Here is a 55,379-nt window from a genome sequence, read left to right as displayed (position 1 = left end):
ACCGGCATCGTGCGCCCCCCGGTGCTGCTCGGCACCGGGCTCGTCGCCCTCGGACTGCTGTACTTCGTGTTCCCGCCGGCCCTGCTCAGCGCCACCGAGATCACCCTGGCGCTCGGCCTTGTCGTGCTGTCCCTCGTGGTCGTCACCGGCTACACGGGACAGTTGTCGCTGGCGCAGATGGCGCTCGCCGGTATGGGTGCCTGGATCGCCGCCCGCCTGGTCGCCGATCACGGCGTGCCGTTCTGGGCCGCGCTGCTGATCGGCGTCGTGGGCGCGGTCCCGGTCGGCATCATCGTCGGCCTGCCCGCGCTGCGGACCCGGGGCATGAACCTGGCCGTGGTGACGCTGTGCCTGGCCGTGGTGCTGGAGCACCAGATCTTCTCCTCGACCGAGCGCACCGGCGGGTTCACGGGCATCAACGTGGGCTCGCCGAAGATCTTCGGCATCGACATGGACACGTACTTCTGGCCCAGCCGCTATGCGATCTTCTGCCTGGTGCTGTTCATCCTGGCCGCCCTGATGGTCGCGAACCTCCGGCGGGGCCGGGCCGGCCGCCGCCTGGTGGCCGTCCGGTCCAACGAGCGCGCCGCGGCCAGCATCGGCATCAGCGTGGCCCGCGCCAAGATCTTCGCCTTCGGCATCTCTGCCGCCCTGGCCGCGGCCGGCGGGGTCCTGCTGTCGTTCCGGCAGCCGAACGTGACCTTCGTGCCGACGTACACCGCCTTCCAGTCCATCTTCGCGGTCGTGTTCTCGATCATCGGCGGCATCGGCTACCTCGTCGGTGCCGTCATCGGCGCCATGTACGCCCCGGCCGGACTGCTCTCCGGGGTGATCTCGCAGCTCTTCCCCGGCACCGCGTTCGCGCAGTTCATCTCGCGCAACGAGGTCGGGCAGATGATCCTCGGCCTGACCCTGCTCATCGTGCTGCCGCAGCTGCCCAACGGCCTGGCCACGCAGCGGCTGCCCGCCGGGCTGATCCCCAAGTGGATCACGGCGCGCGGCGGCCGCCGGACGCGCCGGCGCGACGTCGCGGAGCTGGCGGGGGAGACGGCGTTCAGCGTCGTCGAGCGGCCGGTGGAGGTGCGCGGGCTGACGGTGCGCTTCGGCGGCGTGACCGCGCTCGACGACGTGGCGCTCAACCTCGTGCCGGGGCAGGTCCACGGGCTCATCGGGCCGAACGGGGCGGGCAAGACGACCCTGATCGACGCGTTGACCGGGTTCGTGGACGGCCCGGGCGCCACGATGACCCTCGACGGCCAGGACATCGGCCGCTGGCCGGCCCAGCGCCGGGCCGCGGCCGGCATCAGCCGCTCCTTCCAGAGCCTCGAACTGTTCGAGACGATGACGGTCCGGGAGAACCTGCTCGCCGCGGGCGACCGCCAGGACTGGCCCGCGTTCCTGTCCAACCTCGTCCTCCCGGGCCGGGACCGGTACTCGCCGGCCGCGCTCGCCGCCATCCGCGAGTTCCACCTGGAGGACGACCTCGAACGCAAACCCGACGAGCTGCCGTACGGCCGCCGCCGGCTGCTGGCCATCGCCCGCTCGGTCGCCACCGGCGCCTCGGTCCTGCTGCTCGACGAGCCGGCCGCCGGCCTGGACGACACCGAGACCGCCGAGCTCGGCCACCTCATCCGCCGGCTCGCCACCGAGCTGCGGATGGCGGTGCTGCTCGTGGAGCACAACGTCTCCGTCGTGCTGGACGTGAGTGACCAGGTCTCGGTCCTCAACTTCGGCAAGGTGATCGCGACCGGGACGCCGGCGGAGATCCGGTCCGACCCGGCCGTCATCACCGCCTACCTCGGCACCCAGGACACCGCTGACGGCTCTGCCGACGAGACCGGTCCCGTCGAGGTGGTCGAGCGCGAACCGGCGCCCGCGACCAGGGCGGCCGCGGACGGCGAGCCGCTCATCGAGGCCCGCGGGCTCAGCGCCGGATACGGGGACCTGGCCGCGCTGCGCGACCTCGACCTGGTGGTGCGGCCCGGCGAGATCGTGGCGCTGCTCGGACCCAACGGCGCGGGCAAGACCACGACGCTGCTGACCCTGGCCGGCGAGCTGAAGCCGTTGGCCGGCACCGTGCGGTGGCGCGGCAGACCGGCCTCGGCCCGGCTGCACCGGCGAGCCCGCGAGGGTATGGCCTTCGTGCCCGAGGAACGCTCGGTGTTCATGCAGCTGAGCGCGGCCGAGAACCTGCGCCTCGGCCGCGGGCCACGCTCCCTCGCGCTCGACGCGTTCCCCGAACTGACCCCGCTGCTCGACCGCCGGGCCGGCCTGCTGTCCGGTGGCGAGCAGCAGATCCTCACCCTGGCCCGGGCCCTCGCCGGACGGCCCGCCCTGCTGCTCGCCGACGAGCTCTCGCTCGGCCTGGCGCCGCTGGTCGTCGACCGCCTGCTGCGGGCCATCCGGCGGGCCGCCGACGAAGGGCTGGGCGTCCTGCTCGTCGAGCAGCAGGCGGCGCGGGCACTGGAGGTGGCCGACCGGGCGTACGTGCTGCGGCGCGGCCGGGTGATCACCGAAGGGGCCTCGGCCGAGCTGTCCAGGGACTGGTCGAAGCTGGAACGCAGCTACCTGAGCGAGGTGGCGAGTGGGTGAGACCGCGCCTCGGGAGCTGGACCCGGCCCGCGTGCTGCCCGGCCTGCTCCGCCGTCGGGCGACCGAGCTGGCGGACCAGGACTTCCTGATCGACGTCGAACGGGGCCGGGTCACCTACGGCGCGTTCCAGCGGCGGGTCGAGCAGTTCGCCGGGCTCCTGCTGCGACAGGGTGTGCAGCCGTCGGACCGGGTCGCGGTCCTGCTGCCCACGTGCGTCGACGAACAGGCGTTGTGGATCGCGTGCGGGTGGCTGCGCGCCGTGCAGGTGCCGATCAACCCGGCGTACCGCGGCGAGATGCTCCGGCACGTGCTGCACGACTCCGGGCCCCGCCTGATCGTCACGGTCGGGGCCCGCGCCGACGAGCTCCGGCAGGCCGCGGACGCCGACGCCGCGGTCTTCGTCCTCGAGATCGGGCAGCCGCTGGTGTACGACCCGGCGGTGCTGGCCGGGCTCGAGGATCCGAAGCCGTGGGACACCGCCGCCATCATCTACACCTCCGGCACCACCGGGCCGTCCAAGGGCGTGCTCACGCCGTGGGGCCAGCTCATCACCGGCATCGACACCTTCGACGACGTCGGCCCCGGCGACGTGCTCTACGCACCGTTCGCCGCGTTCCACCTGGGTGGCAAGGTGCCGCTGCAGATCGTCGCGCACTGGGGCGGGACGTTCGTCTTCCGCGACGGCTTCAAGACCGACCGCTTCTGGCCGGACGTCCGCGCGCACGCCTGCAACCGGGCCTGGGCCTTCTACGCGATGGCGAACTTCCTCTGGCAGCAGCCGCCCCGCCCGGACGACCGCGACAACCCGGTCGAGAGCATCACCGGTGGCCCGCTGCTGCCCGACTACGCCGCGTTCGAGCAGCGGTTCGGGCTGCGCATGCGGACCAACTACGGGATGACCGAGGCCGGCTGGCCGATCGCGACCGGCGATCACGTCGTCGACCACCGCAGCTGCGGCCGCGCCCGGGACGGATACGAGCTGCGCATCGTCGACGACTTCGACGCCGAGGTCCCGGCCGGCCACATCGGTGAGCTGATCGTGCGCTCCGACCGGCCGTGGACGATGAACCAGGGCTACCTGGGCCGGCCCGCGGACACCGCGCGGGCGTGGCGCAACGGCTGGTACCACACCGGAGACGCCTTCCGCCGGGACGAGACGGGCAACTACTACCTCGTCGACCGGGTCAAGGACGCGGTGCGGCGGCGGTCGGAGAACATCTCGTCGTTCGAGGTCGAGTCGATGGTCACCGCCCACCCCGACGTCCTGGAGTGCGCCGCCATCGGCGTGCCGTCCGACGACGGGGAGGAGGAGATCAAGATCTGTGTCGTGCCGATGCCGGACGCGCACCTCGGTGCCCCGGCGCTGTCGGAGTTCCTCGCGGCCACGATGCCCCGGTTCATGGTTCCCCGCTACATCGAGTTCCTCGACGAGCTGCCGAAGACCCCGACCAGCAAGGTGCGCAAGGTGGAGCTCAAACGCGACCCGTTCACCGCGGGCACGTGGGACCGGATGGCCACGCGATGAACGAGACAGCCCTCACCGCTGCCCTCGGCGAGCCGGTGACCGGATTGGAGCGGCTGACCGGCGGCTCGTCCCGCGAGGTCTGGGCCTTGGAGGCCGCGGGTCGCAGACTCATCCTCCTGGCCGATCCGCCCGGTGAGCGCCGCGGCGGTGGCGCCACCTTCGAGGCGAGCGTCATCCGGGCCGCCCGCTCGGCCGGCGTCGCGGCGCCCGAAGTGATCGCGGTCGTGCCCGGCGGACTCGTCCTGCAACGGCTCGACGGCGAGACGGTGCCCCGGCGGATCCTCGACGGACTGACGACCGGCACCGCCGGACCACGGCTGGCCCGCCAGTGCGGCGACGCCCTCGGCCGGCTGCACACCGTCGATCCGGGAGCCGTCGCGGCCCTGCCGGACGAGGACCGGCTCGTCGAATACCGGGCGACCCTCGACCGGCTCGACCCCGACCGGCCGGTGCTCGAGCTGGCCTACGGGTGGCTGCTGGAGCGCCGGCCGCCGCGCCGCCGGACGACCCTGACCCACGGTGACTTCCGGCTCGGGAACTTCGTGGTCGACGGCGACGGTCTCGTCGGGGTCCTCGACTGGGAGTCGGCCCACCGCGGCGATCCCCTCGAGGACCTGGGCTGGATCGCGGTGCGCAGCTGGCGGTTCCGCGGGCCGGGCGTGGTCGGCGGCTTCGGCGACGTCCAGGACTTCCTCGACGGGTACCGGGCCTCGGCGGGCGTGGACGTGTCCGACGCCGACTTCGCGTGGGCGGTCGTGCTGGGCACGTGGATCTGGGCGGTCGGCTGCCTGCAGCAGGCCGACCGGCACCTGTCCGGGACGACCCGCTCGATCGACCTGGCGCTGGTCGGCCGGCGGGTGGTCGAGGTGGAGCACGACCTGCTCGGGCTGCTCCGGTGACAACGGGAGTACACATGCCATCGCACGCCGCGGTTCCCGACCACAACGAGCTGCTGACGGCCGTCGTGGAGACATTGCGCACGGAGCTCCTGCCGCAGGTCAGCGGGCGCTCCCGATACCTGCTCAAGGCGTGTGCCGCCGCGCTCGAAGTGGTGCAGCGGGATCTGACCGCCGGGACCGAGCGCCGCCAGGTCGACGGGGCGGTCTTCGCGGAGCTCGGCGTGCCGGACGAACGGGCCCTGGTCGCCGAGATCAGGGCCGGCCTCGCCCCGGACCGGTTCGCCGCGATCCTCGCGGCGCTGGGCCCGCGCACCGAGGTCGAGCTGCGCGTCCTCGGCCGCGCCGATCGTTAGGCCGGGCTTTGGTCCTCCGGGCGCCAGTAGATGGCGTGATACCAGATGCCGGCGAGCGAGTCGATCGCCGCCTCTTCGTCGACGACGGAGTCGCCGTTGTCACCGCCCTGAGCCAGCCACACGTAGCAGGAGAGCTCGAGCATCGAGGACAGCGCGGACGAGGTCATCCGCACGTCGATGCCCGGGCAGTAGCCCTCCTTCTGCGCGTGTTCGACGCCGTGGGCGATGAAGTCGATGGCCGACCGCCGGATGTCGCGCCAGCTCTCCAGGAAGGCCGGGTCCGCCATCGACGCCTGGAACACGCCGCTGAGCGCGCCGAGCCGGTCACGGTAGGTCTCCCAGAAGATGGTGATCGCCATCCGGATGGCTTCCCTGGGCGGGCGGCCCTCCTGGTACGGCACCGCGATCTGGGCGCGGGTGTCCTCGTGGAAGGCCTGGGCGAGGGCGGCGAGCACGTCGGCCTTGTCGGTGAAGTAGTTGTAGAAGCTCGCCGACGACCGGCCCGCGGTACGCGCGATGTCCTCGACCTTCGTCGACAGGTAACCGCGGGTCGCGAACTCCTTGCGGGCCGCCTCGAGGAACGTGGCCGCCGTGCGCGCCCCTTTGGAGTACTGGCGTGGCATCGCCCCTGCCCCCGTCCGACACCGAGCTTTGAGAACTGAAAGTGATATTAACATCAAGTTTTGCGCCTGATTTCGGGGCGTGCGACAGGAGACAAACGGCATGATCGAGACCCGCTTCACCCGCGAGTTCAACGTCAGGCACCCCATCGTGCAAGGCGGGATGCAATGGGTCGGCCGAGCCGAGCTGGTGGCCCCGGTGGCGGACGCCGGCGCGCTCGGATTCCTCACCGCGCTCACCCAGCCGACGCCCGAGGCGCTCGTCAAGGAGATCGCCCGCTGCCGGGAGCTGACCGACCAGGAGTTCGGCGTCAACCTCACGATCCTGCCGGCGATCTCGCCGCCCCCGTACGCCGAATACCGGGCCGCGATCATCGAGTCGGGGATCCGGACCGTCGAAACGGCCGGGTTCAGCCCGGCGGAGCACATGCCCGCCTTCAAAGCCGCGGGCATCAAGGTGATCCACAAGTGCACGAGCGTGCGGCACGCGGTCAAGGCCGAGTCGCTCGGGGTGGACGCCGTGAGCATCGACGGCTTCGAGTGTGCCGGTCATCCGGGGGAGGACGACGTGCCCGGGCTCGTGCTCATCGCGGCCGCGGCCCGCCGGGTCTCCGTGCCGATCGTCGCATCGGGCGGGATCGCCGACGCCCGTGGCCTGATCGCCGCGCTGGCGCTGGGAGCCGACGCGGTGAACATGGGCACCCGGTTCCTCTGTACCGTGGAGGCCCCGGTGCACGAGAACGTCAAGCGGAAGATCGTCGAGGCGAACGAGCGCGACACCACCCTGATCTTCCGGACCCTGCACAACACCGCCCGCGTCGCGACGAACACCGTCAGCCGTGAGGTCGTCGAGATCCTGCGGGCCGGCGGTGAGTTCGCCGACGTGCGCGACCTCGTCGCCGGGGTCCGCGGCCGCGAGGTCTACGAGACGGGCGACATGGAGCGAGGACTCTGGACCGTGGGGCAGTCGCAGGCGCTGATCGACGACATCCCGACGGTGGCCGAACTGGTCGCACGCATCGTCGCCGAGGCCGAAGACCTCATCACCACCCGTCTCTCCCCGCTGGTGTCGGCGGAGGGACGATGACGGACGACGCCGTCCTGGTCACGACCGACGGCCCGGTCGCGACCGTCACCCTGAGCCGCCCCGACCGGCTCAACGCCCTCGACCTCGCGGGCATGCGACTGCTGGGGAGCCGGCTACGCGAAGCGGCCGGCCGGCCCGGCGTGCGCTGCATCCTGCTCACCGGCGAAGGACGCGCCTTCTGCGCCGGCGCCGACGTCTCCCCGGCCGGCGCTGCGACCGGCGGCGCGGACGGCCGCGCGATCGTCGCCGCGGCCAACGACGCGGTCCTCGCCGTGATCCGCGCCGACGTCCCGGTCGTCGCCGCGGTGAACGGGCCGGCGGTCGGCGTCGGCGTCTCGTTCGCCCTCGCCTGCGACGCGGTCGTGGCGGCCGACACGAGCTGGTTCCAGCTGCCGTTCGTCAACATCGGGCTGGTGCCCGACGGGGGAGCGAGCCACCTGCTCCCGGCGGCGATCGGGCGGGTGCGGGCGAACCGGATGGCGCTGTTCGCCGAGCGCGTGCCGGCGCCGGCCGCGCTGGCGTGGGGCCTGGTCTCGGACGTCGTCCCGGCCGCCGACCTGCTCGACACCGCCCGCACACTGGCGGCCGGGACCGCCGGCGCATCACGCGAGGCGCTCCGGCGCGCCAAACTGGCCCTCCGCCGTGCGGCGGCCGACGAACTCGAGGCGGCCATGCGTAGCGAACTCGAGGACCAGGGCGAGTTGCTGGACGGACCCGACTACGCGGAGGGTCTGGCCGCGCTGCGGGAGCGACGACCTCCGGCCTACCCTGCGTAGGACGTTCGCGGCGGTGATGCAACAGCGTGGTGTGCGACGCCGCCGAACATCGCATTTCCGCCCGCCGCCGGCGACGCGTTCAGATCTCACTTATCGGTATTGCTCGTAAATCGTGCGTGCCCAGGAGTCCGGTTCTTCATGGCCGAGCAGGTTGTCCGGTCCGATCTCGTGGAACGCCCAGTGATCGTTGATGATCGACAACGCCTCAGCCTCGGAGATGTTGAAGGTCCCGGCCATCTCCTCGACGATCGATGACACGTAGTCCCGCATCTCGTCGATCACCGGGAACGTGATCGCCAAGCGTCGCGACCGGCATCGATCGCCCAGCGTCGCGGCCGGCACCGAACCCGGCCGGCTCGGGCGCACCGGCTTCAGCGCGGTGCTACCGGCCTTCCCAGACCGGCGCCCGCTTCTCGGCGAAGGCGATCGGCCCCTCGACGGCGTCCCGGCTGGCGAACACGGCCGCGGCCGCCTCGTCGTTGACGGTCCACGGCTCGCGGCGCGACCACTCCGGGTCCCAGGCCGAGCTGGACTCGGCCACCTGGTGCATGACCCGCTTGGTGTACTGCACGGACAGCGGCGCGTTCGCGGCGACGCGCTCGGCCAGCACCATCGCCTCATCCAGCGCGGCCCCGGGCCGGGCGACCACGTTGACCAGGCCCCACTCGGCCGCCTCCTGCACGTCGACGGCGTCACCGGTGAGCGCCATCTGCAACGCGCGCTTGAGCGGGATCTGCCGCTGGAGCCGCACCACCCCGCCCGCGGCGGCGACCAGGCCCCGCTTGACCTCGGGCAGGCCGAGCCGGGCGTCCTCGGCCGCGACCACCAGGTCACAGGCGAGGGCGATCTCGGTGCCGCCGCCCATGGCGAACCCGTTGACGGCCGCGATCAGCGGCTTGTCGATCCAGTGCCGGGCGATACCGGCGAAGCCCCACTCCGGGTGCTCCGGCGCGGCGATCGACCGCCCGGCCGCCAGCTCCTTGAGGTCGGCGCCGGCGCAGAAGGCCCGGCCGTTGCCGGTCACGACCACGACCCGCACCTCGGGGTCGGCCGCCGCCCGCTCCAGCGCCTCCCCGGCCGCGGCGGACAGCGCCGCGTTGACGGCGTTCAGGGACGCGGGCCGGTTCAGCCGGATCACGGCGATGTGCCCGGCCCGCTCATACAACGCAGCCGGTTCGGTTTCGACGGTCGTCTTCGTGTCTGTCATCGGGTCTCCAGGACGTCGCGCGCGATGATGTGTTTCATGATCTCGGTGGTGCCGCCGTAGATGGTGGTGACGCGGGTGTCGGCGTACGCCCGGGCGATGGGGTACTCGAGCATGTATCCGTAGCCGCCGAACAGCTGGACGCAGCGGTCGACGAGGCGCTTGTGCATCTCCGTCGCCCACCACTTCGCCTTGGCCGCGTCCACCGCGTTCAGCTCGCCGCGGTTGAACCGCAGCATGGCGTCGTCCACGTATGCCTGCGACACCTCCAGCTCGGTCAGCATCTCGGCGATGGCGAACCGGGTGTTCTGGAACGACGCGATGCGCTGGCCGAACGCCTGCCGCTGCGTGACGTGTTCGACGGTCCAGCCGAGCGCCGCCCGGGCCCCGGCACATGCGGCGACCGCGATCCCCAGCCGCTCCAGCGGCAGGTGGCTCATCAGATGGTGCAGCCCTCGGCCCACCTCGCCGAGCACGTTGCCGGCGGGGACGATCACGTTGTCGAAGAACAGCTCCGCGGTGTCCTGTGACTTCAGGCCGACCTTGGCGAGCTTGCGGCCGCGTTCGAAGCCGGGCATCCCGCGCTCCACGACCAGCAGGCTGAACGCGCGGCTCCCGGCGTCGGGGGCCGGATCGGTCCGGGCGACCACAATCACGAGGTCGCTCAGGATGCCGTTGGTGATGAACGTCTTGGCGCCGTTGAGGACCCAGCCGTCGCCGTCGCGCCGGGCCGTCGTCCGGATGCCCTGCAGGTCCGAGCCGGTGCCCGGCTCGGTCATGGCGATGGCGCCGATGCGCCGGCCCGAGCAGAGGTCCGGCACCCACCGTGCGGCCTGCTCCGGGGTGGCCAGGTCGAAGAAGTACGGGAGCACGATGTCGGCGTGGGCGGAGAACCCCGAGCCGAGGGACGTGGCGCCGACCTTGGCGAACTCCTCCATCATCGCGCACCGGAAGCCGAAGTCGGAGATGGCCCCGCCGCCGCCGTGCTCCTCGGGTGCGTTGATGCCGAGCAGCCCCTGCCGGCCGGCTTCGAGCCACGGCTCGCGCGGGATGATGCCCGCCTCGTCCCAGGACTCGACGTGCGCGGTGACGTGCCGGCTGAGGAACGCGGCGACGGTGGCGCGGAACGCCTCGTGGTCGCCGGTGAAGAACGGGCGCCGCGCCCACAGGTCCTTGGTCATGTCTTCCCCATCAGAGGCGTTCGATGACGGTGGCGTTGGCAAGGCCGCCGCCCTCGCACATGGTCTGCAGCCCGTAGCGGCCGCCGGTGGCCTCGAGGTGGTGCAGCATCGTGGCCATGAGCCGGATGCCGGAGGCGCCGAGCGGGTGGCCCAGCGCGATGGCGCCGCCCCGGCAGTTGAGCCGCTCGGGGTCACCGCCGAGTTCGGCCAGCCAGGCCAGCGGTACCGGGGCGAAGGCCTCGTTCACCTCGTAGGCGTCGATCGCGTCGATGCCCAGGCCGGCCCGCGCCAGGACCTGCCGCGTGGCCGGGATCGGCGCCGTCAGCATCAGCAGCGGGTCGTCGCCGGCCACCGCGAACGCGTGGAAGCGGGCCCGCGCGCGGAGGCCGAGCTTCGCGGCCACGTCCTCGCCCATGATCAGGGCCGCGGCGGCGCCGTCGGTCAGTGGCGAGGAGTTGCCCGCCGTGATCCGCCAGTCCAGGTCCGGGAAGCGCTCGCGCATCTCGGGGGCGTCGAAGGACGGCCGGAGCGCGGCCAGGCCCTCGGGGCTCGTCGCCGGGCGGATCGTCTCGTCCGCCGCGAACCGGCCGTCGCCGTCCTCGCCGACCGGCACCGGCACGATCTCGTGGTCGAACCCGCCGGCCTTCGCGGTCTCGGCCGCGAGGCGGTGCGACCGGGCGGAGTACTCGTCGAGCCGCTCCCGCGAGAGCCCCCACTTCTGGGCGATGAGCTCGGCCGAGACGCCCTGGCCGACGAGCCCCTGCGGGTAGCGCCGGGCGACCCCGGGCCCCTGCGGGTCCTGACCCAGCGTGCTGACCCCCATCGGCACCCGGCTCATCGACTCCACGCCACCGGCGACGACGATGTCGTAGGCCCCCGCCATCACGCCCTGCGCGGCGAAGTGCATCGCCTGCTGGCTGGACCCGCACTGCCGGTCGATGGTCGTGGCCGGCACCGACTCCGGCCAGCCCGCGGCGAGCACCGCGTTGCGGCCGATGTTCATCGCCTGCTGGCCGGCCTGGCCGACGCAGCCGGTGATGACGTCCTCGACCCGCCCCGGGTCCAGGTCGTTGCGCTCGGCGAGGGCGCGGAGCACGGTGGCGTAGAGGTCGACCGGGTGCACGCCGGACAGCGCTCCGCCCGGCTTGCCCTTACCGGAGGCCGTCCGGACGATGTCGACGATGACCGCTTGACGCATGATCTCTTCCTTCCGTCGGTGAGGCAGTCGGTGGGCCCGTTGGTGAGCCTGTCGGTGGGCGCGTCGGTGGGCCCGTCGGTGGGCACTGCTCAGCGCGGGGCCATGCGGATGGCGCCGTCGAGGCGGATGGTCTCGCCGTTGAGCATCGGGTTGGCGACGATCGCCGCGACCAGCTGCGCGTACTCCGCAGGGCGGCCGAGCCGGCTCGGATGCGGCACCTGGGCGCCCAGCGAGTCGCGGACCTCCTGCGCCAGCTGGCCCAGCAGCGGGGTCTCGAAGGTGCCCGGGGCGATGGTGACGACGCGGATCTTCAGTGTCGCCAGGTCGCGGGCGATGGGCAGGGTCATGCCGACGATGGCGCCCTTGGACGCCGAGTAGGCGGCCTGCCCGATCTGGCCGTCGAACGCGGCCACCGACGCGGTGTTGACGATGACCCCGCGCTCCTCACCGGTCACCTCGTTCTCCGCCATCGCCGCGGCGGCCAGGCGCAGCACGTTGAAGGTCCCGAGCAGATTCACCCGGATGACCCGCTCGAAGTCGGCGAGCGGGAACGGGCCCTGCTTGCCGACGGTCCGGATCGCGTTGCCGATGCCCGCGCAGTTGACCAGGACGGCGAGGCCGCCGCCGTCGTTGGCGAGCGCGACCGCCGACCGCACCGCCGCTTCGTCGGTCACGTCGGCGCCGGCGAACCGGACCGCGTCGCCAAGCGCATCGAGCCGGCCGCGGTCGGCGCCCGGCAGGTCGAGGGCCACCACCCGGGCCCCTGCGGCCGCGAGGGTCTCCACCGTCGCCAGGCCGAGCCCGGACGCGCCTCCGGTCACCAGCGCCTGCTTGCCCCGGACATCCATGCCACGACCTCCGTATCTGGTCTACTTAGTTAGCGATCGCTAAGCTAGCCTTCGAGGGCCTGCGAAGGCAATCACTCGTGACGGATTTGGCGAGCGGGACAGAGGCGGGGATGACACTGAGCGACGACACGTCCGGCTGGCGGGAGTACCCACCACTCGAGCTGCATCCGCTGCTGGCGCTGGCGTTGGACGAGATCGTCGAGCACGGCTACGACGGCACGTCGGTCCGCAAGATAGCCAACCGGGCCGGCGTCACCGTGCCGGCGCTCTACTACCACTTCGAGAACAAACAGGCCATGCTCCGGGAGCTGCTCGACCACGCGATGCGGATCGTGCTCACCCACGCCCGGGCCGCGCTCGACGAGGCCGGCGCCGACTGCACGGCCCGGCTCAGCGCGCTGGTCGAGGCCATCGTCCTGTACACCGCCCACCATCGCGACCTGGCGTTCCTCGACTCCGAACGGCGCAGCCTCACCCCGGAGAACCGGGCGCACTACGTCGCCCAGCGCGACGAGCTCGAGGGCGAGCTGCGCGACGCGATCCGCGGGGGAGTGGCGCAGGGCGTCTTCCGCACCCCGCACCCGGACGAGTGCGGCCGGGCGATCCTGTCGATGTGCCAGGGCGTCGCCGGCTGGTTCCGGCCGGGTGGCCCGGTAGACGAGGCCACCATGGCCCGCCGGTACGCCGACCTCGCGCTCGCCACCGTGCAGCACCAGAAAGGAAATGGACGATGAGCGGGCCTCTCGACGCGTTCCGGCTCGACGGGCGGGTAGTCGTCATCACCGGCGCCAGCTCCGGGCTCGGGCTGGGTTTCGCCCGGGCGGTCGCGGCCGTCGGCGGCCACCTCGTGCTCGGCGCCCGGCGCCTGGACCGGCTGCAGGCGGCCGCGGACGAGCTGCGGGCGCAGGGCGCGACCGTGCTCGTCCAGGCGGCGGACGTCGCGGTGCCCGAGCAGTGCCAGGCTCTGGTGGACGCGGCGACGGCGGAGTTCGGGCGCGTCGACGTGCTCGTCAACAACGCCGGCCTCGCCGTCTCCGTGCCGGCCTCGAAGGACACCCCCGACTCCTTCCGCCAGGTCATCGACGTGAACCTCAACGGCTCGTTCTGGATGGCGCAGGCCTGCGCCCGGGTGATGCCGGCGGGCTCCTCCATCGTCAACGTGGCGAGCGTCCACGGCGTCGTGGCCTCGCGGTTCCCGGGGGCCTCCTACGCCGCGAGCAAGGCGGGCGTGATCGGGCTGACCCGCGATCTCGCGCAGCAGTGGTCCCGCCGCAAGGGCATCAGGGTCAACGCCCTGTGCCCCGGCTACGTCGCCACCGAGATGACGGCGACGGGTGAGGACAAGCTCCGCGCCATGGTCGCCGAGCACAGCCTGCTGGGCCGCTTCGGCGAGCAGTCCGAGATCGACGGGGCGCTGCTGTTCCTGGCGAGCCCGGCGTCGTCCTACGTCACCGGCACGACCCTCGTCGTCGACGGCGGCCTTGCCGCGTCGGTCTGACCACCCGGCCTTGACCGATTCGGCGTGCGGCGGCCAGTAGACTCGGCCGGATCCATGCCGACGAGTGTCCGGGGGAGTGCCGATGGCCAAAGCGGCCGAAACGGCGTATGAGGCCGTCCGCGCCGGCATCCTGTCCGGCGAGTTCGCCCGCGGGCAGCGGCTGCGCGAGGAGGAGCTCGCGCTGCGGGCCGGGGTGTCGCGCACGCCCGTCCGCGAGGCGCTGCGCCGGCTGGACGCGGAGGGCCTCGTCGAGTTCACGCCGAACCGGGGCGCGCGGGTGGTCGCCTGGTCCGAGCAGGAGCTCGAGGACAACTACGAGCTCCGCGCGATGCTGGAGAGCTACGGTGCCCGGCTGGCCGCGGAGCGCATCACCGACGAGGAGCTCGACACCATCGCGCAGGTCGCGGCCCGGATGACCTCGTTGAGCCGCAAGGGTGCGGCCGCCGCCGATGAGCTCACCGTGCTCAACGGCGACTTCCACCGCGCGATCCTGCGGGCCTCCCGGCACACGCAGCTCGACAGCATGGTCCGCGGCATCATGGACACGCCGCTGATCTTCCGCACCTTCCAGCGCTACGACGCGGAGCGCATGCGCACCAGCGTGCGGCAGCACGCCGAGCTCGTCCAGGCGCTCCGGGTCCGCGACGGCGGGTGGGCGGAGGCGGTCATGCGGGCGCACATCCTCGCCGCGCGTTCGACGATCGTGCTGTCACTGCGCGACGAGGAGGACGGCGACTGACGGTCAGGGTTGCGCCCGCCCCTTGAGCCAGTCCGCGAGGGTGTCGGCCACCGTGTCGCGGGCCGGCGCCGGCTCCATGAAGTAGTGGTCGCCGGGCAGCGTCACGAACTCCTTGTCCGCCGTCGCCGCACCGTCGTAGAGGCCCTGTGCGTCGGCGGGGAAGACGCCGCTGTCGGCGTCCGGCTGCACCACGAGGGTGGGCAGGTCGAGGCGGGCCAGGTGCGGTGCGGCGACGCAGTCGGACTCCTCCAGGCTGAACATGTTGAGCCAGGTGCGCATCGTGCTCACCACGCCGACGCCGAGGACGCCATAGTTGGCCCGCTTGGGATCGCCGAAGTAGCACAGCGGCGTCGGGCGGTTTGACGGGTCGATGCCCGGGTCGACGTACCGGGGGTCGGCCCAGGTGCGGCCCATCGTGAAGATCCGGTCGCGGGCCGGCCTGTCCCGCGCGGCGTCGAGCTGCTCCGTGCACCACGCGGTCAGCCGGTGGTTGCGTTCGATCTGGGCGGCCCGGTAGCGGTCGAGGAACTCCGGTGCGAAGGAACCGCCGTGGCGCGGGTCGTACATGTCGAGGTCGGCGTCGACCGCGTTCGGGTCGTTCTCGTCGATCACCGACGGGTCCATGGTCCGCGTGATCCACTCCGGCCTGCCGGGGTGCGCCGCCAGGAACACCATCAGGTCGCCGGGCGGCAGGTGCAGGGCCGGCTCGAACACCTTGGACCGGCCGTACGGCGGGCGGATGTTCGGCTCGCGCGACTGGGAGTGGTACGCCGCCATCAGGGAGCCGCCGCCGGAGTTGCCGAGCAGGACGACCTTCTCGACGCCGCGGTCGCGCAGCAGCTGCACGCCGACCCCGATCTCGGCCAGGGCGTGGTCGAGGGTGAAGAGGTGCTCGGCCCCGCGGAACCGGGTGTTCCAGCCGAGGAAGCCGTAACCGCGCTCCGCCATGCGGGTCGCCATGTAGTGCTCGGAGAAGTCGACGTTGTAGTGCGCGGCGATGAAGGCCGTGCGCGGCGCCCGGCCGGACGGGGTGTAGTAGATGCCCTGGCACGGGTGGCCACCGGCGCCCGCCCGGCCCAGGGCCGGCGACGCAACCCCGATGAACTCTTGGTCGATGCTGGTCACGCGGAGTCCTCCCCGTGTTCGTTGGGCCATGATGGAAGATCGGTTGACGGGCGGCCGGTCCAGGCCGGGCGGCGTTTCTGCAGGAAGGCCTCGACCCCCTCGCGGGCGTCGGGGCGGTCGAGGAGCGCCTCCATCACCAGCCGCTCCTTGCGGCCGTGCTCGAACGGGTCGGCATCCACCGCCTCCCAGAGCAGGCGCTTGGTCGCCGCGACCGCGACCGGCGCGGCGTGCTCGACGATGTCGCGCGCGAGGGCCTGCGCGCGCGGGAGGACGTGATCGGCCGGCAGCGCCGCGACGGCCAGCCCCCACTCGACCGCCTCGGGGCCGGTGAAGCGGCGGCCGGTGAGCAGCAGCTCCTGCGCCCGCCCCAGGCCCACGTGGCGGACCAGGTTCCAGTGGCCCATCCACTCCGCGGTCACGCCCAGCCGGACGAAGGGAAGCGCGAGCACGGCGTCGTCGGCGACGAACCGCACATCGCACTGCATAGCCAGGGTGAGCCCGGCGCCCACCGCCGCGCCCTGGATCGCGGCGATCACCGGCTTGCGCACCTGGTGCGGCGCGATCCACTCGGCGCCCGGGCCCTCCGGCGCGGCGCCGCCGAAGCCGTCCCCGGTCATCTCCGAGCCGGCCGAGAAGGCCCGCCCGGCGCCGGTCAGCACGACCGCACCGACCTCGTCGGCGGTGTCGCACCACCGGAGCACGGCGCTGAGCTCGTGGTTCATCGTGCGGTCGATCGCGTTGAGCCGTTCGGGCCGGTGCAGGGTCACCGTGGCGACGCCGTCGCCGGTCGCCAGCCGCAGCCGCGTGAGCCGTTCGGGCCGCTGGGCGGCGGACGTGTCGGTCCAGGCGAACGTGGACTCCTCGTACCTCACGCGCTTGTTCCCGCGGGGTACGCGGCCGCGTCCGGCTCGTAGCCGTGCGGGCCGAACCGGTGCAGGCCGCTGAGCACCTCGCCGGATTCGGTGATGCCGGCGGTCTCGCGGGCGAGCGCCTTCGCCGTCTCCATGTCGAAGTGGTTCGTGACGACCACCTTCTGGGCGTAGAGGCCCCCGCCGGCCTGGATCACGGTCACGTGCTTCCAGCCGCCGTAGGCGTCGGCGGTGAAGTCGCGGATCGTGTGGAACAGGCGCATGCGGTAGCCGGCGTCGACGCCGTCCATCGTGCGCATGTACTTGCGCAGGTCGGCCTCGGTCTCCGGGTTGCTCAGGTCGCGCAGGGACGGCGCCGTGAGCACCGAGCCGCCCGCGATGTCGTGCAGGTTGCGCACCATCGTGCTGAACTGCGCGGCAGCGTGATACTTCGCGGCGTTGGTGAACAGCTCGTCGGGCGAGGCCCAGCCCTCCGGGGTGAAGGTGGCGTGGGTCATCGCGGCCTCGAACCCGGCCCGGATGAGCGTCGCGTAGATGATCATCTCGGCGATCTTGTCCTTGATGTGCCCGATCTTCAGCAGGCCGTTGGCCTCGGCGACGAGGTGTGCGAGCCCGACGAGGGTGTCCGCGAGGCGCACGTAGCTGCCGACGCTGCCGAGGCGCTCCCACAGGCCCAGGGAGTGCACGAAGGTCGCGGAGTGCTCCAGCTCTCCCGCCAGGAAGAGGCGTTCGTTGGGGACGAAGACATCGTCGAAGACGATGAGTCCCTCGGTCATCACGTGCCGGGAGCTGTAGGGGTAGAAGTCCGGGTCCAGGTCGGGCCGCGGCGCGAACGAGGCGTTGATGACCCGCACCCCGGGGGAGTTGACCGGCACCGCGGCGGCCACGCTCCAGTCCTCCTCGCCCGGCTTCATCCGCTTGGTGGGCATGACCATGAGGTCGTGCGCGACCGCCGCCGAGGAGATGTGCAGCTTCGCGCCGCGGATGACGACTCCGTCGGGTCCCCGGTCGACGATGCGGACGTAGAGGTCGGGGTCGTCCTGCTTGCCCGGGGACAGCGCGCGGTTGCCCTTCGAGTCGGTGATCGCCTGCACGATCCGGATGTCGCGGCGCTTGCTCTCCTCGAAGTAGGCCAGGGCCCGCTCGGCGTACTGGGGCTGCTGCGCGCGCATCCGGCTGGCCGCGGTGAGCACCATGAGCAGGCCGTTGGCCGTGGAGATGGTCGGGAAGTCCCAGTGCAGCTGCCGCTGCTGGGTCTCGCGCAGCTCCTCGACGGAGGTGGGGATGAAGAAGTACGGGCCGTGGACGTCGTCGCCGGGCTGGTAGTGCTTGTCGTAGCCGAGCGCCGCGGCCTGGGCGGGACCTTGCAGCAACGGTTCGGCGGTCACGTCGGGCACCGAGTGGCCGTTGACGAAGATGCGGCGGCCGTCGCGGAGGGATTCCAGGTACTGGTCTCCGGTGAGCATCAGGACGGCTCCTCAAGGTAGTGATCTGGTGAAGTCATGAGATCCGGCCTTCCGCCAGGAGCTCACGCAGCCGGAGTTTGTCGATCTTGCCGGCGGGGTTGCGCGGGAAGGTCGCGACGACGACGACGCGCTGCGGCACCTTGTAACTGGCCAGCCGGCCGCGGCAGTGCTCCTTCACCTCGGCCGACGATGGTGTGCCGTGGCCGTCGCGCAGCGCCACGACCGCGGTCACCACCTGCCCCCAGTGCGGGTCCGGCTCGCCGACGACCGCGATCTCGGCCACGGCCGCGTGCCCGCCGAGCACGTCCTCGATCTCGACGGGGTAGACGTTCTCGCCGCCCCGGATGATCATTTCGTCGGCCCGGCCGGCCAGGTGCAGGAAGCCCTCCTGGTCCTTCCAGGCCAGGTCGCCGGCGATGAACCACCCGTCGCGGACGGCGCGGGCGGTGAGGTCGGGCCGGTCCAGGTAGCCGCTCATCACGGTGTCGCCCCGGCTGGCGATGACCCCGACCGCACCGTCCGGGACCTCGGCGCCGTCGGGGTCGAGCAGCCGGACGTCGCAGCCGAACGCCGGCCGGCCGATCGTGCCGAGCAGCCACTCGTCGCCGGCGAGGGCCCGCCGGTGGTCCTCGGGCCGCAGGACCAGCTGGCCGCCCGCCTCGGTCCCGGCGCCGAACCCGTTGTGCAGGTCGCAGCCGAAGACGTCGGCCATGCGCCGCACGACCGAGGTCGGCATCGGCGCGCCGCCGTACATGATCGAACGCAGGCCGGAGAAGTCCGCCTCCGCGAGCTTCGGATGTTCGAGCAGCTGGATGATCATGCTGGGGACGAGCGTCGCGTGCCGCACGCGCCCGGACCCGAGCCACGACAGCGCCAGATCGGCGTCCCACTGCGGCATGATCACGGAGGCTCCGCCGCGGGCGACGCCGTACAGCACGTGCCCGAAGCCGGCGGCGTGGAAGAGCGGGGCACCGGAGTAGATCAGGTCGCCCGGCCGGAGGCCGAGCTCGAGCACCCCCGACTGCGTGATCGCCTTGATCATGCGCTGCGACTGCAGCACGCCCTTCGGGGTGCCGGTCGTCCCGCTGGTGAACGAGATGCTCAGGATGTCGTCGTCGGTGGTGACCGCCGGGAGCTCGCCGCCGTCCGGCCCGCCGGCCAGGAACTCCTCATACCCCGACTCGAACTGGATGGCGTCCCGGAGCCGGCAGTCGTCGACGATCTCCTGGTACCGGGCGCTGTGGAAGATGACCTGGGCGCCGCCGGCGGCCAGCACCGTGCGGATCTCCGCCGGCGACAGCCGGAAGTTGAGCGCCACGTAGGTCGCGCCCAGCTTCATGCAGGCCAGCAGCACCTCGACGTACTCGGGGGAGTCCACGGCGAGCAGCGCCACCCGGTCGCCGCGGCCGATCCCGAGCTGCCGCAGCGCCCGGGCGAGCCGGGTGATCCGCTGCTCGCCCTCGGCGTACGTGCGGGTCCGCCCGTCCGCGGCCACCAGGAATGCGGCCTGCGGGGTGAAGCGCGCCTGCACGGTGACCCAGTCACCGGGCGCCAAACCGGAAAGCTGCACGGGGGTACCTCCTCATTCGCCGACGACGTGCATGCGGACCTCGTCCCCGTCCACCCACCCATGCCGGCGGGCGTAATCGATCATGCCGTCGAACCCGCCGCGCCACCGCTGATCGCCCGCCCGCGCACCGGCCAGTTCCAGCAGCGTCTGCGTGCGCACCCAGAGGTGGCCGTCCTCGAGGCGGCCCCGGTCGCCGATCGTGGCGTCCCCGAGGATGTGCGCGCTCAGCGACGTGAGGTCGTCGAGGTCCACCAGCGTGACGCCGCCCCCCTCGACCCGCAGGATCATCGGCCGACCTTCCCGGCGTAGAACGAGGCCAGCTGGGTGTCCTCGCCGTGGGCCGCCAGCACCGACGCCGTGAGCAGCCGGGGCTGCTGACCCGTGGAGTCGAGCAGCTGCCGGTTCGACACGGCGCGCCGGTAGTACAGGTGGGCCGGGTGCTCCCACGTGAACCCGATGCCGCCGTGCAGGTGGATCGCCTCGCGGGTGATCTCGGCGCCGATCCGCCCGCAGTACATCCGCGCGACGGCCAGCCCGGCCAGCGACTCCGGCCGCCGGCCGATCGCGTCGTTGTGCCGCACCGAACGCACGGCGACCGACAGGGCGGAGCGCGCCCGCTCCAGCGAGACCAGCAGGTCGGCGCACTTGTGCTTGACCGCCTGGAACGACCCGATCGGCCGGCCGAACTGGGTGCGCACCTTCACGTAGTCGACCGCCATCTCCAGCGCGCGCTCGGCGGCGCCGACGCACTCGGCCGACATGCCGAGGATCGCGCCCTGGCGGATGGCGGCCACCCCGGCGCGGGCCCGGTCGTCCTCGGCGAGCAGTTCGGCCCGGGCACCCGTCAGCCGCACCGCGCCCATCCGCCGGGTCAGGTCGAGCGTGGCCAGCGGGACGACCTCGACGCCGGGGTCGCTCGCGTCGACCCAGAAGAACGCGTGGTGACCATGGTGCTCGGCGAGCACGAGCAGGGCGTCGGCGGCGGTGGCGTCGACCACGCACGGCAGCTCGCCCTGGATCTCGAAGTCGCCGCCGGTACCGGCCTTCGCGTGCGGATACTCCAGCGGGAACTTCTCCTCGATGGGCAGCACCGGCACCGCGACGAGCTCCCCGGCGGCGATCCGGCGGAGCCGGCCGTGGTTCTCCTCGTCATCGGCGAGGGCCACCAGGGCCGCGGCCACCAGCGAGGTGGTCAGGAAGGGCCCGTCGTCGAGGGCCCGGCCGAGCTCGGTGTGGACGGCGACCTCCTCCGCCAGGCCCATGCCCGCGCCGCCGTGCTCCTCGGGAATCCGGACCCCGGGCAGGCCCAGCTCACTCGCCTGCCGGCGCCAGCGATCGCGGTCGAGGCGCCGGGCCTCGGCCGGGTCGAGCGCCCCGCCGCGCAGGGCGGCTCCGGGGTCCCGCTCGAGGTGGGCGCGCACCACCTGCCGCAACTGCTCGATGTCGTCCATGCTCAAGCACTCTTCTCGGGGACCGGGCGCTCCTCGCGCGGAAGACCGAGCACACGCTCGGCGAGGATGTTGCGTTGGATCTCGTCGCTACCGCCGGCGATCCGGTGGGACGGCGCGCTGAGCAGCAGCTGCGACCACGAGTAGGTGCCCCAGGCGCCGGTGTCGGCGACCATCCGGTACCCCAGGAGGCGGGCGGCCACGTCGGAGTAGTACTCCATGTCGGAGGTCGTCATGAGCTTGACCACGGAGCCCGGGGCGGGCCCGCCGGCGTCGCGCAGCCGTGTGGCGGTCTCGTGCAGCACCTGCTCGCGGGCCCAGCACTCGGCCAGCAGGTCCTGGATGGCCGGATCGTCGATGGCACCGGTGGAGCGGGCCAGGGCGAACAGGCGGATCACCGGCTCGATCATGATGCCGTTGTGGGCCCGGCCGAGCACGGAGCGCTCGCTGCCGACCGTGGTCATCGCGATGTTCCAGCCGCCGTTCACCGGTCCGAGCCGCCGGGAGTCCGGCACCCGTACACCGTCGAGGAACACCTCGTTGAAGTGCTCGGAACCGGTCACCTGGCGCAGCGGGCGGACATCGATCCCGGGCGAGTTCATGTCGATGAGGAACACGCTCAGGCCGCGGTGCCGGCTCTCCGGCGGTCCGGTGCGCACGAGGAGCTCCCCGAGCTGCGCGACGTGCGCGAAGGACGACCAGACCTTCTGGCCGGTGACGATCCAGTCGTCACCGTCGCGGACCGCGGTGGTGCGCAGGCTGGCGAGGTCGGAGCCGGCCTCCGGCTCGGAGAAGAGCTGGCAGCAGATCAGGTCGCCGCGCCAGATCCCCGGCAGGAAGGCCCGCTGCTGCTCCTCGGTGCCGTGCGCCAGGATGGTCGGAGCCACGATGCCGTGGCTCACCATGTAGGTCGACGTGGACGGCACCTGGTATTCCGCGGCGATGCCGGCGACCAGCTCGACGTAGTCGTGGGAGAGCCCGCGCCCGCCGAACCGGACGGGACCGTCGAGCCAGGCGAGCTTCGCGTCGAACAGCTCCCGCTGCCACTGCTGGGCCCGGGCGACCTCGGCCGCCTCGTCGTCCGGCTGGGTGAGCCCGACGCCGACCACGTCGTCGTCCCCGACGCCGTGCAGCATGCCGCGCCGCTCGCGCCGCGGCGCCCGGGCCGCGAAGAACGCGTGCGCTTCGGACGCCACGGCCTCGTGCGTCGCTGGCGTGGTCATCGGCTCCTCCTGCGGGCTGTGCTCTGGTGCGTTGACCGGGCCGGCGTTCACACGCGGGCCCCGTCGTCGGACTCGTCCGCTTCGCGACCGAGGTAGGCGGAGATGACCCGGGGATCCCGGGCGACGTCCTGGGGCGTTCCTCGGGCGAGCACGGCGCCGGCCTCGAGCACGGTGACCCGGTCGCACGTGCTGAGCACCAGGTCGACGTTGTGCTCGACGAGCAGGATGCTCATGTCCCAGTCCCGGGCGAGGGTCCGGATGAGCGTGCCGAGCTCCCGGGCCTCCTCGTCGCTGAGCCCGGCCGCCGGCTCGTCCAGCAGCAGCACGCGCGGGTCGGCCGCCACCGCCCGGGCGATCGCGACGAGCCGCCGCTTGCCGAACGCGAGCTCGCCGGGCTTGCGGTCGAGGTCGTCCTCGAGCCGGAACTCCCGGATGGCCGCGAGGGCGGGCGGCGTCAGCTGGATGCGGCCCGGCACGACGAGGTCGCTGACGTAGCGGCGGGCACTGTCGTCATCACACGCGACCGCGAGGTTCTCACGGACGGACAGGTCGGCGAAGAGCTCCAGGGACTGGAAGGACCGGGCGACCCCGGCCCGGGCCCGGCGCCGCGCGCTCCACGGCGCGATCGAACTGTCGTCGAGTCTGATCGTGCCGCGGGTGGGTCGCACGAATCCGGTGAGCGCGTCGATGACCGTCGTCTTGCCGGCCCCGTTCGGGCCGATCAGGCCGTGCACCTCGCCCGGGACGAGGTCCAGCGACACGTCGTCGACGGCCACGACCCCGCCGAACTGCACCCGCAGGTCGGACACGTGCAGCGCCCGCGACGGACGGCGGTCGTGTGGCGGCGTGACGGGCTGTTCCCGCTCGGACCGGGGCCGGGGCGGGAAGGAAGGCACCCGCAGGAGCCGGCCGATGCGGCGCACGAGGTGGGCGTTCATCTCGTACAGGCCGTTGCGGCCGCTGCGCAGGACGTAGAGCAGGAACAGCCCGCTGACCAGCGGCAGGTAACGCTCCAGGTTGTCGACGCCGTGCAGGATCTGCGTGCCGACGCCGCCGGGCAGCAGCGTGGACGCGAGCAGCGCACCGCCGATGGTGCCGATGCCGCCGACGACCGAGACGCCGATGACGGTGATCGAGGTGAGCACGTCGAACTGGGCCGGGAGGACGGTGGCGCCCTGGAAGGCCAGCAGGACACCGGCGAGCGCGGCGAGCGCCGACGCGAGCGCGAAAGCGTAGAGCTTGCCGACGAACACGTTGACGCCGAGGGCGGCCGCGGCCCGTTCGTTGGACCGGACCGCGAGCAGGCGCCGGCCGACCCGGCCGCGGCGCAGGTTGGCCACGGCCAGGGCGCTGAGGGTCAGCGCCGCGAGCGCCACGAGCCCGTAGTTGTAGGGATGCTTGATCGCCCCGAAGTCCCAGCCGAGGATCGACGGCTCGCCGATCGGGATGCCGGTGTCGCCGCCGGCGAACTTGAAGTCGCTGAGCACCAGGCTGAACAGCACGATGCCCATGCCGAGCGTCGCGATGGCGAGGTTGATGCCCCGGGTCCGCAGCGCCGGCAGCGCGACCAGCACGCCGACGAGCGCCGCGGCCACCATCGCGCCGATCAGCGCCGGCAGGAAGCCCCAGCCCGCGCGGGAGACGAACGTCGCCGCGGCGAACGCCCCCGACCCGGCGAGCACGTACTGGGCCAGCGACAGCTGCCCGGCATACCCGGTGACGACGGTGACCGACAGGGTGAGGATCGCGAACGCCATCGTGACCGTCAGCGCCTGTGCCCACACCGGCGAGACGACGAAGGCGATGAGGAAGGCGAACACGCCGACGACGAGGACCGCCGGCACGACCCGGATGCGGCCGTCGCCGACGCTGGGCAGGCGTTCCAGCACGTGACTGCGCAGGGGCAGCGAGCTTCCCCGCAGCACCAGGTAGGCCACGATCACGATGAAGGGCACACTGTCGCCCCAGCCCGTCACCGTGACATAGCGGGTCGTCAGGGACTGCACGACACCGATCGCCAGCGCGCCGGCGAAGGCGATCGGGAACGAGACGAACCGGGCCAGCAGCGCGGCCGCGAGGGCCGGCACGATCAGCAGGGTGAGCTGCGTGGGCTGCAGGTAGGTGATCGGGCCGATCAGGGCGCCGGCCAGCGCCGCGATGCCGGCGGCGAGCGCCCAGTTGGCGGTCGCGATCCGGTCCGGTGAGTGGCCCAGGCTCGCGACGGCCCGCTGGTTCTCGGCCATGGCGCTGGCCACCCGACCGAACGACGTCCAGCGGAAGACGGCGTACAGCGCCGCCGTCAGCGCGGCGCCGATCAGCAGGATGATGAGCCGGTCGACGCCGAGCGTCGCGCCGGGGAGCGGTTCGACGGCGGTGGTGGGCAGGAAGGAGGGCACGCTGATGGGGCCCACCCCGTACCGCAGCACGGCGGCGGCCTGGAGGGTGAGCAGCACGCCCAGGGTCGCGATCACCCGTTCGATCGGTGACGAGGTGCGCATCGGCCGAAGGATCAGCAACTGCACGGCGACGCCGAGCAGGACGCCGACCGCGGTCGCGGCGACGACGGACGGGATCGCCGGCCACCCGGCCGCCACGCGGAACTCGTAGTACGCGTAGCCGCCGACCATCACGAACGAGCCCTGCGCGAAGTTGACGATCCCGGAGCCCCGGTAGATCAGCACCAGCCCCTGGCCGAGGAGGCTGTAGATCGCGCCGATGCCCAGGCCGAGCAGGAGGAACTGGACGATTTCCACGGTCACTCCGTTCCGGTTACGGTGGCGTCGCCGAGGTAGAGGGACTCCACGGCCGCGATGCCGTCGGCGGCGTTCCCGGTCGCCGCGACGGCACCGCGCCGCAGGAGATACCAGCGGTCGGCGACCGCCATGGCCCGGCGGGCCTGCTGCTCGACCAGCAGCACGGCCACCCCGTCCCGGTCGGCCGCCTGCCGCAGCGCGGCGAACAGGCGGTCGACCACGAGCGGTGCGAGGCCGAGGGACAGCTCGTCGAGCAGCAGCGCGACCGGGTTCGCGGCGAGGGCCCTGGCCAGCGACAGCATCTGCTGCTCGCCGCCGGACAGCAGCCCGGCCCGGGTCGCGAGGAGCGGTTGGAGCTCGGGGAAGAGCTCCGTGGCCCGTTCGATGCGTCCCGACCCGAGCAGCAGGTTGTCGCGCACGGACATGCTCATCAGCACCGAGCGCTCCTCGGGCACGAAACTCATGCCCATGCGGGCGCGCACGTGGAGCGGGGCGGTCGTGGCCGTCCCGCGCCACAGCACCTCACCCCCGATCGGCGGCAGTTCGCCGGCCGCGGTGAGGATCGTCGTCGACTTGCCCGTCCCGTTGGCCCCGAGGAGCGCGACGATCTCGCCGCGCATCACCTTGAGGTCGACGTCGCGCACCACGGCCAGGTCGTCGTACCCCGCGCTCAGTCCGCGCAGCTCGAGGACGGGCGCGTCCCCGGGTGCCACTGCCGCCACTGCCGCCGATGCGTTCATCTACTTGGCGCCCAGCGGGTCGATCGCGTCGCCGTCCTGCTTGAGCGTTCCGCCCACGGCCTCGGACACGTACACCTTGAAGGTGGGCACCCGCGGGTAGGTCTGGACGACCGGCGGGTTGGGGATGCCGGCGTAGTCAGGCACGGTGCCCAGCACGATGGGCTTGTCGAGCTTGTCCAGCAGGCCGGTGATCGCGGCGGCGGAGACGTTGCCGCCCAGCCGCTTCACGATCTCGACGAGGAACGTGACCGAGGTCCAGGTGCCCAGGGAGCCGTTGTCGGTCACGGCCTCCGGGTGGTACTTGGCCATGTCGGCCAGGAACTGCTGCACCTGCGGGATCGAGGTGTTGGTCACGGGGACCGCGGACGACGTGATGAACACCTTGTCGGCGAGGTCACCGAGCGCCTTCTGGTCGGCGGGCTTGAAGATGTTCGCCAGGGTCGCGATGTTGCCCTTGAACCCGGCCTGGCGGACGGCCCGGATGATCCGCGGCGCATCGGTCGCGGTGGAGGCGACGGCGATGGCGTCGGGGGTCTTGGCCAGCGCCGAGGAGGCGACGGCGCTGAAGTCGGGCGCGCCGAGCGGGGCCAGGATCCGGTACGACTGGGCGCCGCCGGCCTTCGCCCCGTTGGCGATGTCGTCGGCGGCGGCGTAGGCGGCGGCCGCGTCGGCGACGATCACCGCGATGTTCTTGCCGCCCTTGTTGGCCAGCAGCCGGCCCAGGCCGACCTGCATCGACTGGGTGCCGCCGGTGATCGGGTAGGACACCTTGCTCGTGCCCTCGGTGGGGCCGCCCGATCCGGCGCCGGCCAGCCACGGGATGCCGGCGGCCTCGAGCACGGGCAGTTCCGCGGGGGCCTGCGAGCTGGCCGCGCCGACCACGGCGACGACGCCGTCACTGACGGCCTGGCGGGCGCAGGCCGCACCGGTGTTGGCGTTGTACGCGTCGTTGCAGTACGTCACCTCGATCTTCCGGCCGTCGATGCCGCCGGCGGCGTTGATGGACTGCACGTGCGCGTCGAGACCGGCCTTGGCGTCCTTGAGTGAGAGGTTCGGGCTCTCGAAGGTCCCGATCTGCATGATCTTGATCGGGCCGCTGCTGCTGGCGGTGGTGCTCGGGGTGTCCGCGCCGCGGCAGGCGGCGAGGCCGGCCACGAGCGCGAGGGTGGCTAACGGGACGAGGACATGACGGGGTGTGGGGAAGGGCATGTCGGTCCTTTCGGATTATCCGAGCTGTCTCCGGCTTGGAGGGGGTGTCCAGCTCGGGACGAAGTCAGCGCAGACTCTGGATGTTCACGCCGGCCGGCAGTTCGCGGCCGGAGTCGGAGTAGGCCTTGGAGATCGCGGCCTGGGCCAGTGGCTTGTAGGACGGCCGCTTCTCGGTGACGACACGGGCGGACCGCTGCGCGGCCGTGAGCGTGCCCTGGAAGTGCGGCATGACGAAGCGGGCGAAGAGTTCGAGGCTGGTCAGCGACTTCTCCCGGCTGGCCCAGTCGTGCGTCATGATCATGAATCCGCCGAAGCCGCCGGTCTGATCGAGCATCCGCTCGATCGCCGCGATGGCGTCCGCGGGCGTGCCGATGATGGAGCTGTCGTCGGCGATCTCGTCGGCGAGGGTGTAGTCGTTCTCCAGGCCCAGCACCGGCTTGAAGTAGTGCTCCCGCTCCTCGGCCCGTCCCTTCTCGACGTCGCGGATCGCCTGCTCGCGGTCCTCGGCGAGGTGGACCCGCACGACCATCCGCCACTCGTCCCGGCTGATGGTCGTGCCGGCGTCGGCGGCCGCCTGCTCGGCGATCTCCCACTGGGCCTTCATGTCCTTCTTCCCGCCGATGAAGCCGGCGCTCAGCGACAGGACGCCGACGCCGTGCTTGCCGGCGGTGGTCACGCCCGAGGGTGAGGTCGTGCTGGCGACGGCGATCGGGACGCCGTCCGGACTGAGCGGCAGCCAGGCCAGCTGGGCCTCGCGCAGCTCGAACCATTCGGTGGACGCGGTGACGGTCTCGCCGTCGAGGAGCCGGATGATCACGTCCAGCGCCTCGTTCATCCGGGAGCGCTGGGTCACCGGCGCGATGCCCATCATGTCGGCGTCGGAGATGAGCGCACCCGGGCCGACGCCGAGCATCGCGCGGCCGTAGCTCAGGTGGTCCAGCAGGACGACGCGGTCGGCGACCAGCAGCGGGTGGTGGTACGGGAGGCTGACCACGCCCGTGCCGAGCCGGATCCGCGAGGTGCGGACGGCCGCCGCCGACAGCGCCATGAACGGGTCGGCGATGCGCTCGACGCCGGTGGAGTGGTGCTCGCCGACCCATGCCTCGTCGTATCCGAGCCGGTCGGCGAGCTCGATGAGCGCCAGGTCGTGGCGCAGGCTGAGCGTCGGGCTGTCGTTGTTCGCGTGGAACGGGGCGATGAACACACCGAAAGTCATGGGCGCCGGACGAGCCATGGGGATCCCCCTCATAAGCGGGTGTCGATCGAGAGCGGAGAAGGTGGAGCCGGGCGCGTGTGACGCCGGTCTCAAGCAAGTGATTGCTGAATCTACTCAGAAACTCGCCGAGCGCAAGAGACTGCCGGAAACCGGTTCGGCTCGGTTCGGCGGCGTGCAGTTCAGTGGAAATGCCCGGATCTTGCCTCGTTGGGCGGTACCTCTGGGCTCGGAAGTGTTCCTGAATCTATTCAGATTCAGGGTGGCGTACGCCACACAGATGGCGCTATGGTTTTCCGGCGTTCACCAGAGAGCGCCGGCGAGGAAGAGGGGGCGGCATGCCGGAACTGTCCGACGAGCCAGACGCGGCGCGCACCAGGCGCCTGGAGCGCGTCGCCGCCAACCTGCGGGGAGCGGTCCGGCGCCAGGACGGGCGGGAGACCCCGGTCGGCCCGCGCGCCATGCGCACCCGCAAGAAGCTGCTCGAGGTCGCCGAGCAGCTCTTCGCCCGCGACGGCTACGCGAACCTCTCCCTCAACGACATCGCCCAGCAGTCCGGGGTGAGCCTGGGGACCGTCTACCAGTACTTCGCCGACCGCGACGACATCGTGGCGACCCTCGCCGGCGAGAGTGCCCTGCGCATGCTGAACCGCGGCGCCGACTTCTGGGACGCGGCCACCGGCCGCCTCGGCCTGCGCCGGGCGATCAGCGCGATCGTGACGACGCAGTGGGAGAACCGCGACTTCTTCAGCCTCTGGGAGACCGCCAGCCACAGCGATGCCCGGCTGGCCGAGCTGCGCCGGGAATGGGTCGGCGACTTCCGCCGCTCCTTCGCCCGGTCCCTTGCCCGCGGGATGAAGAGCGGGCATGTCCGATCGGGCCTCGACCCGGAGGAGACGGCGCGCGCCCTGAGCCTCATGGTGAGCGCGTACTGCTACGACGCCTTCGTCGCCGACCCGCCCGACCCGCCCCTGGATCCCGAGGGCGTGATCGACCACCTGACGACCCTGTGGGCGGACGCGATCGGCCTGCGCGAGGACCGCGAACTGCGGCCCGCAGACGCGTGAGCCCGATGGAGAGGACGAGGATGTCGCTCAGCACCGCCCACCGGACGGCCGGCTCGGCCGACGATCCCGCCTGGTTCCGCCACGTCCTCGGGCAGTACCCCACCGGCGTCTGCGTGATCACCGCCCAGCCGGAGGACGGCCCGCCGATCGGCATGGTCGTCGGCTCCTTCTCCTCGGTGTCGCTGAACCCTCCGCTGGTCGGGTTCTACCCGAGCGTCACCTCGGAGACCTGGCCGCACCTGCAGCGGGCCGGCAACTGGTGTGTCAACATCCTCGCCGCCCACCAGACCGACGTGTGCCGCCGGATCGCGACCGCTCCGCTCGCCGAGCGGTTCGACGGCGTCCCCTGGCGGCCGGCCCCGTCCGGCGCCCCGATCATCGACGGCGCGGTGGCCTGGATCGACTGCGTCCCGGTCGCGGTGCACGACGCCGGTGACCACAAGATCGCGCTTGCCGAGGTGCGGCACCTCGACACCGCGAGCACCGAGCTGCCCCTGCTGTTCTTCCGCAGCGGCTATGGCAGTTTCGCGCCGCTCACCCTGACCGCCTACGACCCGGAGATGCGGCTCACCCGCCCGCTGCGCCACTTCGAGCTCATCCGTTCAATCGCGCAGGAGCTGCCCGACCACGGCCTGCGGTGTCTGGTGACCGCACCCGTCAGCGACAGCGTCGTCGTGGTCGGCCAGCTCGACCCGCCGTCCGCGACACCCTCGGCGCAGCCCACCACGCTGGTCGGCCAGCGGCTTCCATTCCGGCCGCACGGCCCCTCGATCTTCGAGGCGTGGGCGCCCGAGCGGGAACAGGAGGCGTGGGTGGCCCGGTTCGCTCCGGACTCGCAGGAGGCCGAGATCCGGGCTCTGGCCCGCATCCGGGAGCGCGGGTTCTCCATCGGCCTCGGCAGCGAGGGGCACCGGCGCTTCGCCGCGGCCCTGGAGCGGCTCGCCGCCGAACCCGGCGCCGTGGGCAACGAGGAGCTCGACGCCCTGGTGGCCTCCCTCGACTACGAGCCCCCGGAGCTGTCCGACGAGGTCCTGGCGCAGGCGCGGGTGATTTCCGCGCCGGTCTTCGACAACGAGGGAAACCCGGTGCTGGCGCTCACCGTCTTCGGCTTCAAGGCCCGGCCGGAGGTCGTCCGCGCCGCGATCGCCGCCGTCACCGCATGTGCCGGAAGGGCGACGAGTTCGCTCGGGTCGTGATGTCCGGCCCGCCGCGGGGTTCACGGCGGGCCGGTCCGCCGGCGGCAGGGTCAGGCGGTGGTGCCGGTGACGGTGCTGCCGTCGGCGTACTTCGCCTCCATCGTGGCGAGCTGGTCGCCGCGGAACTGGGTCGGCAGCGTGAACGCCGCCGTGGTGCCGGTCGCGCCGGCGAGCACCGGCGGGTCGAACATGATGATGTTGAGCGGACCAGGTCGGTGCCGCCCTGGCGCAGGCTCTGGAACGTGGTGCCGTTGAGGTTGAGCGTCAGGGTCTGCGCCGCGACCGCGCCGGTCTTCGGCACGTGGACGAAGTCCGCGGAGGCGGTGCCGGAGCGGGTGGTCCAGCTCGACCTGATCTGCCCGAACAGCTCCGGGTCGAAACCCCGCGAACGGCATGGCCGCGCTCTGGGCGTGAACGTTTCACGTGCCAGCTCTGTCGTCCCGGCCCGGCGGGCGAAACGTCGGTGAAACTTTGTCCGCCGGGTTGCTACCGGCGCGTAGCGGTTGGGCATAGGTTGAGCGCAGCGACACGGATGCCGTAGTTACCACCTCATGCATCGGAGCAGACCGTGGGTACCGTCTCCGTCATCGAAGGCCACGACGCAGTCCACACCATCCAGGTGCGCGGGCGGGTGGAGGCCGACACCTCCGTCTCGCTGCGGCGGGCGCTCGTCACCACCATGCTGCACCGTCAAGCGGCCGCGGTCCTCGTCGACCTCGGCGGCGTCACCGAGATGGATCCGTTGGCGGTCGGCGCGTTGAGCGCGGCGCACGACGTCGCCCGCGATCTGCGCCTCGCGTTCACCGTACGGGTGGCGCAATCGCCGATCGCCGGGCAGCTCGCGACCGTGGACCTGCCCCTGTCACCCTGATCCGCGTCCGGCCGGTACACCGCAGCGACGGTGCCGCGCCTGACCCCGAGCCCCGGCGCCGGTAGCGTCGTGGGCATGGTGACCCTGGCCCGGCTGACCGAGGTGGACCCCGCTGACCTGATCGACCTCATGAACGACCCCCGGGTCCGCCGGCACATGCCGCTCGCCGTCGGCAGGTTCGGCCCGGAGGACTGCACCGCCTGGGTGGCCGCCAAGGAGGCCATGTGGCACGACCATGGCTACGGTCCGTGGGCGTTGCTGGTCGACGGGGCGTTCGCCGGGTGGGGCGGCCTACAGCCCGAGGACGGCGAGGCCGACCTGGCCCTCGTGCTGCGCCCGGCGTACTGGGGCCACGGGCGGGCGATCGCCGAGCGCATCCTGGCCGAGGCGTTCGGCCCGCTCGGCCTGCACGACGTGACCGTCCTGCTGCCACCCAGCCGGGGCACCGCCGCCGCCGTACGACGGTTGGGATTCCGGCCCGACGGATCGCTCGAGGTCGCCGGCCAGCCGTTCCTGCGCTTCCGGATCAGCGGGCCTCGCCAGCCCCGCCCAGATGGAGCGGCAGGACAGTAGCGGTCGTCGCGGCCAGGTCGCGGTCGAGAAGCTGTTCCCGCGGGACGAACACCATCGCGCGTCCCTCGCCGACCACCACGTCCCGCTGCGTGGCGTCGGTCGTGCCGTGGAAGACGTGAACGGTCACCGTGTGCGGGAAGCCTGCTTCGTACGGACGCGGACCGCTCCACAACAGACGCAGCTCTCCCGCCGTCAGGCCCGCCTCCTCGAGCAACTCCCGGTGCGCCGCCTGTTCTGGCGTCTCGCCCTGCTCGACGTGGCCGCCCGGCAAGCTCCACTGATTCGGAGAGACCGAGGTCCGATCGTCGCGAAGCTGCAGGAGCACCGCCCCGGAGGCGTCGACGAGCAGCACCAACGCGACTTCATAGGTGGCCATGCTGCGATCATGCCAATCCGCGTCCGCCGTCGTGATCGCGTGCTTGCCTGCTGAGCAGCAGATAACGCTCATCGGTGATGGTCTTGCCCCAGGGCACGGCATCGTCGAGCAGCCGCAGCTCGGCGCTCCGGCCATGACGGAGAAGGAGCGCGCTCGCCTCCGCCGCCGACAGTCCGGCACCTGTCGCCCACCGGCCTTCGATGAGCACGAGCCTTCCCGACGGCCGGAGGAGCCTGATCCATCGGGCGAGTGTCGTGTCGCGCTCCTGTACCGCCCACAGGACGTGCCGGACCAGCACGACGTCGAACGACCCGGGCGCGAGCGGTGGCCGCGACGCGTCGCCACGGATCAGCGGCACCGCAACGCCGTGGTCCACCGCCTTGCGCCGCGCCACGGCGAGCATCTTGGCGGACGCATCCAGGCCGCAGACGTGGTGCCCGGCCTCGGCCAGCAGGGTCGCCAGACTGCCCGTGCCGCAGCCGAGATCGACGACCGCGGCGGATGTTCCCGTGGACCGTCATACGCTTGCCGGGTGCATGCGCTGATCGAGGTGGTGACGGAAATCGAGGCCGGCTCGGAGGTGGTCTTCGGTCTGGAACTCGACATGGACGTCCATGCCGCTTCCCTGGCGACGAGCGGGGAGACAGCCACCACGAGCACGGGCCGGCGGCGGGTCGAGCTCGGCGACGAGGTCACCTTCCGGGCGCGCCACTTCGGTCGCGTGTGGCACATGACCAGCCGGATCACGTGGTTGGGTAGAGGTTGCTCATGTTCGATGACGTCGAGTATGTGGATCAGCGGTCCGGCGTGGTTGTGCCGGTTGGGCTGATTTTGTTGGTCGGTCCGCCGGCGGCGGGGAAGACCACGTTTGCGCAAGCCTGGGTGTGCGGTGGCCGGATCGACGCGGACGGTGTCGTGTCGTGCGACCTGATCCGCCGCGAGCGCTTCGGCAGCCGGTTCGACGTTGATGACGATCCGGCGTTGTTCGAGGAGATGGACCGTCGCGTCGAGGCGCGGCTGGCCGCGGCGCTGCCCGTGGTGGTTGATGCCACTCACGTGATGGCCCATGCGCGGAGCAGGATGATCGCGTTGGCCGCACGGCACGATCGCCCGGTCACGGCGTTGCGGTTCCGGGTCGCCGAACCGGTTCTGCTCCGCCGTAATGCGCGGCGCTCCACGCCGGCCCGTGTGCCGCCGCATGAGGTGCGACAGTACGCCTGGATCACGGCGCGGAGCACGGATCGCGGCCGGCTCGTCGGCGAAGGCATCCGCATTGTCGTCGACGTACCGGGTGAGGCCGAGGGCTTCACCCCGTCCCAGGCCGCAGCGATGATCCGTCTTGGCCAGTGACGACACGCCGCAGCATTCGGATCCATCGACATGGACGCACCCGGTGGCCACACCGCCGTGATCACGTGCGCGGAGATGCCGCTCTGCGCGTTCACGTCAGCTCGTAGGGTCATACGACCAGTGCAGTGGGCTCGGGGGCCGTTGAGTGGCGTTCTATGGCACCTACGTGCTGGCCCGGTCGGCGGCGCTGCTGCCGCATGTGTCCGGCATGCGGTCGGCGTTCGGCAGCCGGTGCATGCTCATCGGCCGGCACCAGGAAGGGTGGCAGCTGGCCGGGCTCAAGACGCCGATGCACCACGAGTGGCCGGCCATCCACGGCGGGCCGGTGCCGCTGGCGGAGGCCACCGGCGCGCCGGCGTTGGCGGTGTGGGTCTCGGAGAGTTCGTGCCTGCAGTACGCGGCCGCGACACCCGACGGTCGGTCGTGGACGGCGCACTTCGCCGACGAAGCCGAAGCCGACGCCGACGTCGAAGGGCTCATTGCCCGCGGCGCGCAGCTGCCAGAGGGTCGGTGCGGCTACGACCATCACGAGTTCTGCACGCTGCGGCTGCCGGAAGGCGTCGACGTGCCGCCCGACGACCAGGCCGCGCTGGGCGGCAACCTGCTCGAATGGGCAGCCGCCGCCGGGCTTGACACGACGGCCGAGCGCATCCTCGACGCGCTGGGCACGACGACGGACGAGACCGCGGTCTACGCTCTCGTCGCGGCGCTTGGCCTCGAACCGCTCCTGCCCGTCGAGCCGTTGTTCGATGTCAACGAGCGCGACTGGCGGGATGCGTACCGGCGGGGTGAGGACGAAAGCACGCGAGTCTGCCGGGAATGGACATCCCGGGGCGAACAACTTCCCGACTACGACCAGCCTCTGCCGGGTGCAGACGAGTTCGTGAAGTTTCTGGACCTGGTCGCAGCGTCGAGGTTCGGCGGCGGCTTCACCCGTGCACAGCTCCAAGCCGAGGCACAACGTCTGGGTGGACGCCTACCCCAAGCCATGACCCGAGCACCGCACGGCTTGCGACCTCGACACCGTCGGTTGATGGCGGTGCTGGTCGCCGGAGGACGCGCCTGTCTGCGATGCTCGTCGGGTGATCAGCTCGGTTGAGCGAGGGCGGGTCGTCCGGCGGGTGGCCGGCCTGGTGCCCGTGCCGGAAGGTGGCGCCTGCGTCCGCGTCGGGATCGACGGGCCGGACGCGTCCGGCAAGACGACGTTCGCCGACGAGTTGGCCGCTGTGGTCCGTGCGCTCGGTCGTCCGGTTGCCCGGGTCTCCCTCGACGACTTTCATCACCCGCGCGCTGTGCGGTACCAACTGGGTCGCGACTCACCCGAAGGCTTCTGGCGGCACGCCTTCGACCACGCGCGGTTCCGCAGCGAGGTGCTGGACCGGTTCGGGGCCGGCGGAGACCGCCGCTACCGGACGGCCGTGCACGACGTCGTCACCGACACCGAACGCGTGACGCCGCTGCGGATCGCTGCCGTCGGCACCGTGCTCATCGTCGACGGGCTCTTCCTCCATCGGGACGAGCTCGTCACGGCGTGGGAGATATCGGTGTTCCTGGATGTGGATTTCGCGGTGACGGCGAAGCGCATGGCACTCCGCGACGGTGCCGACCCCGACCCCGACCACCCGGGCAACCGCCGCTACATGGACGCCCAGCGCATCTACTACGCCGCCTGCACTCCGCATGCGCGCGCCGACGTTCTCATCGACAACCAGGATCTCAGCACGCCGCGCATCGTCCGGGAAAGGCCGTGAGCGGCAGTCGACCGATGGGGTCCGGCGTCAGCGGAAGGCGGCGTGGCCGGTCACGGTTTGACCGATGATCAGCTGGTGGACCTCTGACGTGCCCTCGTAGGTCAGGACCGACTCCAGGTTCGACGCGTGGCGCAGCACCGGGTAGTCCAGTGTGATGCCCGCGGCGCCGAGGATGGTGCGGCACTCACGGGCGATGGCGATCGCCTCACGGGTGCTGTTGAGCTTGCCCAGGCTGATCTGGCGGTGGTCCAGGGTGCCGGCGTCCTTCAGCGCCGCCAGCTGCAGCGCGAGCAGGAAGCCCTTGCCGAGCTCCAGGGTCATGTCGGCGAGCTTCAGCTGGGTCGCCTGGTAGGCCGCGAGGGGCCGGTCGAAGATCTCGCGGCTTCCGGCGTACGCGATGGTCGTCGACAGGCAGTCGTGCGCGGCGCCGAGGGCGCCGAAGACGATGCCGAAGCGGGCCTCGTTGAGGCAGGACAGCGGGGCCGACAGGCCGGTCGCGCCGGGCAGCATCGCGTCGGCGGGCAGCCGTACCCCGTCGAGGACCAGCTCGGCGGTGACGGAGGCACGCAGGGAGAGCTTGCGGGTGATCTCCGGGGCGGCGAAGCCGGGCGTGCCGGCGGGCACCAGGAAGCCGCGGATGCCTTCGTCGGTGCGGGCCCAGACGACGGCGACGTCGGCGACCGAGCCGTTGGTGATCCACATCTTGGTGCCGTCGAGGATCCAGTCCGAGCCGTCGCGGCGGGCGCGGGTGCGCATGCCCGACGGGTCGGAGCCGAAGTCCGGCTCGGTCAGCCCGAAACAGCCGATCGCCGTGCCGCTCGCCATGGCCGGGAGCCACTGCTCGCGCTGGGTTTCCGAGCCGTAGCGGTGGATGGCGTACATCGCGAGCGACCCCTGCACCGAGACCAGCGAGCGCAGGCCCGAGTCGGCCGCCTCCAGCTCGAAGCAGGCGAGTCCGTATGCGAGGGCGGAGGTGCCCGCGCAGCCGTAGCCCTGCAGGTGCATGCCGAGCACGCCGAGGGAGCCGAGTTCCCGGGCGAGGTCGCGGACCGGGAGGCTGCCTTCCTCGTACCAGCCGGCGATGTGCGGCCGGATCCGCCGGTCGACGTAGGTGCGCACGGCCTCGCGCAGGGCGCGGCTCTCGTCGTCGATACGGCCGTCGACGCCGAAGTAGTCCAGCACGGGCAGGGTCGCGGGCGGGGTCACAGCGATCGTCCTTTCGCGAGTTCGTCGAGGACGCCCCGGGCGACGGCGACGGCCATCGCGTCGAGCGCGTCGGAGGTCATCGCCGCCATGTGCGGCGTCGCCAGGACCCGCGGGTGGTGCAGCAGCGGGTCGCCGGGCGGGGGCGGCTCCGGGGCGAACACGTCGACGGCGTAGCCGTGCAGCCGGTCGGCGTCGAGCGCGGCGAGGACGGCGGCGTGGTCGACGACCCCGGCGCGGGCGGTGTTGACCAGCAGCGCGCCGGGCCGCATCGACGCCAGCGCGACGGCGCCGATCAGGCCGGTGGTCTGCGGGGTCTGCGGCACGTGCAGGCTCACCACGTCGGCCGAGCGCAGCAGCTCGTCCAGCGGCACCAGACGGACGCCTTGCGGTGGTTCCACCGCGGCGACGTCGAACGCGATGACCGTCATCCCCAGGCCCAGCGCGCGGACGGCCACGCCGCGGCCGATCGCGCCCAGCCCGACCAGGCCCAGCGTCCGGCCGGCGAGCATGATGCCGGTCAGGCCGGCGGCGACGACTGAGGAGGGCAGCGAACGGCCGGCCGGGAAGCCGCCGCTCGCGAGGGTCGCGACGGCCCCCGGCAGCTGCCGGGCGAGGGCCAGCGCGGCGAGGACGACGAACTCGGCGACCGACTCGGCGTTGGCGCCCGGCGTGCTGACGACCGGGATGCCCAGCCGCTGCGCCGCGGCGAGGTCGATGCCGTCGAGGCCGGCGCCGTGGCGGCCGACGACCCGCAGCCGCGGCGCGGCCTCGAGCATGGCGGCGGTGACGGGGGAGGAGCGCACGACGAGGGCGTCGGCGGTGGCGAGCGGGCCGGCGGCCAGGGCGGCCGGGTCGGTGACGCCGGCGACGCGCACCTCGGCGGCGGCCCGCAGCAGCTCCATCCCGGCGTCCGCGATCGGCTCGGTCAGCAGGATCTCAGGCATGCGGTCTCACCAGCCCGTGTAGCAAGTCACCGGCACCGAGTAGAAGTCCCGGGCGTAGCCGCCCTGCTCCCGCGGGCCGTGGTTGGAGTCTCCGGTGCCGCCGAACGGCAGGTGCAGCTCGGTGCCGGCGGTGGGCAGGTTGACCGTGACGATGCCGGCCCGTGCGTCGCGTTTGAAGCGCTCGGCGGCGGCGAGGGACGTGGTGACGATGCCGGCCGAGAGCCCGTAGCGGGTGTCGGCGGCGACCGCGATCGCCTCGTCGAGGTCGCCGACGCGGATGACGCAGGAGACCGGGCCGAAGATCTCCTCCCGGGCCACCCGCATGCCGTTGTGCGCGCCGGTGAGCAGCGTCGGGCGCATGAACTGCCCGTCGCTGGTGCCGCCGGCGGCCACGGATGCGCCCTCGGCGGTGCCGACCTGGACGTAGCCGAGGTTCTGGGCGAGCTGCTGCGGGCTGACCACCGGGCCGACCTGGCTGCGCGGGTCGAGCGGGTCGCCGACCGTCAGCGCCTCGGCGGCGGCGGCGAGCGCGGCGACGAACCGGTCGTGGATGCCGTCCTGCACGATGAGGCGGCTCGACGCGGTGCAGCGCTGTCCGGTGCTGAAGAAGCTGCCGTCCAGGGCGCAGCGCACGGCCACCTCGAGATCGGCGTCGTCGAGCACGACGAGCGGGTTCTTGCCGCCCATCTCCAGCTGGAAGCGCTTGTTGCCGTGGGTGAGGCACTGGCGTGCGACGTGGGCGCCGGTGCCGGTGCCGCCGGTGAACGACACGCCGTCGACGCCGGGCGCGGTGAGCAGCGCCTCGCCGGCCGTCCGCCCGGCCCCGAGGACCAGGTTGAACACGCCCGGCGGCAGGCCCGAGCCGGCGATGATCCCGGCCAGCTCACCGGCCGAGGCGGGCACCAGCTCGGCCGGCTTGAGCACGACCGCGTTGCCGTAGGCGAGTGCCGGCGCCACCTTCCAGGCCGGGATCGCGATCGGGTAGTTCCACGGCGTGATGACCGCGACCACGCCGAGCGGCCGGCGGCGCACCTCGGCGTGGACGTTGTCCCTGGTGGACGCGTACACCTCGCCCTGCGGCTGCAGCAACTGGTGGGCGTAGTAGCGGAAGGTCTGCCCGGCCCGGACGACCTCGCCGCGGGCCTCGCCGAGCAGCTTGCCCTCCTCCCGGGCGAGCAGCACGGCGAGCTCCTCGGCGCGGCCGAGGATCGTGGTGCCGATCCTGTCGAGGACCGCCATGCGCTCGGCGACGGGTGTGCGGGCCCACCGGGGCTGGGCGGCGCGGGCGGCCTCGGCGGCGGCGCGGGCGGTGTCCGGGCCGGCCTCGGCGTATTCGCTGACGACCTCGTCCGGCCGGGCCGGGTTCACGTTCGGGCGGCGGTCGCCGTCGACCCATTCGCCGCCGACGAGACTGCGGTGCAGCACGGTCACACCCCCGCGGCCGCGACGGTCGCGGGCTCGGGGAAGTGGCAGGCGACCCGGTGCCCGTCCGCCGGGTCGGTCAGCACGGGCACGGTCGTCGCGCACACCTCCTGCGCCTTCCAGCATCGGGTACGGAAGCGGCAGCCGCTGGGCGGGTCGAGCGGGCTCGGCACGTCGCCGGTGAGCAGGACGCGCTGCCGCTTGGTCTCGACGAGGGGGTCCGGGATCGGCACCGCGGACAGCAGCGCCTTCGTGTAGGGGTGTCGCGGCGACTGGTACAGCTCCTCGCACCCGCCCACCTCGACCACGGTGCCGAGGTACATCACCGCGATCCGGTCGCACAGGTGCCGGACCACGGCGAGGTCGTGCGCGATGAACATCATCGTCAGGCCCAGCTCCTCCTGCAGCTGTTCGAGGAGGTTGACGATCTGCGCCTGGACGGACACGTCGAGGGCGGAGACCGGCTCGTCGGCGACGACGAAGTCGGGGCCGCTGACGAGGGCCCGCGCGATGCCGACCCGCTGGCGCTGGCCGCCGGAGAACTCATGCGGGTAGCGGTCGTGCCAGCGGTCGCTGAGCCCGACCAGCCGCATGATCTCCTGCGCCTTCGCCCGCCGGCCGGCCGCGGACAGGTCGGAGTGCACGAGCAGCGGCTCCTCGATGAGCTCGCCGATGCTCATGCGCGGGTTCAGCGACGCGTACGGGTCCTGGAAGATCATCTGCATCCGGCGGCGCATCGCCCGCATCCGGCGGCCGGGCAGCGTGGTCAGCTCGGTGCCGTCGAACCTGACGCTGCCCCGGCTGGGCCGCAGCAGCTGCAGGATGGCCCGCCCGGTGGTGGACTTGCCGCAGCCGGACTCGCCGACCACGCCGAGGATCTCGCCGCGGCGGATGTCGAGGTCGACGCCGGCCACCGCGCGCAGCCGGGCCGGCAGCAGCGAGCCGCGGCGCGGCACCTTGAAGTCGACCGCCAGGTCCCGGACTTCCAAGAGGTTGGTCATCGCGCCTCCACGGACTGCTCGGCGAAGCGGTCCTCGTCCGACAGCCAGCCGCCCGCGTCCGCAGGGCGCATGCCCCAGCAGCGGTTGAGCTGGCCCCGGTCGGGGACCTGATGGGTGAGGACGAGGTCGGGCACGGCGTCGGCGCAGCTGTCCCGGGCGTGCGCGCAGCGGGGCGCGAACCGGCAGCCGGGCGGCATCGCGGTCAGCTCGGGCGGGCGGCCCGCGATCGGCCGCAGTCGCCCGCCACGGACCAGGTCGAGGCGCGGGACCGAGCCGAGCAGGCCCCAGGTGTACGGCATCTGCGGGCGGTGGAACAGGTCGACGGTCTCGGCCCGCTCGACGATCTGCCCCGCGTACATGACGTTGACCCGCTCGGCCATGCCGGCGACGACGCCGAGGTCGTGGGTGATGAACAGGACGGCGGTGGCGGTCTCGCGGGCCAGGTCGCGCAGCAGGTCGAGGATCTGCGCCTGGATGGTGACGTCGAGCGCGGTGGTGATCTCGTCGGCGAGGATGAGCCGCGGGTTGCAGGACAGCGCCATCGCGATCATGACGCGCTGCCGCATGCCGCCGGAGAGCTGGTGCGGGTAGGCGCCGAGGCGGCTCTGCGCGGCCGGGATGCGCACCATCTCCAGCAGCTCGACGGCCCGTGCCCGGGCGGCCCGGCGGCTCAGCCCGAGGTGGGCCTGCAGGGTCTCGGTGATCTGCTTGCCGATGGTGAGCACCGGGTTCAGCGAGGTCATCGGATCCTGGAAGATCATCGCGATGCCCTTGCCGCGCACGGCCCGCAGCTCGCGGCGGCTCAGCGTGAGCAGGTCCCGGCCCTCGAAGAGCACCTGACCGCCGGTGACCTGCCCGGCCGGCGGCACGATCAGGCCCATGACGGACTGCGCGGTCGCCGACTTGCCGCAGCCGGACTCGCCCACGAGCGCGACCATCTCACCCGCGTCGACGGTGAACGAGACGCCGTCGACGGCGGTCACCGAGCCCCGCGCCGCGCGGAATTCCGTGCGCAGGTCGCGCACCTCCAACAAGGCCATCGAAACTCCCCAAAACTCGGTGCGCGAACGTCGCCATTCGTCACTCGGGAGTGTTGCACAGGCGATCTTCGTCGTCTAGGCTCCGGCGAGCGACGAATTACGTCGATTGAGAGTTGGAGCCCGATGACATCCAAGAGCTCGATCGTGAAGGATCGCGCCATCATCCGGGAGCTCGTGCAGGACCCGAGACAGACCAACGTCGCACTGGCGGCCAAGGTCGGGCTCTCCGAGGGTTCGGTGCGCCGCCGGATCGACCGCCTGCTCGCCGAAGGCAAGCTGCAGTTCTCCGCGATCCCCAGCGCACCCTTCATGGGCCGCCCGGTGCACACGCTCTTCGAGATCCAGAGCGCCCCAGGCGCCACCGAGCAGCTCATCGACAAGCTCGCCGGCATGCCCGAGATGGCCTACGTCTACCACGTGACCGGCCAGTTCGACATCATCGCCGTCGGCTACTTCGCCTCCACCAACACCATGCGCCGGTTCTGGACCGAGCGCCTGGGCCACCTGGAGGGCGTCATGGAGAGCCGGTCGGTGATGGTGCTGCGGGTCGCCAAGCGGGCCCACGAATGGGCGCGTGACCTCGCCGGCGCCGACGACGAGCTGGAGCCCGGCTGGGACGAGGGCGCCGAACCCGGGTTATCCGGTTACGAGCACTGACCGGCAGGAGAGCCCACCATGCTGCGCATCACGCTGATCCGCTCGCTGACGGTCATCCCCGTCCTGCTCGGGATCTCGGTCATCTCGTTCCTGGTCATCCGCATGATCCCGGGTGACGTGATCAGCTCCATCATGGGACAGGACTTCGGTGACCCCGAGGTCGAGGCGGAGATGCGCCGCTACTTCGGGCTCGACATGCCCGTGCACGAACAGTTCTTCACCTGGTTCGGCGACCTGCTGCGCGGCGACCTCGGCACCTCCATGCGCACCGGCCAGCCGGTGCTCGACGAGATCCTGCAGCGACTCCCGTCCACGCTGCTGCTGGCCGTCTCCGCGCTGCTCGTCGCCATCCTGCTGTCGATCCCGATGGGGATCCTCAGCGCCACCCGCCGCAACGGCCCGCTCGACGCCTTCGCCCGCGTGGCGTCGCTCATCGGCCTGTCGGTGCCCAACTTCTGGCTGGGCATCCTGCTCGTCTACGTCTTCTCCGTCTCCCTCGGCTGGCTGCCCTCGCAGGGCGCCAGCGAGGGCGGCGGGCTGCTCGACAACTTGAAGTACCTGGTGCTCCCCGCCGTCACCCTGGGCGCCAGCCTCGCCGCCATCAACATGCGGATGACCCGCTCCAGCATGCTGGAGGTGCTCAACCAGGACTACGTGCGCACCGCCCGCGCCAAGGGACTGGCCGAGAGAGTCATCCTGGTCCGCCACGCCCTGCGCAACTCGCTCATCCCGGTCGTGACCGTGCTCGGCATCGAGCTCGGCGCGCTGCTCGGCGGCACCGTCATCGTCGAGCAGGTCTTCGCCTGGCCCGGTCTGGGCACGATGGTCATCCGCGGGATCAGCCAGCGCGACTACCCGGTCGTCCAGGGCACCCTGCTCTTCCTCGCGTTCTTCTACGTCCTGGTCAACTACCTGGTCGACCTCGTCTACACCTATCTGGATCCGAGGCTGCGCAGTGGTCACTGAAGTCGACACCGTCACGGAGGTACAGGCGCGGCGGCTCGGCCGGCTGCGCACGGTCGGCGGGCGCGGCGGCGCGCTGCTGCGGCAGCTCACCCGCGACAAGATCGGCGCCGTGGGGCTCACCCTCGTCCTGCTCATGGCCGCGGCCGCGGCCCTCGCCCCGGTCATCGCGCCCTACGACCCGACCGCGATGTCCAACCAGCGGCTCGCCACGCCCGGCGGGACCTTCCTGCTCGGCGCCGACGAGGCCGGCCGCGACCTGCTCAGCCGGGCCCTCTACGGCGCGCGCACCTCGCTCGCCGTGGGCCTCGTGGTGGTCGGCTGCGCCGCCGTCATCGGCGTCCTGCTCGGCCTGCTCGCCGGCTTCTACCGGGGGATCCTCGACGCGATCATCACCCCGGTCACCGACATCATGTTCGCCTTCCCGACCCTGCTGCTCGCCCTCGCCGTCGTGGCCGCCCGCGGGCCCGGCACCGAGAACCTGATCCTCGCCCTGGTGCTGGTGTTCATCCCCAGCTTCGCCCGGATCGTGCGGGGCACGGCGATGTCGGTGCGGCGCGAGCCGTTCGTGGAGTCCGGGCAGGCCGCCGGGCTCAGCAACGCCCGCCTCATCTTCAAGTACGTGCTGCCCAACTCGATCGCGCCGATCGCCGTGCAGTTCACCACGAGCATCGCCTACGCCATTCTCATCGAGGCGTCGCTGGGCTATCTCGGCCTCGGCGTCCAGCCGCCGGCGCCGTCCTGGGGCTCGATGCTGGCCAACGGCAAGGCCTTCATGGAGCTGTCGATCTGGCCGTCGGTCGTGCCGGGCGTCTGCATCATGATCGCGGTGCTCGGGTTCAACCTGCTCGGCGACACCCTCCGCGACGTCCTCGACCCGCGGCTGCGCGGCCGCACCAACCGCTGAACTGGAGCCCTCCGTCGTGGAATCCATCGACGAGCACGTCGTCCGCCGGCTCACCGAATGGTCGTCCGGAGCGCCCACCGGCACTTTTGACGTCACCGAGGTCGACCGTTCGGTCCTGCTGGAGTACTGGGAGGCCCAGGTCCAGGCCCGTCACCTGGACCTCGCCCTGCGCTGGCTGCAGGCCCAGAAGGAGGGCTTCTACACGATCGGCTCCAGCGGCCACGAGAGCAACGCCGCCGTGGCCCTAGCCCTACGCCCGAGCGACCCGGCGCTGCTGCACTACCGCTCCGGCGGGTTCTACGCTGCCCGTGCCGGCCAGGTGCCCGGCGCCACCCCGATCAGCGACGTGCTGCACTCGGCGGCGGCGTCCCGGCACGACCCGATCTCCGGCGGCCGGCACAAGGTGTTCGGCCACCGCGCGCTCAACATCATCCCGCAGACCTCGACGATCGCCTCGCACCTGCCGCGCGCGATGGGTCTTGCCTTCAACCTCGGCCGGGGCGCCGGCCAGGTGTATCCCGCCGACGCCGTCGTCGTCTGCAGCTTCGGCGACGCCTCACTGAACCACTCCACCGCCGCCGGCGCGCTCAACGCCGCCGGCTACAGCGCCCACCAAGGCCTGCCGCTGCCGCTGCTGCTCGTCTGCGAGGACAACGGCATCGGCATCAGCACCCGCTCACCGCACGGCTGGGTCCAGCGCGCCCTGTCATCGCTGCCCGGCATCGACTACGTCCACGCCGACGGCACCGACCCCGCCCACCTGCTGGCCGCCGCCGCCGACGCCGCGCGGCGGGTCCGCGCCGAGCGCCGGCCGGTCGTGCTGCACCTGGGCACCGTGCGGTTCATGGGCCACGCCGGCTCCGACGCCGAGCTGGCCTACCGCAGCCGATCGGAGATCCTCGCCGACTACGCCCGCGACCCGATCCTCGCCACCGCCGCGGCGCTGGCCCGCCGCGGCATCCAGAGCCCGGGCGAGAGCCTCGCCAGCTACGAGCACGCCCGCAAGCTCGTCATGGACGAGGCCCGGCAGTTGGTCGGCGCGGTCGAGCGGCTCGCGTCCCCGGACGCCGTCACCGCGCCGCTGACCGCCCGCCGCCCCGCCGCCGTCACCGCGGCCGCCACCCGCGCAGGCACCGGCCGCGCACCGGCCTTCGGCGGGAAGCTGCCGGAGGAACGCGGGCCGCTCACCCTCGCCCAGTCGATCAACGCCGCCCTGCACGACGCCCTGCTGACCCACCCGGGCGCCCAGGTCTTCGGCGAGGACGTGGCCCGCAAGGGCGGCGTCTACGGCGCCACCCGCGGGCTGCGCAAGGCGTTCGGCGCCGGCCGGGTCTTCGACACGCTACTGGACGAGCAGTCGATCCTCGGGCTGGCGCTCGGCGGCGCACTGGCCGGCGCCCTGCCCATCCCCGAGATCCAGTACCTCGCGTACCTGCACAACGCCGAGGACCAGCTGCGGGGCGAGGCCGCGTCGCTGCGGTTCTTCTCCGCCGGCCAGTACCAGAACGGCATGGTCGTGCGCATCGCCGGCCTGGCGTACCAGAAGGGCTTCGGCGGCCACTTCCACAACGACAACTCGGTCGCCGTGCTGCGCGACATCCCCGGCCTCGCGTTCGCCGTCGCGTCGCACCCCGCCACCGCACCCGCCCTCCTGCGCCAGTGCCTCGCCCTGGCCGAGGCGGAGGGACGGGTGTGCGTGCTGCTGGAGCCGATCGCCCTGTACCACACCCGCGACCTGCACACCGAGGGCGACGGCGGCTGGCTCGCCCCGTATGCGGCCCCGCGGGACTGGGCCGAGGCTCCGCTGGGCTCGGTGCGGACCGTCCGCGACGGCGCCGACCTTGCGGTGGTCACGTTCGGCAACGGCGTGCCGATGAGCCTGCGGGTGGCCGGCGTCCTGGCCGGCGAGGGCGTCGAGACGCGCGTGGTGGACCTGCAGTGGCTCGCGCCGCTGCCGGCGGCTGCCTTGCACGCCGCGCTCGCCGGCGTGGACCGGGTCCTCGTCGTCGACGAGACCCGCGCGAGCGGCGGCGTCTCCGAGGCGGTCGTCGCGGCCCTGGTCGACGCCGGCTTCGCGGGCCGGATGGCCCGGGTCAACAGCGTCGACAGCTACGTCCCGCTGGGCCCGGCCGCCGACCAGGTCCTGCTCGGCGAGGCCGACATCCTGGCCGCAGCCCGCACCCTGCTCAGCTGACCCGGCGCGGCCCCTGCCCGCGGCGGCTTCTGTGGCCGGCACACGAGAACAGACGGAGAACGGCGGCCCGGCTTCGGTGGAGTGAAGCCGGGCCGCCGTCGTCGGTCGTGCGGTCTGTCAGTAGCCGAGGTCCGGCTGGCGGTGGGTGCCGGCGAGGGGCTCGCCGGACAGGTAACGGTCGAGGTTGGCGCGGAAGTCGGCGCCGAGGCGCCGCAGGTTGCCCGATCCCCGGAACGACGTGTGCGGGGTGATCGTCGTGTTCGGCAGGTCCCACAGCCGGTGCTCCGCCGGCAGCGGTTCCTCCTCGAAGACGTCGAGCACGGCGCCGCCGATCCGGCCGGCGTGCATCGCCTCGACGAGCGCGTCCTCGACGACCAGCGCGCCGCGGCCGACGTTGACCAGCACCGCGTCCGCCCGCATGGCCGCGAAGTGCTCCGCCCCGAAGAAGTACCGGTTCTCCGTGGTGAGCGGCATCGCCAGTACCACGGCATCCGCCTCGGGCAGGAGCGCGAAATGGTCGCCGAAGGCCACCACCCGTGCGAAGCCGTCGACGGGGGAGCCCGTGCGGTTGACGCCGATCACGGTGGAGCCCAGGGCGCTCGCGCGCCACGCCACCTCGGAGCCGATCCCGCCCGTGCCGAACACCAGGGTCGTGCTGCCGATGACGTCCTTGCCGACGAGACGGATCCAATCGTGGCGCACCTGGGCCTCGCGCAGCGCCGGGAACGCCCGGCCGTGCATGAGCATGGCGCCGATGACGTACTCGGCGATCGGCACGTTGTAGGAGTTCGGTGAGCGGGTGTAGACGAGGCCCTCGTCGAGGCGGCGCTGCCAGACCGCGCCGCCGACCCAGTCGAAGCCGGCGGCGGTGATCTGGACCCAGCGCAGCCGCTCGCATTTGCTGAGCAGCTCATCGAACGTGTCCTCGTTCATCGCGCTGCGCAGGATGATCTCGGCGTCGAGCCACTCGTCGCGGACCGGTTCGTCGTCGGGGATCGGCGTGAAGCGGCAGTGCGGGTAGTCGGCCGCCAGGCCGGGGACGAGCTCGGCGAGGTTCGGGGTGAGCAGTACGTGCGGGCCGGTCACGAGCCCTCCTGGGCCTTCTTCTTCCGGTTGTTGTACGTCACGCCGCCCTTGGCCCAGTTGTCGTAGGAGACCTCGTACAGCAGGACGTGGGTGTTCTCCCGCGGCGAGCCGTACTTCACCAGGACGTCGGTCAGCTCGGCGATGATCGCCTCTTTGGTCTCCTGGTCGCGGTGGCCGATCTCGGCCCGGATGATCGCCATGATCTCAGTGCTCCTTGGTCGCCGTTGCGAAGTCGGGGTTGCGGGAGTATTCGGAGGTGACCGCCAGATAGGCGAAGGCGTGCGTGACGCCGGTCTTCAGGACGCCGTCGAAGACCTCGCGGGCCCGGGCGACGTCGCCGTTGTAGTAGTGCCAGTTGCCCAGGCCGTAGCCCTGGGTCACGGTCTTGAGGCTGTCGCCGTCGCACATCGCCCACAGCTGCTCGGGGGTCAGCTCGCCGGTGTAGAGGCGCATCCGGCCCTCGTAGCCGACCAGGTGGTCCTCGTCGACGACGGCGATGCCGCGGAACCGGTCCAGGACGGCGTCGGCCTCGTCCGCCCGGCCGAGCCGGCGCAGCGCCATGTACTGCCAGTCCTGCGACGCGACGATCCCCTCCTGGTGGCGGGCGCAGCGCTCGGCGTTGTAGAAGCTTTCCAGGCAGCCCTCGAGGTCGCCGTCGAGGTACTGGGCCACGCCCAGGTGATACCAGACCGACGTGTGCAGCGTGGTGTTGTACCGCGCCAGCGCGCCCGGGTCGGCGGCCGCCATCGTGTCGGTGAGGTGCTGCGGCCGAACCGCGTCGGGCCGGCCGAGGATCAGGCTGACGACGTCCTTCTCGACCTCGGGCTGGTACATCTCGTGCTCGTCCTCGACGTCGCCGAGACGGTCCGCGGCGGCCCGCAGGTCCTCGATCGCGCCGGCGTAGTCGCGGACGGAGATCCGCCGGTGGCCGCGGAAGCGCAACAGGCGCGGGTCGCCCGGCTCCAGCTCCAGCGCCTCGGTGAGCAGGGCGACGGACTCGGCGTGCTTGTTGAGGTAGCCCTTGAGCCGGGCGGCGATGATGTAGCGGTGGCTCAGCGGGACGTCTTCCATGGCGGTGCCTTTCGTCGCGGGGTGCTCCGGAGGGGCGCCCACCCCCGGGCGCCCCTCCGGTGCGTCATCGGTTGAGCCAGAGGCTGCGGTAGAAGCGGTACGTCGGGGTCGGGTCGCCGCGGTAGCCCATGACGTCCTTCTGCACGACGTCGAAGTCGGCGTTGAGGAACGTCATCGCGACCGGGCCGCGCTCGGCCAGGATCTTCTCGGCCTGCTGGTACAGCGCCGAGCGCTTGTCCTTGTCGAGCTCTGAGCGGGCCTGGACGATGAGCGCCTCGTACTCGGGGTCGCTCCAGTTGCCGTAGTTCAGGCCGCCGCCCTTGAGGAAGCTGGCGCTGAACCGCTCGTCCGGGTCGTAGGTGAGGCCGAAGCCGGACTGGTACATGTCGAACTCGCCCGACTTGGTCTTCGTGTCGGCGATCGTCGACTCGACCGACTCGATGGTCACCTTGATGCCGATCTTCGCCAGCTGCTGCTGCTCGACCTCGGCCGAGCGCACCTGGAACGCCGAGGTGGCGATGACCATGAGCTTGGCCTCGAAGCCGTTCGGGAAGCCCGCCTCGGTGAGCAGCTGCTTGGCCTTGTCGACGTCCGCCTTGCCGTACACCGGTGTGGTGAGCGCGCCGTAGCGGTCCGGCGGCAGGTAGCCCGCGTTGAGCGCGGTGCCGAAGCCGGAGTTGGCGACGTTGAGGATCTCCTGCCGGTCGAGCGCGTAGTAGATCGCCTGGCGGACCTTCACGTTGTCGTACGGCGCCTTGGACGTGTTGAGCCGCAGGTGCAGCGACAGCGAGCCGGAGCCGCCGTACCACTTGAGCTTCTCGTCCTTCTTCAGCGCGTCGATGAACTCCGGCGCGGGCCGCCAGAGGAAGTCGACGGTGCCGCTGCGCACCGCGGCGGCGCGGGCGTTGTCGTCCGGGTTGAACGTGAAGTCCATGCCGTCGAGGTACGGCAGGCCGGACTGCCAGTACTGCGTGTGCTTGTCGAGTTTGATGGTCTGCCCGGCCGTCCGCGTCGCGATCTTGAACGGGCCGCTGCCGCCGTCGACGGCCGTGTTGAGCCCGCCCTTCTCGTCGACCACCGTCTTGTCCACGATGGACGAAGCGGCGGTGGACAGCAGGGTCAGGATGGCCGCGTTGGGCTTGCTGAGCTTGAGCACGGCCGTGCGCTCGTCGGGCGTCTCGACCGCGCTGATGCCCTCGTAGCTGCGGGCGCGCGGGGCGCGGGTCGCCGGGTTCTTGATCCGCTCGATCGAGTACTTCACGTCGGCCGACGTGACCTTGCGCCCGCTGTGGAAGTACGCGTTGTCGCGAAGCTTGAACGTCAGGGTGAGCCCGTCGGCGCTCTGCTCCCACGACTCGGCGATGGAGGGCTTGATCTCGCCGCGGTAGGACTCCACCAGCGACTCGTAGATCTGCTCGTTGATGACGAAGGCCGAGGTCTCGGACATCTTGTGGGGGTCGAGCTCGTTCGCGTCCAGCCGGATCATGATCCGCAGCCGGCCGCCGGCCTTCGGCGTGCCGGAGGGCTGCGACTCGTCCTCCAGGCGGATGTTCTTGGTCAGGCCGTCATTGGTGCTGGCGCCGTTGTCACTGTTCGGGGGCTCGCCGCCGGAGCAGCCGGCCACGAGCGCCGCAACGACGCCCACCGCCAGCACTCTGGTCATGAAATGCGTTCTCATGGGTCTCCTTGGCTGATCTCTCAACTCGCGCCTACCGGGCCGGCCGGGCTCCATGCCTCCCCAAACACCCGCAGCCAGTTGCCGCCGAGGACCTTCGTCACATCGGCCGGAGAGAAACCTCCGGCCAGGAGCGCCTCGGTGAAGTTCGGGAAGTCGGCGGCGTCGTCCATGCCGATCGCCCGCCGCTCCTCCCACTTCCAGTCGCCGAGCAGGCTCTTGAACTCCTTGTCCTTGAGCTGCTCGGCACGCATCGCCTCGGTGAGCGTCTCGTCGTAGTCGGTGGCGATCGCGACGTGGTCGATGCCCGCGACCTCCACGACGTGGCTGAGGTGCTCCACGAAGCGGGTCAGGTCCGGACGCCGGGTCGGCTCGTCCGGGTAGTACAGGAACCCCGAGAGGGTGGTGATGCCGATGACGCCGCCCTGCTGGCCGAGGGTGCGCAGGAAGGCGTCGTCCTTCGCCCGGATGTGGGGCGAGATCGCGTCGCAGAACGAGTGGGTGACGACGACGGGAGTGCTGGACACCTCCATGGCGTCGAGCCCGGTGCGCTGCCCGCAGTGCGAAACGTCGACGACGATGCCGATCTCGTTCATCGCCTCGACGAAGATGCGGCCCTTGTGCGTCAGGCCGGGGTCGACGCTCTCCCCGCAGCCGGCGCCGAGCAGGTTCTGCCGCTGGTACGTCAGCTGGAGGATGCGCACGCCGAGGTCGTAGAACGTGCCGAGCAGGTCGAGGTCGACCCCGATCATCTCGGTGTCCTGCGGCCCGAGGATCACGGCCTCCTTGCCCTCGGCCTTGGCCCGCTCGATGTCGGCGACGCTCGTGGCGAGCAGCGCCCGGTCGGCGTGCGCGTCGATCCAGCGGCGGCACTGGTTGACCTCCCGCAGCGCGGTGACGGTGTCCGCGTAGGGCCTGGTCACGGTGTGGTTGACGGCGGTGACGCCACCACGGCGGATGCGGTCGAGGTGGGCTTCGGACAGCTCGATGACCGTGCTGCCTTCCACGACGGTGGCCGCGGCGTGCAGTTCGGTCGCGGAAAGAGCGGGACTTTCCTGGGCGGCAATGTTCAACGTCATCTCCAGGATCAGCGGAAGATGCCCGACTCTACGAGCAACGCCAGTTTCCTGTCCATAGATCTTACGAACTCGTCATAAAAGAGCTTCCAAGCGACGAATTTCGTCACTTTGGCGGTCATCACTATGTTGCGTCTCGGATTCCGGTGCCGATAACACCCAAATCGGGACCACCGCGCCTTGTGGAAGCCCGGCGCCGGCCGAAGCGCACCTGCCCGGCGAAGAGGTGCGCGTGTCGAGCGACAGGCAAGGTGACCAGCAGTTCAGCGTGTGTGACGGGTCTGCGGACGGCGGTGGGCGTTCGGTGAACGCCGCGGCGACACGGAGCCCGCGTCGGCGCGTCACGCGCCCAGGCCGAGCGCGGCCGACCCGAGATCGGGCATCAGGTGTCAGTGATCTGGGCGGCGCGGGTTGTCGCGGGGTGCCAACACCGCGGCCTTCCCGGCCCTTCGGCCTTCAACGCGGCAACCGCGGCGGCCTTGCCGCTCGAGGTCAGCTCCAGCCACCCATTTGCCCGGCCGAGTAGATGTCCTCGGCGAGGACGACGTGGCAGCCGCCAGGAAGACGAGCAGGCTCGGCCCGCCTTCGACCTGCGGTTCGCGGCCGTTGAGGGTGCCGCCGATACGGGTGATCGCCGCTTGGGAGAGGACGTTCTGCGGGTTGATGCACCACACGACGGCTGCGTAGCCGAGCGTGTCGAAGGCGTAGGTCATCGTCAGGAGCTTCGTTTCGGTGTTCGCCGCGGTACGCCGTCGCAATCACCCCCGCAACGGCGGAGGGCGTTCAGGAAGACGTGTGTAGGAAGAAGTCGAACACCTGCTGCGGGTCCGGGTAGTCCTTGAGAGCCGCTTCGCATTCGGCCTCCGGCATCGGCGGCCGCAGGCCGGCACGGCGGCAGAAGCCGAGCAACTCCTGGGCGCCGAGCTCGCCGACCCAGGTGCCGAGGAAGTCGACCAGGCTGGTGCCGATCAGTTCGGTGCTCGCCTCGTCGTCGACGTAGGTGACCGGCGTGTCGATGACCGCCTTCAAGCACGACCCGGCAGCCTGACGGAGCCGCAGGTCACCCGTCGGGATCGCCCGGCCCGGCGATAGCCGGCGCTGCCGAGCGCCCATGGGCGTCACATACGGGCGCGGAGCACGTCGATCTCGCAGCCCGGTTTGGACGGGTCGAAGCCGTGCTCGACCAGCCAGCGGACGGCGAGCAGGCTGCGCAGCGACCACCACGCACGGATCGCGTCGAGGTCGGCGCCGGGGCCGTAGCCGGCGATGACGTCGTCGAGGTGCTCCTCGTGGCCGAGGGTCAGACTGGCGAGGTCGAACATGGCGTCGCCCCGGCTCGCCTCGGACCAGTCGAGCACGCCGGTGACCTCGTCGCCGTCGACGAAGACGTGGGAGACGTGCAGGTCGCCGTGGGTGAACGCGGGTGTCCACGGGCGGAGCGCGGCCTCGGCGACCTGGCGGTTGCGGGTGACGAGGTCGGTGGGGAGGATGCCGTTCGCGATGAGCAACGTGCACTCGGTGTCGAGGTCCGCGGCGATGGCGTCGGCGGTGCGGCCGGGCCAGGGTGGCAGGGGCGCGTCGTGCAGCTTCCGCACGGTGGCGCCCGCCGCGGCCCACGCCGCCGGTGACGCGGTCGACGGCTCGCCGAGACGGCCGAGCGCCACCCCTGGGAGGGCGGCGAGCGCGAGCACGGGCGGCCTGCGCCACAGGATCTCCGGCGTCGGGACGGGCGCCAGGGTCATCGCCTCGACCTCGACGTCGGTGCGTGCCTGATCGGTGTCGACCTTCAGGAACACGTCACCGACGCGCAGCGTCGCGCGCTCGTGATGGGCGATGACCACCTCGATACTGTCCACGGCTGCCATCTTCGGGCGAGGACCCCGGACGTCGCCACGCAATTGGGATTCAGCGGACGGCGGCCGCCTGGCGCGTGAAGCCTGCCGCCTCCTGGCGCAGCGACGACCGCATCAACCCGCCGAGCACCGCCATGACGCCGGACAGCGGGCCGTCGGTCTCGATGACGAGTCCCATCCGGGTGCCCGAGCCGGCCGGCTCCAGCAGGTGGCGGCCGGTCAGGCGCAGCCCCTTCCGCCTGGTCTCCCAGGTGAACTCGCGCTCCGGCTCGAACCGGGTCACGGTCCAGACCGCGCTGCTCTGTGCCGGCTGCTTGATCCGGGCGGTGCTGCCGACCCGCAGCTCGCCGCCGTCGAGCCGCTCCAGCCGCTGCACGGTCGGCAGGAACTTCGGCCAGTCCTCGACCTCGGTGGTCAGGCGCCACATCAGGTCGACCGGCGCGTCAATTTGGGTGAATTCCTCGTAGCGCATGCGGCCACTGTACCATCTGGTACATGTCTGAGTCCCGTGACGATCTGCTCGCCCGCGTCCTCGAGTTCGCGGCCCGCGACGGGCTGGCCGACCGCAGCCTGCGGGAGATCGCGACCGGCGTCGGCACCAGCCACCGGATGCTGCTGTACCACTTCGGCTCCCGGGAGGGGCTGCTCGCGGCCGTCGTCGGCGCGATGGAGGCGCGGCAGCGCGCCGCGATGGCCGCCCTCGCCGAGACCGCGGCGACCCCGGCCGAGCTGATGACCGGCGTGTGGCAGGCCGTGTCGAGCCCCGAGGTGCGTCCGTTCGTGCGGCTCTTCTTCGAGGTGCTCGCGCTCACCACCCGCGGCGGCGCACCGGGACCGGACGGCCTCACCGCGAGCTGGCTCGACGACGCGGAGAAGGCCGGCGAACGCCTCGGCATCGAGACCGACCGGGCGTCGCTGCGGCTGGGCATCGCCGTCACCCGCGGCCTGCTCGTCGACCTCGTCGCCGGCGAGGACCCGGCCGAGGTCGACGCCGCCTACGCCCTCTTCATCCAGCTTGCCGCCGACCCGAAGAAGTGACCGGGCAACGGCCGAGTTCCACGACCGGACCGTGACGGTGCCGTGCTGCCACGCCCGGCCAGCGCTGGAGTTCGACTGGCCGTGCGGCTTCGCGCGGTTCGAGGCCGTGGCACCTGAAATCGTGGGCCACGAACGATCGAATCAGCTGAAGGGGCGGACCTTGGCGAGGAGTTCGGTGGGGGAGCCGGTGAAGCCGGCGCCGGCTAGTTCGAGGGCCTGGGTGGCCGCGGCCGGCTCCAGGGCGTCGAAGCCGGCGGCCAGTAGCTCCGCCACGATCGAGCGGAGGCGGGGGACGGTCGTGGGGGCCGGGCCGGCCAGGGCGTCGGTGATGCCCAGCAGCTGCGGCACCCGCCGCGGGCGGGCCGCGACCAGCGCCGCCGCGTCGTCGGTGGTCGCGTAGGGGACCTGCACGGGGGCCATGCCGCGTGGGCGGATCAGCACGCCGCGGCCGGGTGGGTCGGCGGTCACGTACGCCTGCGGGATCTTCACCACGGTGTTGAACAGGTGGGCGCGCGGCTGGCGCGGGCCCAGCAGCAGGCCCGCGCCGGAGCGGCCGGCCTCCGCGGCGAAGCTGCCCGGCGGCGGCGCGGCCAGGTCGTCGACGGCGGCCGCGACGACCATCCCGAGGTGCGCGGGGTCCGTTTCGAGGAGGAACTCGCGCAGGACCGTGCCGGCGTCGCCGCGCAGCAGGTGCTCGGCGTCGTCGACGAGGACGACGCACCCGGTGGTGCCGGCGGCGGCGAGGGCCAGCTGCGCCTGGCGGACGGAGGGCTGCCGGACCCCCAGGATGGCGGCGACCCCCGGTACACCGGACAGCGCGTGCAACGGCGAGGTCCGCACCGGCGCGAGGATCACGACCTGCGTGCCGCGTGACAGCAGGTCCAGGGCGATGCCGAGCAGCGCGGTGCTGCGCCCGCTGCGCCGCTCGCCGGTGACGTAGAAGCCGGGGCCCTCGGCGATCAGGTCGACACCGAGCAGGCGCAGGTCGTCGCCACCGACGCCGGCCGGGACCCACGACGGGGAGGCGCCGGCGGGGACCGACGACGGGGAGGAGTCGCGGGGCAGGGCCGCGGCCGAGGCGACGCTGATCTGGTCCGGCAGCTCGTCGACCCGCCACGGGCGGACGGTGACCGCGGCGGCGGCGACACCGGGGTCGGCGACGGCGACCTGGACGATGCAGTGCCGGCCGGTGAGCCGGACCGCCTGCCCGGGGCGCTGGTCGCCGGGCACGGCGGTCGCCGGGATGCCGAGCAGCGCGTGGTCCCCGGGCGCGAACGGCAGCGCGAGGAGGTCCCGTGACGACTCGGTCAGCGCCCGGAAGCGGCCCGACGTCAGCAGTGCGCCGCTGCCGGCGACCGCGACGTGCACACCGACGGCCGGGCCCTTGCGGGCGATGCGGACCAGCGCGTCGTACAGGGTGCCGTGGTCGACCTCGCCGAACGTCTGCAGCCACGTGTCCCAGTCGTCGACCAGCAGCAGCGTGCGGAGGCCGCCGCCGCGTTCCCGCTCGCGGATCAGCGCCTCGAGGCGGGCCAGCAGCCGCGCGCCGCGGTCCAGCTGGCCGGCGTCCACGACCGCGCCGCAGTGCGGCAGGGCCGCGAGGTCGCCCAGGGTGCCGCCGCAGTCCATCACATAGATGTGGATTTCGCCGGTACGAAGTGCCGCTGCCGCCACGGTCCGCAGGAAGGTGCTCCGGCCGGACCGGGGGCGGCCCGCGACGAGCAGGTTGGTGCCCTCGTGCAGGTCCCAGACGGCGGCGGGCTGGGCGCGCAGCTCCGGCTGGTCCTCCCGCCCGAACACCAGGCCGGACGGTGCGGACAGGGGCACCGAGGACAAGGCGGTGCTGCTCCTGCTGGTGCTCATCGCCCTCGAGGTGCCGTTCGCGCTCAGCATCGCGAGCCGCGACACCCAGCAGGTCGTCGCCGA

Annotated in this window: 56 protein-coding genes and 1 pseudogene (1 of these 57 running past the window's edge); 22 read left to right on the top strand and 35 right to left on the bottom strand. The window is 72.0% G+C overall.

The window, feature by feature from the left end:
* The 4 genes in view from AB0I21_RS34575 to AB0I21_RS34560 are tightly spaced (at most 14 nt apart) and all read left to right on the top strand, a layout consistent with a single transcriptional unit that may run on beyond the window.
* Positions 1-2,592 carry the 3' portion of an ATP-binding cassette domain-containing protein gene (locus tag AB0I21_RS34575; protein ID WP_360567490.1) on the top strand. Its footprint begins 894 nt before the window's first position, so only the last 2,592 of its 3,486 coding nucleotides appear in the window; the start codon falls outside the window, past its left edge; it ends in the stop codon at positions 2,590-2,592.
* Positions 2,585-4,117, top strand: coding sequence for an AMP-binding protein (locus AB0I21_RS34570; RefSeq protein ID WP_360567488.1), 1,533 nt, complete (start codon positions 2,585-2,587; stop codon positions 4,115-4,117). Before AB0I21_RS34575 ends, AB0I21_RS34570 begins: the two co-directional genes overlap by 8 nt.
* Complete coding sequence (locus AB0I21_RS34565; protein ID WP_360567486.1) at positions 4,114-5,016, top strand: phosphotransferase family protein; 903 nt, start codon at positions 4,114-4,116, stop codon at positions 5,014-5,016. The genes AB0I21_RS34570 and AB0I21_RS34565 overlap by 4 nt, the downstream gene beginning before the upstream one ends.
* 14 nt (positions 5,017-5,030) lie before the next feature.
* Positions 5,031-5,369 (top strand): DUF6285 domain-containing protein, encoded by a 339-nt coding sequence (locus AB0I21_RS34560; RefSeq protein WP_344513058.1) that lies wholly within the window; start codon positions 5,031-5,033, stop codon positions 5,367-5,369.
* Here the strand turns inward: AB0I21_RS34560 and AB0I21_RS34555 are convergent.
* Complete coding sequence (locus AB0I21_RS34555; protein ID WP_360567484.1) at positions 5,366-5,992, bottom strand: TetR/AcrR family transcriptional regulator; 627 nt, start codon at positions 5,990-5,992, stop codon at positions 5,366-5,368. The two genes, AB0I21_RS34560 and AB0I21_RS34555, sit on opposite strands and share 4 nt — an antisense overlap.
* Positions 5,993-6,071: 79 nt before the next feature.
* Between AB0I21_RS34555 and AB0I21_RS34550 the strand changes: the two genes are divergently transcribed.
* Both AB0I21_RS34550 and AB0I21_RS34545 read left to right on the top strand, forming a co-directional pair.
* Positions 6,072-7,076 (top strand): nitronate monooxygenase, encoded by a 1,005-nt coding sequence (locus AB0I21_RS34550; RefSeq protein ID WP_360567482.1) that lies wholly within the window; start codon positions 6,072-6,074, stop codon positions 7,074-7,076.
* Positions 7,073-7,852 (top strand): enoyl-CoA hydratase-related protein, encoded by a 780-nt coding sequence (locus AB0I21_RS34545; RefSeq protein ID WP_360567480.1) that lies wholly within the window; start codon positions 7,073-7,075, stop codon positions 7,850-7,852. Before AB0I21_RS34550 ends, AB0I21_RS34545 begins: the two co-directional genes overlap by 4 nt.
* A 90-nt stretch (positions 7,853-7,942) precedes the next feature.
* Here AB0I21_RS34545 and AB0I21_RS34540 read toward each other — a convergent pair whose 3' ends face one another.
* From AB0I21_RS34540 to AB0I21_RS34520, 5 genes are all read right to left on the bottom strand, one after another.
* The gene (locus tag AB0I21_RS34540; RefSeq protein WP_360567478.1) at positions 7,943-8,152 is read right to left on the bottom strand and encodes a hypothetical protein; all 210 of its coding nucleotides are present in this window, start codon (positions 8,150-8,152) and stop codon (positions 7,943-7,945) included.
* 82 nt (positions 8,153-8,234) lie between these two features.
* Positions 8,235-9,059, bottom strand: a complete 825-nt coding sequence (locus AB0I21_RS34535; RefSeq protein ID WP_360567477.1) for a crotonase/enoyl-CoA hydratase family protein — start codon at positions 9,057-9,059, stop codon at positions 8,235-8,237.
* The gene (locus tag AB0I21_RS34530; RefSeq protein ID WP_360567475.1) at positions 9,056-10,237 is read right to left on the bottom strand and encodes an acyl-CoA dehydrogenase family protein; all 1,182 of its coding nucleotides are present in this window, start codon (positions 10,235-10,237) and stop codon (positions 9,056-9,058) included. The genes AB0I21_RS34535 and AB0I21_RS34530 overlap by 4 nt, the downstream gene beginning before the upstream one ends.
* Before the next feature lie 10 nt (positions 10,238-10,247).
* Entirely contained in the window at positions 10,248-11,435 is a 1,188-nt protein-coding gene (locus tag AB0I21_RS34525) for a thiolase family protein (RefSeq protein ID WP_360567473.1), read from the bottom strand.
* A gap of 89 nt (positions 11,436-11,524) precedes the next feature.
* Positions 11,525-12,283: an SDR family NAD(P)-dependent oxidoreductase gene (locus tag AB0I21_RS34520; protein ID WP_360567472.1), complete on the bottom strand. Its 759-nt coding sequence runs from the start codon at positions 12,281-12,283 to the stop codon at positions 11,525-11,527.
* A 110-nt stretch (positions 12,284-12,393) separates the two neighbouring features.
* On the opposite strand from AB0I21_RS34520, the gene AB0I21_RS34515 reads away from it, so the two are divergent.
* The 3 genes from AB0I21_RS34515 (at position 12,394) to AB0I21_RS34505 (ending at position 14,520) form a co-directional block, all read left to right on the top strand.
* Complete coding sequence (locus AB0I21_RS34515) at positions 12,394-13,017, top strand: TetR/AcrR family transcriptional regulator (protein WP_360567470.1); 624 nt, start codon at positions 12,394-12,396, stop codon at positions 13,015-13,017.
* Positions 13,014-13,781, top strand: coding sequence for an SDR family oxidoreductase (locus tag AB0I21_RS34510; RefSeq protein ID WP_360567469.1), 768 nt, complete (start codon positions 13,014-13,016; stop codon positions 13,779-13,781). The genes AB0I21_RS34515 and AB0I21_RS34510 overlap by 4 nt, the downstream gene beginning before the upstream one ends.
* 82 nt (positions 13,782-13,863) lie before the next feature.
* Positions 13,864-14,520, top strand: coding sequence for a GntR family transcriptional regulator (locus AB0I21_RS34505; protein WP_360567467.1), 657 nt, complete (start codon positions 13,864-13,866; stop codon positions 14,518-14,520).
* A 3-nt stretch (positions 14,521-14,523) separates the two neighbouring features.
* Here AB0I21_RS34505 and AB0I21_RS34500 read toward each other — a convergent pair whose 3' ends face one another.
* From AB0I21_RS34500 to AB0I21_RS34450, 11 genes are all read right to left on the bottom strand, one after another.
* On the bottom strand, positions 14,524-15,645 hold the full coding sequence (locus AB0I21_RS34500) for a hypothetical protein (RefSeq protein ID WP_360567466.1): 1,122 nt from the start codon (positions 15,643-15,645) through the stop codon (positions 14,524-14,526).
* Entirely contained in the window at positions 15,642-16,517 is an 876-nt protein-coding gene (locus tag AB0I21_RS34495) for an enoyl-CoA hydratase-related protein (protein WP_360567464.1), read from the bottom strand. The genes AB0I21_RS34500 and AB0I21_RS34495 overlap by 4 nt, the downstream gene beginning before the upstream one ends.
* Positions 16,514-17,980, bottom strand: coding sequence for a 4-hydroxyphenylacetate 3-hydroxylase N-terminal domain-containing protein (locus tag AB0I21_RS34490; RefSeq protein ID WP_360567463.1), 1,467 nt, complete (start codon positions 17,978-17,980; stop codon positions 16,514-16,516). The genes AB0I21_RS34495 and AB0I21_RS34490 overlap by 4 nt, the downstream gene beginning before the upstream one ends.
* Before the next feature lie 34 nt (positions 17,981-18,014).
* Positions 18,015-19,550, bottom strand: coding sequence for an AMP-binding protein (locus AB0I21_RS34485; RefSeq protein WP_360567461.1), 1,536 nt, complete (start codon positions 19,548-19,550; stop codon positions 18,015-18,017).
* Between the two features lie 12 nt (positions 19,551-19,562).
* Positions 19,563-19,838, bottom strand: a complete 276-nt coding sequence (locus AB0I21_RS34480) for a hypothetical protein (RefSeq protein WP_360567459.1) — start codon at positions 19,836-19,838, stop codon at positions 19,563-19,565.
* Positions 19,835-21,001 carry an acyl-CoA dehydrogenase family protein gene (locus tag AB0I21_RS34475; RefSeq protein ID WP_360567557.1) on the bottom strand — a complete coding sequence of 389 codons (1,167 nt, stop codon included), beginning with the start codon at positions 20,999-21,001 and terminating at the stop codon, positions 19,835-19,837. Before AB0I21_RS34475 ends, AB0I21_RS34480 begins: the two co-directional genes overlap by 4 nt.
* Before the next feature lie 2 nt (positions 21,002-21,003).
* A complete protein-coding gene (locus AB0I21_RS34470) occupies positions 21,004-22,221 on the bottom strand; it encodes an acyl-CoA dehydrogenase family protein (RefSeq protein ID WP_360567458.1) in 1,218 nt (405 codons plus the stop codon).
* 47 nt (positions 22,222-22,268) lie between these two features.
* A complete protein-coding gene (locus tag AB0I21_RS34465; protein WP_360567456.1) occupies positions 22,269-24,974 on the bottom strand; it encodes a branched-chain amino acid ABC transporter permease/ATP-binding protein in 2,706 nt (901 codons plus the stop codon).
* A gap of 2 nt (positions 24,975-24,976) precedes the next feature.
* A complete protein-coding gene (locus AB0I21_RS34460; protein WP_360567455.1) occupies positions 24,977-25,687 on the bottom strand; it encodes an ATP-binding cassette domain-containing protein in 711 nt (236 codons plus the stop codon).
* 27 nt (positions 25,688-25,714) lie between these two features.
* Positions 25,715-26,923, bottom strand: a complete 1,209-nt coding sequence (locus tag AB0I21_RS34455) for an ABC transporter substrate-binding protein (RefSeq protein ID WP_360567454.1) — start codon at positions 26,921-26,923, stop codon at positions 25,715-25,717.
* A 64-nt stretch (positions 26,924-26,987) separates the two neighbouring features.
* Positions 26,988-28,139 (bottom strand): LLM class flavin-dependent oxidoreductase, encoded by a 1,152-nt coding sequence (locus tag AB0I21_RS34450; RefSeq protein WP_360567452.1) that lies wholly within the window; start codon positions 28,137-28,139, stop codon positions 26,988-26,990.
* 335 nt (positions 28,140-28,474) lie between these two features.
* Between AB0I21_RS34450 and AB0I21_RS34445 the strand changes: the two genes are divergently transcribed.
* The gene (locus tag AB0I21_RS34445; RefSeq protein ID WP_344513018.1) at positions 28,475-29,203 is read left to right on the top strand and encodes a TetR/AcrR family transcriptional regulator; all 729 of its coding nucleotides are present in this window, start codon (positions 28,475-28,477) and stop codon (positions 29,201-29,203) included.
* A gap of 20 nt (positions 29,204-29,223) precedes the next feature.
* Complete coding sequence (locus AB0I21_RS34440) at positions 29,224-30,399, top strand: flavin reductase (RefSeq protein ID WP_360567450.1); 1,176 nt, start codon at positions 29,224-29,226, stop codon at positions 30,397-30,399.
* Positions 30,400-30,449: 50 nt separating this feature from the next.
* Here AB0I21_RS34440 and AB0I21_RS34435 read toward each other — a convergent pair whose 3' ends face one another.
* Positions 30,450-30,590 carry a hypothetical protein gene (locus tag AB0I21_RS34435; RefSeq protein WP_360567448.1) on the bottom strand — a complete coding sequence of 47 codons (141 nt, stop codon included), beginning with the start codon at positions 30,588-30,590 and terminating at the stop codon, positions 30,450-30,452.
* Positions 30,591-30,967: 377 nt separating this feature from the next.
* Between AB0I21_RS34435 and AB0I21_RS34430 the strand changes: the two genes are divergently transcribed.
* Positions 30,968-31,270: a hypothetical protein gene (locus AB0I21_RS34430; protein WP_360567446.1), complete on the top strand. Its 303-nt coding sequence runs from the start codon at positions 30,968-30,970 to the stop codon at positions 31,268-31,270.
* A gap of 75 nt (positions 31,271-31,345) precedes the next feature.
* Positions 31,346-31,843 (top strand): GNAT family N-acetyltransferase, encoded by a 498-nt coding sequence (locus AB0I21_RS34425; RefSeq protein WP_360567444.1) that lies wholly within the window; start codon positions 31,346-31,348, stop codon positions 31,841-31,843.
* On the opposite strand, the gene AB0I21_RS34420 is transcribed toward AB0I21_RS34425, so the two are convergent.
* Entirely contained in the window at positions 31,797-32,219 is a 423-nt protein-coding gene (locus AB0I21_RS34420) for an NUDIX domain-containing protein (RefSeq protein ID WP_360567443.1), read from the bottom strand. The genes AB0I21_RS34425 and AB0I21_RS34420 overlap by 47 nt on opposite strands.
* A 7-nt stretch (positions 32,220-32,226) precedes the next feature.
* Positions 32,227-32,709: pseudogene (locus AB0I21_RS34415) on the bottom strand (class I SAM-dependent methyltransferase); the annotation flags it as partial.
* 42 nt (positions 32,710-32,751) lie between these two features.
* On the opposite strand from AB0I21_RS34415, the gene AB0I21_RS34410 reads away from it, so the two are divergent.
* The 4 genes from AB0I21_RS34410 (at position 32,752) to AB0I21_RS34395 (ending at position 35,320) form a co-directional block, all read left to right on the top strand.
* Positions 32,752-33,048, top strand: a complete 297-nt coding sequence (locus AB0I21_RS34410) for a hypothetical protein (RefSeq protein WP_360567441.1) — start codon at positions 32,752-32,754, stop codon at positions 33,046-33,048.
* Positions 32,988-33,569 (top strand): ATP-binding protein, encoded by a 582-nt coding sequence (locus tag AB0I21_RS34405; RefSeq protein ID WP_360567440.1) that lies wholly within the window; start codon positions 32,988-32,990, stop codon positions 33,567-33,569. The genes AB0I21_RS34410 and AB0I21_RS34405 overlap by 61 nt, the downstream gene beginning before the upstream one ends.
* Before the next feature lie 145 nt (positions 33,570-33,714).
* A complete protein-coding gene (locus AB0I21_RS34400; RefSeq protein WP_360567438.1) occupies positions 33,715-34,668 on the top strand; it encodes a hypothetical protein in 954 nt (317 codons plus the stop codon).
* A gap of 22 nt (positions 34,669-34,690) precedes the next feature.
* Complete coding sequence (locus AB0I21_RS34395; protein ID WP_360567436.1) at positions 34,691-35,320, top strand: uridine kinase; 630 nt, start codon at positions 34,691-34,693, stop codon at positions 35,318-35,320.
* 27 nt (positions 35,321-35,347) lie between these two features.
* On the opposite strand, the gene AB0I21_RS34390 is transcribed toward AB0I21_RS34395, so the two are convergent.
* The 5 genes from AB0I21_RS34390 to AB0I21_RS34370 are packed head-to-tail and all read right to left on the bottom strand — an operon-like array spanning position 35,348 to position 40,933.
* A complete protein-coding gene (locus AB0I21_RS34390) occupies positions 35,348-36,508 on the bottom strand; it encodes an acyl-CoA dehydrogenase family protein (RefSeq protein ID WP_360567555.1) in 1,161 nt (386 codons plus the stop codon).
* Between the two features lie 14 nt (positions 36,509-36,522).
* Positions 36,523-37,470, bottom strand: a complete 948-nt coding sequence (locus tag AB0I21_RS34385; protein WP_360567434.1) for an NAD(P)-dependent oxidoreductase — start codon at positions 37,468-37,470, stop codon at positions 36,523-36,525.
* 6 nt (positions 37,471-37,476) lie between these two features.
* Positions 37,477-38,895, bottom strand: a complete 1,419-nt coding sequence (locus tag AB0I21_RS34380) for an aldehyde dehydrogenase family protein (RefSeq protein ID WP_360567432.1) — start codon at positions 38,893-38,895, stop codon at positions 37,477-37,479.
* Between the two features lie 2 nt (positions 38,896-38,897).
* Entirely contained in the window at positions 38,898-39,893 is a 996-nt protein-coding gene (locus tag AB0I21_RS34375) for an oligopeptide/dipeptide ABC transporter ATP-binding protein (RefSeq protein ID WP_360567430.1), read from the bottom strand.
* Complete coding sequence (locus AB0I21_RS34370) at positions 39,890-40,933, bottom strand: ABC transporter ATP-binding protein (protein ID WP_360567429.1); 1,044 nt, start codon at positions 40,931-40,933, stop codon at positions 39,890-39,892. The genes AB0I21_RS34375 and AB0I21_RS34370 overlap by 4 nt, the downstream gene beginning before the upstream one ends.
* A gap of 123 nt (positions 40,934-41,056) precedes the next feature.
* Between AB0I21_RS34370 and AB0I21_RS34365 the strand changes: the two genes are divergently transcribed.
* Genes AB0I21_RS34365 through AB0I21_RS34350 form a run of 4 tightly spaced genes read left to right on the top strand, consistent with a single transcriptional unit; the run spans position 41,057 to position 45,654 of the window.
* Complete coding sequence (locus AB0I21_RS34365; RefSeq protein ID WP_344512985.1) at positions 41,057-41,590, top strand: Lrp/AsnC family transcriptional regulator; 534 nt, start codon at positions 41,057-41,059, stop codon at positions 41,588-41,590.
* Positions 41,591-41,608: 18 nt separating this feature from the next.
* Complete coding sequence (gene nikB / locus AB0I21_RS34360) at positions 41,609-42,556, top strand: nickel ABC transporter permease (RefSeq protein WP_344512984.1); 948 nt, start codon at positions 41,609-41,611, stop codon at positions 42,554-42,556.
* Complete coding sequence (locus tag AB0I21_RS34355; protein WP_344512982.1) at positions 42,546-43,460, top strand: ABC transporter permease; 915 nt, start codon at positions 42,546-42,548, stop codon at positions 43,458-43,460. Before nikB ends, AB0I21_RS34355 begins: the two co-directional genes overlap by 11 nt.
* 16 nt (positions 43,461-43,476) lie before the next feature.
* On the top strand, positions 43,477-45,654 hold the full coding sequence (locus AB0I21_RS34350) for a thiamine pyrophosphate-dependent enzyme (protein ID WP_360567427.1): 2,178 nt from the start codon (positions 43,477-43,479) through the stop codon (positions 45,652-45,654).
* A 117-nt stretch (positions 45,655-45,771) separates the two neighbouring features.
* Here the strand turns inward: AB0I21_RS34350 and AB0I21_RS34345 are convergent, their stop codons facing one another.
* The 9 genes from AB0I21_RS34345 to AB0I21_RS34305 form a co-directional block, all read right to left on the bottom strand.
* Positions 45,772-46,740 carry a D-2-hydroxyacid dehydrogenase gene (locus AB0I21_RS34345; RefSeq protein WP_360567425.1) on the bottom strand — a complete coding sequence of 323 codons (969 nt, stop codon included), beginning with the start codon at positions 46,738-46,740 and terminating at the stop codon, positions 45,772-45,774.
* A complete protein-coding gene (locus tag AB0I21_RS34340) occupies positions 46,737-46,940 on the bottom strand; it encodes a tautomerase family protein (RefSeq protein ID WP_190253310.1) in 204 nt (67 codons plus the stop codon). Before AB0I21_RS34340 ends, AB0I21_RS34345 begins: the two co-directional genes overlap by 4 nt.
* Positions 46,941-46,944: 4 nt before the next feature.
* On the bottom strand, positions 46,945-47,811 hold the full coding sequence (locus tag AB0I21_RS34335; RefSeq protein ID WP_360567423.1) for a hypothetical protein: 867 nt from the start codon (positions 47,809-47,811) through the stop codon (positions 46,945-46,947).
* A 64-nt stretch (positions 47,812-47,875) separates the two neighbouring features.
* Complete coding sequence (locus AB0I21_RS34330; RefSeq protein ID WP_360567421.1) at positions 47,876-49,489, bottom strand: ABC transporter substrate-binding protein; 1,614 nt, start codon at positions 49,487-49,489, stop codon at positions 47,876-47,878.
* A 20-nt stretch (positions 49,490-49,509) separates the two neighbouring features.
* Entirely contained in the window at positions 49,510-50,565 is a 1,056-nt protein-coding gene (locus AB0I21_RS34325; protein ID WP_360567419.1) for a membrane dipeptidase, read from the bottom strand.
* 386 nt (positions 50,566-50,951) lie between these two features.
* Positions 50,952-51,275 (bottom strand): GNAT family protein, encoded by a 324-nt coding sequence (locus tag AB0I21_RS34320; protein WP_360567417.1) that lies wholly within the window; start codon positions 51,273-51,275, stop codon positions 50,952-50,954.
* 70 nt (positions 51,276-51,345) lie between these two features.
* On the bottom strand, positions 51,346-51,591 hold the full coding sequence (locus AB0I21_RS34315; protein WP_360567416.1) for a hypothetical protein: 246 nt from the start codon (positions 51,589-51,591) through the stop codon (positions 51,346-51,348).
* A gap of 89 nt (positions 51,592-51,680) precedes the next feature.
* The gene (locus tag AB0I21_RS34310) at positions 51,681-52,427 is read right to left on the bottom strand and encodes a phosphotransferase (RefSeq protein ID WP_360567415.1); all 747 of its coding nucleotides are present in this window, start codon (positions 52,425-52,427) and stop codon (positions 51,681-51,683) included.
* A 40-nt stretch (positions 52,428-52,467) separates the two neighbouring features.
* A complete protein-coding gene (locus AB0I21_RS34305) occupies positions 52,468-52,887 on the bottom strand; it encodes an SRPBCC family protein (protein ID WP_360567413.1) in 420 nt (139 codons plus the stop codon).
* A gap of 23 nt (positions 52,888-52,910) precedes the next feature.
* On the opposite strand from AB0I21_RS34305, the gene AB0I21_RS34300 reads away from it, so the two are divergent.
* Positions 52,911-53,453 (top strand): TetR/AcrR family transcriptional regulator, encoded by a 543-nt coding sequence (locus AB0I21_RS34300; RefSeq protein WP_360567411.1) that lies wholly within the window; start codon positions 52,911-52,913, stop codon positions 53,451-53,453.
* A 141-nt stretch (positions 53,454-53,594) separates the two neighbouring features.
* Here AB0I21_RS34300 and AB0I21_RS34295 read toward each other — a convergent pair.
* Positions 53,595-55,379, bottom strand: a 1,785-nt coding sequence (locus AB0I21_RS34295) for an FtsK/SpoIIIE domain-containing protein (protein WP_360567409.1), incomplete at its 5' end; no start/stop codon positions are given.

Origin of the sequence: Dactylosporangium sp. NPDC050588 (assembly GCF_040654975.1) — a bacterium.
Lineage (GTDB): Bacteria > Actinomycetota > Actinomycetes > Mycobacteriales > Micromonosporaceae > Dactylosporangium > Dactylosporangium maewongense.
Note: the sequence above shows the minus strand (reverse complement) of the source record. Positions and strands in the feature narration are given on the sequence as shown.

What these genes read in the sequence shown, in the direction of transcription:
- AB0I21_RS34565 (WP_360567486.1), top strand. Translation starts at nt 4,114, where the DNA reads ATGAACGAGACAGCCCTCACCGCTGCCCTCGGCGAGCCGGTGACCGGA.
- AB0I21_RS34560 (WP_344513058.1), top strand. Translation starts at nt 5,031, where the DNA reads ATGCCATCGCACGCCGCGGTTCCCGACCACAACGAGCTGCTGACGGCC.
- AB0I21_RS34555 (WP_360567484.1), bottom strand. Translation starts at nt 5,992, where the DNA reads ATGCCACGCCAGTACTCCAAAGGGGCGCGCACGGCGGCCACGTTCCTC.
- AB0I21_RS34545 (WP_360567480.1), top strand. Translation starts at nt 7,073, where the DNA reads ATGACGGACGACGCCGTCCTGGTCACGACCGACGGCCCGGTCGCGACC.
- AB0I21_RS34535 (WP_360567477.1), bottom strand. Translation starts at nt 9,059, where the DNA reads ATGACAGACACGAAGACGACCGTCGAAACCGAACCGGCTGCGTTGTAT.
- AB0I21_RS34530 (WP_360567475.1), bottom strand. Translation starts at nt 10,237, where the DNA reads ATGACCAAGGACCTGTGGGCGCGGCGCCCGTTCTTCACCGGCGACCAC.
- AB0I21_RS34525 (WP_360567473.1), bottom strand. Translation starts at nt 11,435, where the DNA reads ATGCGTCAAGCGGTCATCGTCGACATCGTCCGGACGGCCTCCGGTAAG.
- AB0I21_RS34520 (WP_360567472.1), bottom strand. Translation starts at nt 12,283, where the DNA reads ATGGATGTCCGGGGCAAGCAGGCGCTGGTGACCGGAGGCGCGTCCGGG.
- AB0I21_RS34515 (WP_360567470.1), top strand. Translation starts at nt 12,394, where the DNA reads ATGACACTGAGCGACGACACGTCCGGCTGGCGGGAGTACCCACCACTC.
- AB0I21_RS34510 (WP_360567469.1), top strand. Translation starts at nt 13,014, where the DNA reads ATGAGCGGGCCTCTCGACGCGTTCCGGCTCGACGGGCGGGTAGTCGTC.
- AB0I21_RS34505 (WP_360567467.1), top strand. Translation starts at nt 13,864, where the DNA reads ATGGCCAAAGCGGCCGAAACGGCGTATGAGGCCGTCCGCGCCGGCATC.
- AB0I21_RS34490 (WP_360567463.1), bottom strand. Translation starts at nt 17,980, where the DNA reads ATGCTCACCGGAGACCAGTACCTGGAATCCCTCCGCGACGGCCGCCGC.
- AB0I21_RS34480 (WP_360567459.1), bottom strand. Translation starts at nt 19,838, where the DNA reads ATGATCCTGCGGGTCGAGGGGGGCGGCGTCACGCTGGTGGACCTCGAC.
- AB0I21_RS34475 (WP_360567557.1), bottom strand. Translation starts at nt 21,001, where the DNA reads ATGGACGACATCGAGCAGTTGCGGCAGGTGGTGCGCGCCCACCTCGAG.
- AB0I21_RS34470 (WP_360567458.1), bottom strand. Translation starts at nt 22,221, where the DNA reads ATGACCACGCCAGCGACGCACGAGGCCGTGGCGTCCGAAGCGCACGCG.
- AB0I21_RS34455 (WP_360567454.1), bottom strand. Translation starts at nt 26,923, where the DNA reads ATGCCCTTCCCCACACCCCGTCATGTCCTCGTCCCGTTAGCCACCCTC.
- AB0I21_RS34450 (WP_360567452.1), bottom strand. Translation starts at nt 28,139, where the DNA reads ATGACTTTCGGTGTGTTCATCGCCCCGTTCCACGCGAACAACGACAGC.
- AB0I21_RS34445 (WP_344513018.1), top strand. Translation starts at nt 28,475, where the DNA reads ATGCCGGAACTGTCCGACGAGCCAGACGCGGCGCGCACCAGGCGCCTG.
- AB0I21_RS34440 (WP_360567450.1), top strand. Translation starts at nt 29,224, where the DNA reads ATGTCGCTCAGCACCGCCCACCGGACGGCCGGCTCGGCCGACGATCCC.
- AB0I21_RS34435 (WP_360567448.1), bottom strand. Translation starts at nt 30,590, where the DNA reads ATGTTCGACCCGCCGGTGCTCGCCGGCGCGACCGGCACCACGGCGGCG.
- AB0I21_RS34425 (WP_360567444.1), top strand. Translation starts at nt 31,346, where the DNA reads ATGGTGACCCTGGCCCGGCTGACCGAGGTGGACCCCGCTGACCTGATC.
- AB0I21_RS34420 (WP_360567443.1), bottom strand. Translation starts at nt 32,219, where the DNA reads ATGGCCACCTATGAAGTCGCGTTGGTGCTGCTCGTCGACGCCTCCGGG.
- AB0I21_RS34405 (WP_360567440.1), top strand. Translation starts at nt 32,988, where the DNA reads ATGTTCGATGACGTCGAGTATGTGGATCAGCGGTCCGGCGTGGTTGTG.
- AB0I21_RS34385 (WP_360567434.1), bottom strand. Translation starts at nt 37,470, where the DNA reads ATGCCTGAGATCCTGCTGACCGAGCCGATCGCGGACGCCGGGATGGAG.
- AB0I21_RS34375 (WP_360567430.1), bottom strand. Translation starts at nt 39,893, where the DNA reads ATGACCAACCTCTTGGAAGTCCGGGACCTGGCGGTCGACTTCAAGGTG.
- AB0I21_RS34370 (WP_360567429.1), bottom strand. Translation starts at nt 40,933, where the DNA reads ATGGCCTTGTTGGAGGTGCGCGACCTGCGCACGGAATTCCGCGCGGCG.
- AB0I21_RS34365 (WP_344512985.1), top strand. Translation starts at nt 41,057, where the DNA reads ATGACATCCAAGAGCTCGATCGTGAAGGATCGCGCCATCATCCGGGAG.
- nikB (WP_344512984.1), top strand. Translation starts at nt 41,609, where the DNA reads ATGCTGCGCATCACGCTGATCCGCTCGCTGACGGTCATCCCCGTCCTG.
- AB0I21_RS34340 (WP_190253310.1), bottom strand. Translation starts at nt 46,940, where the DNA reads ATGGCGATCATCCGGGCCGAGATCGGCCACCGCGACCAGGAGACCAAA.
- AB0I21_RS34335 (WP_360567423.1), bottom strand. Translation starts at nt 47,811, where the DNA reads ATGGAAGACGTCCCGCTGAGCCACCGCTACATCATCGCCGCCCGGCTC.
- AB0I21_RS34330 (WP_360567421.1), bottom strand. Translation starts at nt 49,489, where the DNA reads ATGAGAACGCATTTCATGACCAGAGTGCTGGCGGTGGGCGTCGTTGCG.
- AB0I21_RS34325 (WP_360567419.1), bottom strand. Translation starts at nt 50,565, where the DNA reads ATGACGTTGAACATTGCCGCCCAGGAAAGTCCCGCTCTTTCCGCGACC.
- AB0I21_RS34320 (WP_360567417.1), bottom strand. Translation starts at nt 51,275, where the DNA reads ATGACCTACGCCTTCGACACGCTCGGCTACGCAGCCGTCGTGTGGTGC.
- AB0I21_RS34310 (WP_360567415.1), bottom strand. Translation starts at nt 52,427, where the DNA reads ATGGCAGCCGTGGACAGTATCGAGGTGGTCATCGCCCATCACGAGCGC.
- AB0I21_RS34305 (WP_360567413.1), bottom strand. Translation starts at nt 52,887, where the DNA reads ATGCGCTACGAGGAATTCACCCAAATTGACGCGCCGGTCGACCTGATG.
- AB0I21_RS34300 (WP_360567411.1), top strand. Translation starts at nt 52,911, where the DNA reads ATGTCTGAGTCCCGTGACGATCTGCTCGCCCGCGTCCTCGAGTTCGCG.